General features: G+C 63.8%; 54 protein-coding genes and 1 pseudogene (2 of these 55 running past the window's edge). 34 read left to right on the top strand and 21 right to left on the bottom strand.

The window, feature by feature from the left end; genetic code table 11:
- Together FZI91_RS05430 and FZI91_RS05425 are read left to right on the top strand one after the other, a co-directional pair.
- Nucleotides 1–3,783, top strand: partial view of a non-ribosomal peptide synthetase gene (locus tag FZI91_RS05430; RefSeq protein WP_155937615.1) — the 3' portion only. Its footprint begins 3,987 nt before the window's first position; 3,783 of the gene's 7,770 nt are visible here — the last part of the coding sequence; the start codon falls outside the window, past its left edge; the stop codon is at nt 3,781–3,783.
- A 166-nt stretch (nt 3,784–3,949) separates the two neighbouring features.
- The gene (locus tag FZI91_RS05425) at nt 3,950–4,753 is read left to right on the top strand and encodes a GAP family protein (RefSeq protein ID WP_155937614.1); all 804 of its coding nucleotides are present in this window, start codon (nt 3,950–3,952) and stop codon (nt 4,751–4,753) included.
- A gap of 117 nt (nt 4,754–4,870) precedes the next feature.
- Here the strand turns inward: FZI91_RS05425 and FZI91_RS24175 are convergent, their stop codons facing one another.
- Complete coding sequence (locus tag FZI91_RS24175) at nt 4,871–5,758, bottom strand: CPBP family intramembrane glutamic endopeptidase (RefSeq protein ID WP_155937613.1); 888 nt, start codon at nt 5,756–5,758, stop codon at nt 4,871–4,873.
- 57 nt (nt 5,759–5,815) lie between these two features.
- Between FZI91_RS24175 and FZI91_RS05415 the strand changes: the two genes are divergently transcribed.
- The 4 genes from FZI91_RS05415 (at nt 5,816) to FZI91_RS05400 (ending at nt 10,124) form a co-directional block, all read left to right on the top strand.
- Entirely contained in the window at nt 5,816–6,610 is a 795-nt protein-coding gene (locus FZI91_RS05415) for an acyl-[acyl-carrier-protein] thioesterase (protein ID WP_155937881.1), read from the top strand.
- Between the two features lie 271 nt (nt 6,611–6,881).
- Nucleotides 6,882–8,174: an isocitrate lyase gene (gene aceA / locus FZI91_RS05410; RefSeq protein WP_155937612.1), complete on the top strand. Its 1,293-nt coding sequence runs from the start codon at nt 6,882–6,884 to the stop codon at nt 8,172–8,174.
- Between the two features lie 183 nt (nt 8,175–8,357).
- Nucleotides 8,358–9,227: a 3-hydroxybutyryl-CoA dehydrogenase gene (locus FZI91_RS05405; RefSeq protein WP_155937611.1), complete on the top strand. Its 870-nt coding sequence runs from the start codon at nt 8,358–8,360 to the stop codon at nt 9,225–9,227.
- A 102-nt stretch (nt 9,228–9,329) separates the two neighbouring features.
- Complete coding sequence (locus FZI91_RS05400) at nt 9,330–10,124, top strand: alpha/beta fold hydrolase (RefSeq protein WP_155937610.1); 795 nt, start codon at nt 9,330–9,332, stop codon at nt 10,122–10,124.
- On the opposite strand, the gene FZI91_RS05395 is transcribed toward FZI91_RS05400, so the two are convergent.
- From FZI91_RS05395 to FZI91_RS05375, 5 genes are all read right to left on the bottom strand, one after another.
- Nucleotides 10,114–10,815, bottom strand: coding sequence for a helix-turn-helix domain-containing protein (locus FZI91_RS05395; protein ID WP_155937609.1), 702 nt, complete (start codon nt 10,813–10,815; stop codon nt 10,114–10,116). The genes FZI91_RS05400 and FZI91_RS05395 overlap by 11 nt on opposite strands.
- Before the next feature lie 127 nt (nt 10,816–10,942).
- Nucleotides 10,943–12,913, bottom strand: a complete 1,971-nt coding sequence (locus tag FZI91_RS05390; RefSeq protein WP_239001978.1) for a 5-oxoprolinase/urea amidolyase family protein — start codon at nt 12,911–12,913, stop codon at nt 10,943–10,945.
- A 125-nt stretch (nt 12,914–13,038) separates the two neighbouring features.
- Complete coding sequence (locus FZI91_RS05385) at nt 13,039–13,647, bottom strand: urea amidolyase associated protein UAAP2 (RefSeq protein WP_309224222.1); 609 nt, start codon at nt 13,645–13,647, stop codon at nt 13,039–13,041.
- Entirely contained in the window at nt 13,644–14,477 is an 834-nt protein-coding gene (locus FZI91_RS05380) for an urea amidolyase associated protein UAAP1 (protein ID WP_155937606.1), read from the bottom strand. Before FZI91_RS05380 ends, FZI91_RS05385 begins: the two co-directional genes overlap by 4 nt.
- Nucleotides 14,477–16,054 carry an amino acid permease gene (locus FZI91_RS05375; RefSeq protein WP_155937605.1) on the bottom strand — a complete coding sequence of 526 codons (1,578 nt, stop codon included), beginning with the start codon at nt 16,052–16,054 and terminating at the stop codon, nt 14,477–14,479. The genes FZI91_RS05380 and FZI91_RS05375 overlap by 1 nt, the downstream gene beginning before the upstream one ends.
- Before the next feature lie 272 nt (nt 16,055–16,326).
- Here FZI91_RS05375 and FZI91_RS05370 point away from each other — a divergent pair, with 272 nt between their 5' ends.
- Nucleotides 16,327–16,986 carry a TetR/AcrR family transcriptional regulator gene (locus FZI91_RS05370; protein WP_155937604.1) on the top strand — a complete coding sequence of 220 codons (660 nt, stop codon included), beginning with the start codon at nt 16,327–16,329 and terminating at the stop codon, nt 16,984–16,986.
- A gap of 72 nt (nt 16,987–17,058) precedes the next feature.
- On the top strand, nt 17,059–17,928 hold the full coding sequence (locus tag FZI91_RS05365; RefSeq protein WP_155937603.1) for a cyclopropane mycolic acid synthase family methyltransferase: 870 nt from the start codon (nt 17,059–17,061) through the stop codon (nt 17,926–17,928).
- 27 nt (nt 17,929–17,955) lie between these two features.
- Here the strand turns inward: FZI91_RS05365 and FZI91_RS05360 are convergent, their stop codons facing one another.
- Nucleotides 17,956–18,795: a polyphosphate kinase 2 family protein gene (locus FZI91_RS05360; RefSeq protein ID WP_155937602.1), complete on the bottom strand. Its 840-nt coding sequence runs from the start codon at nt 18,793–18,795 to the stop codon at nt 17,956–17,958.
- Nucleotides 18,796–18,866: 71 nt separating this feature from the next.
- Nucleotides 18,867–19,571: a TetR/AcrR family transcriptional regulator gene (locus FZI91_RS05355; RefSeq protein ID WP_166548229.1), complete on the bottom strand. Its 705-nt coding sequence runs from the start codon at nt 19,569–19,571 to the stop codon at nt 18,867–18,869.
- A gap of 67 nt (nt 19,572–19,638) precedes the next feature.
- Here FZI91_RS05355 and FZI91_RS05350 point away from each other — a divergent pair, with 67 nt between their 5' ends.
- The 6 genes from FZI91_RS05350 to FZI91_RS05325 all read left to right on the top strand — a co-directional run bounded on the left by FZI91_RS05350 (nt 19,639) and on the right by FZI91_RS05325 (nt 23,805).
- On the top strand, nt 19,639–20,982 hold the full coding sequence (locus tag FZI91_RS05350) for a DUF445 domain-containing protein (RefSeq protein ID WP_155937601.1): 1,344 nt from the start codon (nt 19,639–19,641) through the stop codon (nt 20,980–20,982).
- 100 nt (nt 20,983–21,082) lie between these two features.
- Entirely contained in the window at nt 21,083–21,499 is a 417-nt protein-coding gene (locus FZI91_RS05345) for a helix-turn-helix domain-containing protein (protein WP_155937600.1), read from the top strand.
- A gap of 31 nt (nt 21,500–21,530) precedes the next feature.
- Nucleotides 21,531–22,181 carry a heparin-binding hemagglutinin gene (locus FZI91_RS05340; protein ID WP_155937599.1) on the top strand — a complete coding sequence of 217 codons (651 nt, stop codon included), beginning with the start codon at nt 21,531–21,533 and terminating at the stop codon, nt 22,179–22,181.
- A 47-nt stretch (nt 22,182–22,228) separates the two neighbouring features.
- Complete coding sequence (locus FZI91_RS05335) at nt 22,229–22,507, top strand: DUF2516 family protein (RefSeq protein ID WP_162525499.1); 279 nt, start codon at nt 22,229–22,231, stop codon at nt 22,505–22,507.
- A 46-nt stretch (nt 22,508–22,553) separates the two neighbouring features.
- Complete coding sequence (locus tag FZI91_RS05330) at nt 22,554–22,931, top strand: DUF2599 domain-containing protein (RefSeq protein ID WP_309224045.1); 378 nt, start codon at nt 22,554–22,556, stop codon at nt 22,929–22,931.
- Nucleotides 22,932–23,340: 409 nt separating this feature from the next.
- On the top strand, nt 23,341–23,805 hold the full coding sequence (locus tag FZI91_RS05325; protein ID WP_162525498.1) for a transglycosylase family protein: 465 nt from the start codon (nt 23,341–23,343) through the stop codon (nt 23,803–23,805).
- Here FZI91_RS05325 and FZI91_RS05320 read toward each other — a convergent pair.
- Nucleotides 23,802–24,626 carry an isocitrate lyase/phosphoenolpyruvate mutase family protein gene (locus FZI91_RS05320; protein ID WP_155937597.1) on the bottom strand — a complete coding sequence of 275 codons (825 nt, stop codon included), beginning with the start codon at nt 24,624–24,626 and terminating at the stop codon, nt 23,802–23,804. The genes FZI91_RS05325 and FZI91_RS05320 overlap by 4 nt on opposite strands.
- Before the next feature lie 18 nt (nt 24,627–24,644).
- On the opposite strand from FZI91_RS05320, the gene deoC reads away from it, so the two are divergent.
- On the top strand, nt 24,645–25,349 hold the full coding sequence (gene deoC / locus FZI91_RS05315) for a deoxyribose-phosphate aldolase (protein WP_155937596.1): 705 nt from the start codon (nt 24,645–24,647) through the stop codon (nt 25,347–25,349).
- On the opposite strand, the gene FZI91_RS05310 is transcribed toward deoC, so the two are convergent.
- The 3 genes from FZI91_RS05310 to FZI91_RS05300 are packed head-to-tail and all read right to left on the bottom strand — an operon-like array spanning nt 25,346 to nt 27,896.
- Nucleotides 25,346–26,299 (bottom strand): DUF2993 domain-containing protein, encoded by a 954-nt coding sequence (locus FZI91_RS05310; RefSeq protein WP_162525497.1) that lies wholly within the window; start codon nt 26,297–26,299, stop codon nt 25,346–25,348. The genes deoC and FZI91_RS05310 overlap by 4 nt on opposite strands.
- A 15-nt stretch (nt 26,300–26,314) precedes the next feature.
- Complete coding sequence (locus tag FZI91_RS05305; protein WP_155937595.1) at nt 26,315–27,103, bottom strand: carbon-nitrogen hydrolase family protein; 789 nt, start codon at nt 27,101–27,103, stop codon at nt 26,315–26,317.
- 10 nt (nt 27,104–27,113) lie between these two features.
- Nucleotides 27,114–27,896: a class I SAM-dependent methyltransferase gene (locus FZI91_RS05300; RefSeq protein ID WP_162525496.1), complete on the bottom strand. Its 783-nt coding sequence runs from the start codon at nt 27,894–27,896 to the stop codon at nt 27,114–27,116.
- Nucleotides 27,897–28,024: 128 nt separating this feature from the next.
- Between FZI91_RS05300 and FZI91_RS05295 the strand changes: the two genes are divergently transcribed.
- Genes FZI91_RS05295 through FZI91_RS05285 form a run of 3 tightly spaced genes read left to right on the top strand, consistent with a single transcriptional unit; the run spans nt 28,025 to nt 31,417 of the window.
- Nucleotides 28,025–28,483 carry a lipoprotein LpqH gene (locus FZI91_RS05295; protein ID WP_162525501.1) on the top strand — a complete coding sequence of 153 codons (459 nt, stop codon included), beginning with the start codon at nt 28,025–28,027 and terminating at the stop codon, nt 28,481–28,483.
- Nucleotides 28,484–28,541: 58 nt separating this feature from the next.
- Nucleotides 28,542–30,227, top strand: coding sequence for a hypothetical protein (locus tag FZI91_RS05290; protein ID WP_162526670.1), 1,686 nt, complete (start codon nt 28,542–28,544; stop codon nt 30,225–30,227).
- A complete protein-coding gene (locus FZI91_RS05285) occupies nt 30,218–31,417 on the top strand; it encodes a CHAT domain-containing protein (RefSeq protein ID WP_155937594.1) in 1,200 nt (399 codons plus the stop codon). Before FZI91_RS05290 ends, FZI91_RS05285 begins: the two co-directional genes overlap by 10 nt.
- A 1-nt stretch (nt 31,418) precedes the next feature.
- On the opposite strand, the gene FZI91_RS05280 is transcribed toward FZI91_RS05285, so the two are convergent.
- Nucleotides 31,419–31,856: a hypothetical protein gene (locus tag FZI91_RS05280; RefSeq protein WP_162526672.1), complete on the bottom strand. Its 438-nt coding sequence runs from the start codon at nt 31,854–31,856 to the stop codon at nt 31,419–31,421.
- Between the two features lie 67 nt (nt 31,857–31,923).
- Here FZI91_RS05280 and FZI91_RS05275 point away from each other — a divergent pair, with 67 nt between their 5' ends.
- Entirely contained in the window at nt 31,924–33,249 is a 1,326-nt protein-coding gene (locus FZI91_RS05275) for a hypothetical protein (protein WP_162526673.1), read from the top strand.
- The gene (locus FZI91_RS05270) at nt 33,246–34,325 is read left to right on the top strand and encodes a hypothetical protein (protein WP_155937592.1); all 1,080 of its coding nucleotides are present in this window, start codon (nt 33,246–33,248) and stop codon (nt 34,323–34,325) included. The genes FZI91_RS05275 and FZI91_RS05270 overlap by 4 nt, the downstream gene beginning before the upstream one ends.
- Here the strand turns inward: FZI91_RS05270 and FZI91_RS05265 are convergent.
- Complete coding sequence (locus tag FZI91_RS05265; protein WP_155937591.1) at nt 34,322–34,837, bottom strand: DUF2505 domain-containing protein; 516 nt, start codon at nt 34,835–34,837, stop codon at nt 34,322–34,324. The two genes, FZI91_RS05270 and FZI91_RS05265, sit on opposite strands and share 4 nt — an antisense overlap.
- A gap of 10 nt (nt 34,838–34,847) precedes the next feature.
- A complete protein-coding gene (locus FZI91_RS05260) occupies nt 34,848–35,351 on the bottom strand; it encodes a DUF2505 domain-containing protein (RefSeq protein ID WP_155937590.1) in 504 nt (167 codons plus the stop codon).
- Between the two features lie 26 nt (nt 35,352–35,377).
- Here FZI91_RS05260 and FZI91_RS05255 point away from each other — a divergent pair, with 26 nt between their 5' ends.
- Nucleotides 35,378–36,469, top strand: a complete 1,092-nt coding sequence (locus FZI91_RS05255) for a UDP-N-acetylmuramate dehydrogenase (protein ID WP_162526674.1) — start codon at nt 35,378–35,380, stop codon at nt 36,467–36,469.
- Here FZI91_RS05255 and FZI91_RS05250 read toward each other — a convergent pair.
- A pseudogene (locus tag FZI91_RS05250) lies at nt 36,377–37,664 on the bottom strand (MFS transporter); the annotation flags it as partial. The gene FZI91_RS05255 and the pseudogene FZI91_RS05250 sit on opposite strands and share 93 nt — an antisense overlap.
- An 86-nt stretch (nt 37,665–37,750) precedes the next feature.
- Between FZI91_RS05250 and FZI91_RS05245 the strand changes: the two are divergent.
- Nucleotides 37,751–38,188 (top strand): helix-turn-helix domain-containing protein, encoded by a 438-nt coding sequence (locus tag FZI91_RS05245; RefSeq protein ID WP_155937588.1) that lies wholly within the window; start codon nt 37,751–37,753, stop codon nt 38,186–38,188.
- Here the strand turns inward: FZI91_RS05245 and FZI91_RS05240 are convergent.
- Nucleotides 38,185–39,426 (bottom strand): serine hydrolase domain-containing protein, encoded by a 1,242-nt coding sequence (locus FZI91_RS05240; RefSeq protein WP_155937587.1) that lies wholly within the window; start codon nt 39,424–39,426, stop codon nt 38,185–38,187. The genes FZI91_RS05245 and FZI91_RS05240 overlap by 4 nt on opposite strands.
- A gap of 56 nt (nt 39,427–39,482) precedes the next feature.
- Here FZI91_RS05240 and FZI91_RS05235 point away from each other — a divergent pair, with 56 nt between their 5' ends.
- Together FZI91_RS05235 and FZI91_RS05230 are read left to right on the top strand one after the other, a co-directional pair.
- The gene (locus tag FZI91_RS05235; RefSeq protein ID WP_155937586.1) at nt 39,483–39,926 is read left to right on the top strand and encodes a hypothetical protein; all 444 of its coding nucleotides are present in this window, start codon (nt 39,483–39,485) and stop codon (nt 39,924–39,926) included.
- Between the two features lie 101 nt (nt 39,927–40,027).
- The gene (locus tag FZI91_RS05230) at nt 40,028–41,392 is read left to right on the top strand and encodes an Ig-like domain-containing protein (protein WP_162526676.1); all 1,365 of its coding nucleotides are present in this window, start codon (nt 40,028–40,030) and stop codon (nt 41,390–41,392) included.
- A gap of 22 nt (nt 41,393–41,414) precedes the next feature.
- On the opposite strand, the gene FZI91_RS05225 is transcribed toward FZI91_RS05230, so the two are convergent.
- The gene (locus FZI91_RS05225) at nt 41,415–42,164 is read right to left on the bottom strand and encodes an SDR family NAD(P)-dependent oxidoreductase (protein WP_155937585.1); all 750 of its coding nucleotides are present in this window, start codon (nt 42,162–42,164) and stop codon (nt 41,415–41,417) included.
- A 303-nt stretch (nt 42,165–42,467) separates the two neighbouring features.
- Here FZI91_RS05225 and FZI91_RS05220 point away from each other — a divergent pair, with 303 nt between their 5' ends.
- Entirely contained in the window at nt 42,468–43,706 is a 1,239-nt protein-coding gene (locus tag FZI91_RS05220; RefSeq protein WP_155937584.1) for an ROK family transcriptional regulator, read from the top strand.
- Nucleotides 43,707–43,829: 123 nt separating this feature from the next.
- Nucleotides 43,830–44,546, top strand: coding sequence for a TetR/AcrR family transcriptional regulator (locus FZI91_RS05215; RefSeq protein ID WP_162526677.1), 717 nt, complete (start codon nt 43,830–43,832; stop codon nt 44,544–44,546).
- Nucleotides 44,547–44,633: 87 nt separating this feature from the next.
- On the opposite strand, the gene FZI91_RS05210 is transcribed toward FZI91_RS05215, so the two are convergent.
- Together FZI91_RS05210 and FZI91_RS05205 are read right to left on the bottom strand one after the other, a co-directional pair.
- Complete coding sequence (locus FZI91_RS05210) at nt 44,634–46,106, bottom strand: cytochrome P450 (RefSeq protein WP_155937582.1); 1,473 nt, start codon at nt 46,104–46,106, stop codon at nt 44,634–44,636.
- 38 nt (nt 46,107–46,144) lie between these two features.
- Nucleotides 46,145–46,888 (bottom strand): nuclear transport factor 2 family protein, encoded by a 744-nt coding sequence (locus tag FZI91_RS05205; RefSeq protein WP_155937581.1) that lies wholly within the window; start codon nt 46,886–46,888, stop codon nt 46,145–46,147.
- Nucleotides 46,889–47,075: 187 nt separating this feature from the next.
- On the opposite strand from FZI91_RS05205, the gene FZI91_RS05200 reads away from it, so the two are divergent.
- From FZI91_RS05200 to FZI91_RS05190, 3 genes are read left to right on the top strand one after another with little or no spacing between them, the layout of a single operon-like run.
- Nucleotides 47,076–47,474, top strand: a complete 399-nt coding sequence (locus tag FZI91_RS05200; RefSeq protein ID WP_155937580.1) for an SCP2 sterol-binding domain-containing protein — start codon at nt 47,076–47,078, stop codon at nt 47,472–47,474.
- Nucleotides 47,474–48,982, top strand: coding sequence for an aldehyde dehydrogenase (locus FZI91_RS05195; protein WP_155937579.1), 1,509 nt, complete (start codon nt 47,474–47,476; stop codon nt 48,980–48,982). Before FZI91_RS05200 ends, FZI91_RS05195 begins: the two co-directional genes overlap by 1 nt.
- On the top strand, nt 48,975–50,519 hold the full coding sequence (locus FZI91_RS05190) for a long-chain-fatty-acid--CoA ligase (protein WP_155937578.1): 1,545 nt from the start codon (nt 48,975–48,977) through the stop codon (nt 50,517–50,519). Before FZI91_RS05195 ends, FZI91_RS05190 begins: the two co-directional genes overlap by 8 nt.
- A 36-nt stretch (nt 50,520–50,555) precedes the next feature.
- On the opposite strand, the gene FZI91_RS05185 is transcribed toward FZI91_RS05190, so the two are convergent.
- A complete protein-coding gene (locus FZI91_RS05185) occupies nt 50,556–50,792 on the bottom strand; it encodes a ferredoxin (RefSeq protein WP_162526678.1) in 237 nt (78 codons plus the stop codon).
- Between the two features lie 101 nt (nt 50,793–50,893).
- Between FZI91_RS05185 and FZI91_RS05180 the strand changes: the two genes are divergently transcribed.
- The 5 genes in view from FZI91_RS05180 to FZI91_RS05160 are tightly spaced (each overlapping or abutting the next) and all read left to right on the top strand, a layout consistent with a single transcriptional unit that may run on beyond the window.
- Entirely contained in the window at nt 50,894–52,417 is a 1,524-nt protein-coding gene (locus FZI91_RS05180; protein WP_155937576.1) for an MlaD family protein, read from the top strand.
- Nucleotides 52,414–53,475, top strand: coding sequence for an MlaD family protein (locus FZI91_RS05175; protein ID WP_155937575.1), 1,062 nt, complete (start codon nt 52,414–52,416; stop codon nt 53,473–53,475). Before FZI91_RS05180 ends, FZI91_RS05175 begins: the two co-directional genes overlap by 4 nt.
- On the top strand, nt 53,468–54,529 hold the full coding sequence (locus FZI91_RS05170) for an MlaD family protein (protein ID WP_375234396.1): 1,062 nt from the start codon (nt 53,468–53,470) through the stop codon (nt 54,527–54,529). The genes FZI91_RS05175 and FZI91_RS05170 overlap by 8 nt, the downstream gene beginning before the upstream one ends.
- Nucleotides 54,526–55,641 carry an MCE family protein gene (locus FZI91_RS05165; protein WP_155937574.1) on the top strand — a complete coding sequence of 372 codons (1,116 nt, stop codon included), beginning with the start codon at nt 54,526–54,528 and terminating at the stop codon, nt 55,639–55,641. The genes FZI91_RS05170 and FZI91_RS05165 overlap by 4 nt, the downstream gene beginning before the upstream one ends.
- On the top strand, nt 55,638–56,247 hold the 5' portion of the coding sequence (locus FZI91_RS05160) for an MlaD family protein (protein ID WP_155937573.1). It continues 611 nt past the right edge of the window; 610 of the gene's 1,221 nt are visible here — the first part of the coding sequence; its start codon is at nt 55,638–55,640; the stop codon falls past the right edge of the window. The genes FZI91_RS05165 and FZI91_RS05160 overlap by 4 nt, the downstream gene beginning before the upstream one ends.

Here is a 56,247-nt window from a genome sequence, read left to right as displayed (position 1 = left end):
GTGTCTGCCGAAATCACGCAGGCCCTCGGGGATCTTGCGCGATCGCAGCACACCACCATCAGCACGGTATTGCAGGCCGCCTGGGCGCAGCTGCTCATGGTGATGACCGGTCAGGACGACATCGCCTTCGGCACAGCGGTTTCGGGCCGTCCGGCGGATTTGGCCGGAGCCGACTCGATCGTGGGTCTGCTGATCAACACCGTGCCGGTACGGGCGCGTGCCACCGCGACCACCACGGTCGCGGACCTGCTGGGGCAGCTGCAAAGCACCCACAACGACACCATCGAACACGAGCACCTGGCGCTCAACGACATCCACCACATCGCAGGTCACGAGCAACTGTTTGACACGCTCTTCCTGTACGAGAGCTATCCGATCGACACCAGCGCGTTCATGGGCGTGCAGGAGTTGGCCGTCACCGAGTTCGTGACCCGCGAATACAACCACTACCCGCTGTCTGTGATGGCACTGCCGGGGCATGAGCTGGGTATTCGTATCGAATACGACGCCGACAAGTTCGAGGTGGCCGGCATCGAGACACTGTTCGAGCGCTTCGAACGGGTGCTGGTCTCCATGACGGGCGATGCCACCCGGCGTCTGTCGGCGATCGATGTGCTGCAGGCCGGCGAGCACGCTCAGCTCAACGACTGGGGCAACCAAACGGTCTTGGCACGCGGGTCGGAGCCGGTGTTGTCTATTCCGGAGGTGTTCGCCCAGCAGGTCAATCGGGCACCGGAAGCGGTTGCGCTGACATTCGACGGTCGTTCGACGTCCTATGGCGAGCTCGATGAGGCCGCCAACCGGCTGGCCAACTTGCTGGCTATTTATGGGGCCGGTCCGGGTGAGTCGGTGGCCCTGCTGATGCCACGCTCAGATGACGCCATCGTGGCGATTCTGGCCGTGCTGAAGACCGGTGCGTCATATCTTCCGATCGATCCCTCGGTGCCGGACACCCGCTTGGAGTTCATGCTGTCCGACGCGGTGCCCATAGCCGCCGTCACCACCGCCGAGCTGCGTAGCCGGTTCGAGGGATCGGGTGTGTCGGTCGTCCAGTTCGACGATGCCGATGACGACCCGACCGGCGCCATCTATGGCCACACGCCGTTGTTGACGCCAGCCGCCGACGACATTGCGTACACGATCTACACCTCGGGAACCACCGGTGTCCCCAAGGGCGTGGCCATCGCGCACGGAAACGTGACCCAGGCGCTCAAGTTCCCGCTGACCCACATGCCCACGGGCCCGGGTGAGGTGTGGACGCAGGCAGGGTCCCTGGTCTTCGACATCACCGTGTGGGAGATCTTCGGCGCACTGTTGCACGGTGGGCGACTTCTGATCGTGCCTGATTCCGTCGTCCGATCGCCCGACGACTTCCGCGATCTGCTCATCCGTGAACGGGTCACTGTTTTGTTCCAAACTCCTTCGGCGGTCGGGGTTTTGTCGCCCGAGGGACTGGACGGCATGACGTTGATCGTCGCCGGCGAGGCTTGCCCCACCGACGTGGTGGATAAGTGGGCGCCCGGGCGCGTGATGATCAACGGCTACGGCCCGACCGAGACGACGATCTACGCCACGTTCGGCGAGTTGAACGCCGGATCGGGTGTGGTGCCGATCGGTGTTCCCGTACCCGATGCGGCCTTGTTCGTATTGGATAGGTGGATGCGGCCGGTACCTCCAGGCGTCGTCGGCGAGCTCTATGTCGCCGGACTCGGGGTTGGCCTCGGCTATGTGCGTCGCACGGCCCTGACCGCGTCACGGTTCGTGGCGTGCCCGTTCGGAGAGCCCGGGGCCCGCATGTACCGCACCGGGGATTTGGTGCGGTGGGGTGGCTCAGGTTCCGCGGCGGGTCAGCTTGAGTACCTGGGCCGCGCCGACGAGCAGGTCAAGATTCGTGGGTTCCGTATCGAGCTCGGTGAGATTCAGGCGGCGCTGGCGGATGTGGACGGTGTGGAGCAGGCGGTCGTGATCGCTCGCGAGGACCGTCCCGGCGACAAACGTCTGGTCGGATATTTCGTGGGAACCGGTGACCCGGCAGACCTGCGAGGCGCATTGGCCAAGCGACTACCGCCATACATGGTGCCCGCCGCGGTGATGCCGCTGGAGGCGTTGCCACTGACCGTCAACGGCAAGCTCGACAAGCGCGCACTGCCTGCACCCGTGTACGACGACGCCGCGCGCTACCGTGCCCCGGCCACCCCGACCGAGGAGATCCTCGCGGGTATCTACGCCCAGGTGCTGGGCGTAGATCGCGTGGGCACCGACGACTCCTTCTTTGAGTTGGGCGGGGATTCGATCTCCGCGATGCGCGTGGTTGCCGCGATCAACACCGCCTTCGATGCCGAACTGGCGGTGCGAACCTTGTTCGAGGCGTCATCGGTGCGAAGCGTGAGTATGCACTTGCAAGACGCGGCCGGTGCCGGCAGCAAGGGGCCGAGCTATGCATCTGTGCATGGCCCCGGCGCCACCGAGGTGCGGGCCAGCGACCTCACTCTGGACAAGTTCATCGACGAGGCAACACTGCAAAGCGCCCCGACGTTGCCGCGTGTCGACACCAGTCCGCGGACCGTGCTGCTGACCGGGGCGACCGGCTTCCTGGGCCGCTACCTGGTGCTGCAATGGCTCAAGGAATTAGAGCAGGTTGACGGCACGCTGATCTGCCTGGTGCGCGCAAAGTCCGACGACGACGCCCGACGCCGCCTCGACAGCACCTTTGACAGCGGAGACGCCGAGCTCATCCGGGAGTACGAAGCGCTCGCCGCAGATCGTCTGCGCGTGATCGCCGGTGACAAGGCGGAACCCGGACTGGGTCTGGATGAGGACACCTGGCAGCAGCTGGCCGACACCGTCGACCTAATCGTCGATTCCGCGGCCTTGGTCAACAGCGTGCTGCCCTACAGCGAGCTGTTCGGACCCAATGTGGTCGGTACGGCCGAGCTGATTCGGTTCGCGTTGACTACGAAGCTCAAGCCGTACACGTTCGTCTCGACGGCCGACGTCGGCCGCGAGATCGAGAAGTCAACCTTCCTTGAGGACGCCGACATTCGGGTCATCAGCGCTACTCGGCCTTCCGACGGGAGCTATGCCAACGGCTATGGCAACAGCAAGTGGGCGGGCGAGGTGCTGCTGCGCGAGGCTCACGAGCAGGTCGGGTTGCCGGTCACGGTGTTTCGTTCGGGCATGATCATGGTCGGCACCAGTTACGCGGGCCAGGTAAATGCGTCCGATACGGTCGCCCGGATGGTGCTGAGCATCGTCGCCACCGGCGTGGCCCCCCAATCCGTCTACCGGCTCGCCGATGACGGCAATCGTCAGCGTGCGCACTTCGACGGGCTGCCAGTGGAATTCGTCGCGGAGGCAATCACCACGCTGGGAGGACAGGCGGCCTCTGCCGGGTCCTCGCCGGGATTCGAGACCTTCCACGTGATGAATCCGCATGACGACGGCATCGGAATCGACGAGTATGTCGACTGGTTGATCGAGGCCGGACACCCGATCGAGCGCGTCAGTGATTTCAGCGAATGGGTGACGCGGTTCGAAGACGGATTGCATGCGCTGCCCGATCATCAGCGCCAGGGGTCCGTGTTGCAGATGTTGAAGATCCTGCAGGATCACGGTTGGGACGGGAAGCCGCCGGATCCTTCGCGGGGGTCCATGGCGCCGGCGGACCGGTTCCAGGAGGCGGTGCGACAGGCGAAAATTGGTTCCGGTCACGACATCCCGCAAGTCTCGGCGCCGATCATCGCGAAGTATGCGACCGACTTGCAATTGCATGGATTGCTTTAGCATGCGAGAAATGGTTGGGGCTGCAACGCGCGTTATTGCATGATGGCTAAGTCGGTTGGACTGCCTTCTGTCGAAATGGTTGGGTATCTTTTTAATGCGCCCAGCATAATTCGGCGATGTCCGGCTCGTCCTGTCGTTCGAGAGCAAACAGAGTAGGGTTACCGATATGTGGCGCGAACTATTGGGGTTGGCATTTCTGATGTCACTCAATCCGGTGCTGCTTGGCCTGATTTTGGTGGTGATATCCCGGCCTCGGCCGGTGCAAAACCTGCTGGCCTTCTGGGTTGGTGCCCTGATTGTGAATGTGCCGTCGTTCCTGGTTGCGCTTTTCGCATTGCATCTCGTACCGAGTTTCGCGTCCTTTGCAAAGAATCTGGCGACCGCAGATCCGGGCTCTGGCATCAAGCCACTCCAACTTGTCACGGGCGTGCTCGCGCTGGTGGTCGCCGTTCTGCTTGCGGTGCGGCTTCGTGTGCGCCGGCGTGAGAGTCAGCCGGTGGCGGCCGGCGAGAGCGGGGATTCGTCGGTCTTAGTGATGGACCCGGAGACGCCGACAGTCGAATCTCGATCGGTAGGCCGTGTTCGGAGTGCGATCGCAGGTGCCATATCGAGGGTTCGGCGTCTTCTCCATCTGGGGAAGGGTGCCTGGGAAAACGGGGCACTGTGGGTCGCACTGGTGCTCGGCATCGGCTACATGCCGCCGCCTCCGCTGGTTCTACTGGTCGACACCATCATCGTGGGGTCGGGAACTGCGGTCGGCACGCAAGTTCTCGCTGCCGTCGTGTTCGTCTTCGCGATGCTCGCCGTTTTCGAGATCGCGCTCATCAGCTACGTGATTGCCCCGGCGAGAACCCAGGCGGTACTAGAGCCGGTCCACAATTGGGCACTCGCGCACCGCAGCCTGGTTCTGCTGGTCCTCTTTGCGGTGGTCGGAGTTTGGCAGGTGCTCACCGGAGTGGGCCTGGTCTGATCGTCCTGCCCTAACTTCCTCGGAACGGCTTTCGGTAGTGGGTGGGACTCATCCCGAACCCGCGCCGGACTGTGCGTGATCGCGGCGGTGATGTGCCTGTTGGTGCGTGATCGGCCGTCAGGTGACCAGTAGATCGAGGTAGATCAGGTTGATGGCGACGTGAATGGCTATCGGAGCCCAGATGTTTCGGTATCGGCTCCATAGATACCCCTGCATGACGCCGAAGGTCCCCTGGACCGCGATGATCGTCGCGAGGTCCACGGCCAGCGTGCTCACGTGTACGTGCGAGGCGATATGCATGGCGGCGAAGAGGATCGACGATGTTGCGATCGCGGGCCATCGGCCGACCACGGACTCCAACCGCGTCTGCAGAAAGCCGCGGTAGAACACCTCCTCGAGCACGCCCGCCGTCAACAGGGTGATCACCGATGCCACGGCCATAGTGACCGGATCGGGCAGGCTCGCCGGTGCGATGGCCGGCGGAGCCAGCGGGCCGAGCCGGGCCAGCAGGAACCATGCGACGACCGGAACGATCGGCGCGAGCGCACGGGTGCGGTCCAGCCGAGTGATCCATCGCGCCTTCGAACCATCCCCGCGAAACGCGCGGAACGCGAGCAGCGGAATCACCAGGAATATCAGGACTTTGAGCGGGCTGTAGATGACGTCGCGCGTCATCCCGGCCGCGGTTGCGGCGACGACAAGGGCGGGAAAGGCGATGGCGGCACCGACCAGCACCCAGACCTCGCGGGTGATGCGCTGCCGGTCGATGTCGGCGAGTGGATCGAGGGTGGCAAGGCGCGGAGGTACCAGACGCGTGAGGAGCAGCACGATCAGCGCAGAGGTCAGCGGCATCCACAGCGGATAGGGCTCGGCGGACTCATCGGACGAAAACCGGACGGAATGCTGGCCGGTGATCATGAGACCGCCGATGGCGACGGCGAATATCAGGGCACCGGAGGCGAGTAGACCTCGGCTGAGTTGTCTGCGTGCTGGGGTGGTCGCCACAGGCCCAGCTTAGGAACCTGTTTCGAAAGATGGGTGTGTGATGATCGGGGCGTGAGCATGGAAGTCAGCACCGGCCTCGACAAGGACATGATGCCCGTTCCCCACGCGCATCCCCAGGTTTACGAGGGGCGGTGGCCCGTCCGGATAGCCGACGTCGACGCCGGTGGGCGGCTGCGCCTCGACGGCGCGGCCCGGCATATCCAGGACATCGGACAGGATCACCTTCGTGGGGTGGAGGCCGAGGAGACGCACCCACATTGGGTCGTCCGCCGCACCATGATCGACGTGATCAAGCCCATCGAGTTCCGGGAAGCGCTGTGGCTGCGCCGTTGGTGTTCGGCCACATCCAATCGGTGGTGCCAGATGCGGGTGCGGCTTGACGGTCGCGACGGGGGACTGGTGGAGTCCGAGGCATTCTGGATTCACGTCAGTCGCGAAACCCAGGGTCCCGCCCGTATCGAAGACGACTTCCTGGCCACCGTCGCCTCCACCACGGATGTGGACCGGTTGCGGTGGAAGCCGTACAACAAGCCCGGTAGCCGCGAGACCGCGACCGATATCCGGGACTTCCCGGTGCGTTTCACCGATATGGACCTGTTCGACCACATGAACAACTCCGTGTACTGGAGCATCGTGGAGGACCACCTCTCGCGGCATCCTGAGCTGCTGTCCGCCCCGTACCGCGTGAGCATTGAGCATGACTCCGCGGTAGCGCTTGGGGACAAGCTCGAGATCATCACCAACGTCTACGAGGACGGAACCGCCTTCGGTGTCCAAGGTCGCGCTGTTACAACGCTCACATATGTCGTTGGCGATGAGGTGAAGGCCCTCGCCTCGATCTTCGCTCGATAACTAGACACGGCGTCGATCGTTTAACAGTACGAGCGTTCTGAACAGGGGATTGTTGGTTACCGGCCGGTAGCAACAGTACGGGCGTACGATTAGCCGCTTCGCAAAGTTTGCAAAAGCCCGTTAATACCTAGCGAAAATTGGCATTGGGAACGGGTGGACCTGCGCATATGGTCTGTGACATCGTCGTAACAGTCAACACAGTGAACGTGCCTGAGCGTTAACAATCTGCTTATGGCAGCCAAACGTCAGGGCAAGTAACAGAGGAGCACCAATGTCGAATGTCGGCAAGCCGCGCACAGCGGCCGAAATCCAGCAGGACTGGGACACAAACCCCCGCTGGAAGGGCATCACCCGCGACTACACCGCCGCTCAGGTCGAGGAGCTGCAGGGTTCGGTCGTTGAAGAGAACACCCTCGCGCGTCGTGGCGCCGAAATTCTGTGGGACGGCGTCACCAAGGGCGACGGCTCCTACATCAACGCGCTGGGCGCACTGACCGGCAACATGGCCGTGCAGCAGGTCCGTGCCGGCCTCAAGGCCATCTACCTGTCCGGCTGGCAGGTCGCCGGCGATGCCAACCTTTCGGGCCACACCTACCCGGACCAGAGCCTGTACCCGGCCAACTCGGTGCCGGCCGTCGTGCGCCGCATCAACAACGCCCTGCTGCGCGCCGACGAGATCGCCAAGGTTGAGGGTGACACCAGCGTCGACAACTGGCTCGTGCCGATCGTCGCCGACGGCGAGGCCGGCTTCGGTGGCGCCCTGAACGTCTACGAGCTGCAGAAGGCGATGATCGCCGCGGGTGCCGCCGGTACCCACTGGGAGGATCAGCTGGCCTCGGAGAAGAAGTGCGGCCACCTCGGTGGCAAGGTGCTGATCCCCACCCAGCAGCACATCCGCACGCTGACCTCGGCTCGCCTGGCCGCGGACGTCTCGGGCACCCCGACCGTCGTCATCGCCCGTACCGATGCCGAGGCCGCCACCCTCATCACCTCCGATGTGGACGAGCGCGACCAGCCTTTCGTCACCGGTGAGCGCACCGCCGAGGGCTTCTACAACGTGCAGAAGGGCATCGAGCCCTGTATCGCGCGTGCCAAGGCCTACGCCCCGTACGCCGACCTCATCTGGATGGAGACCGGTGTGCCGGACCTCGCGGTCGCCCGTAAGTTCGCGGAGGCCGTCAAGTCCGAGTTCCCGGACCAGCTGCTGTCCTACAACTGCAGCCCGTCCTTCAACTGGAAGCAGGCCCTGGACGACTCCACCATCGCCAAGTTCCAGAAGGAGCTGGGGGCCATGGGCTTCACGTTCCAGTTCATCACGCTGGCCGGCTTCCACGCCCTGAACTACTCGATGTTCGATCTGGCCTACGGGTACGCCCGCGAGGGTATGACCGCTTACGTCGACCTGCAGGAGCGCGAGTTCGCGGCCGAGGCCCGTGGCTACACCGCCACCAAGCACCAGCGTGAGGTTGGCGCCGGGTACTTCGACCGGATCGCCACCACCGTGGACCCGAACACCTCGACCGCGGCTCTGAAGGGCTCGACCGAAGAGGGCCAGTTCCACTAGGTCGCCTCGTCTAGCCGGGCTTTGCGCCCACGTCAAGACTCTCGGTGTGACCCACTGAGTTGACAGCACAGGCCCCGCCCACGTATCCCGTTGGGCGGGGCCTGTGTGCTGGATGGATGAGCCGCTTGCGCGAAGTCCAGCAGGCAATAGTCAAAACTAACAACGATGTTCAGGAGTTCAAGAATGAGTGACGGAATCTCGCGGGTAGGCGTCATCGGTGCCGGACAGATGGGCGCGGGTATCGCCGAGGTATCGGCACGTGCCGGTGTGGACGTGCTGGTGTTTGAGACCACCTCGGAGCTAGCACAGGCTGGCGAAGGCAGGGTCCGTAAGTCGCTGGACCGCGGCGTTTCCGCCGGGAAGATCACCGAGCGTGAGCGCGATGCCGCCGTCGCCAACCTCAAGTTCACCACCGACCTGGCGGACTTCGCTGACCGCCAGCTCGTCATCGAGGCCGTCATCGAAGATGAGGCGATCAAGGCCTCCATTTTCGCCAAGCTGGACGCGGTGATCACCGATCCCGATGCGGTGCTCGCGTCCAATACTTCCAGCATCCCGATCATGAAAATCGCTGCGGCAACCAAGAATCCGGGCCGGGTGCTGGGTCTTCACTTCTTCAACCCGGTGCCGGTGCTGCCCCTCGTGGAGCTGATCTCGACGCTGGTGACCACGCCCGAGGCCGCCGCGCGTACCGAGGCCTTCGCCAGTGAGGTGCTGGGCAAGCAGGTGGTGCGCGCCGCCGACCGCTCCGGCTTCGTGGTCAACTTCCTGCTGGTCCCGTACCTGTTGGCGGCCATCCGGATGGCCGAATCCGGTTTCGCCACAGTCGAAGACATCGACAAGGCCGTAGTCGCCGGACTGTCACACCCGATGGGCCCGCTGCGGCTGTCCGACCTCGTTGGCCTGGACACGCTCAAGCTCATCGCCGACTCGATGTACGACGAGTACAAGGAGCCGCTGTACGCGGCCCCACCGCTGCTGCTGCGCATGGTCGAGGCGGGACGTCTCGGCAAGAAGAGCGGCGTCGGCTTCTACGAATACAAGGCCAAGTAGCTTCTCGCGCCGACAGTAACGCCACGCAGGGGATCGGGTCGAAATCTCTGCGTGGCGTTACTGTTGGCGCTTCTTGTCGCGCGGGTGGGCTACCGTCGGCGCATGCCTTCGGCCTCGGTGAACGGTCAGTCCCTCCACTACATCGACACCGGCGGTAGCGGACCCCCGATCCTGCTCTCACACCCGATGTTTCTGGACGCCGTGCACATGGCCCCGTTGGCAGAGGCTCTCGTGGGGGAGGGCTACCGCGTGGTGACCTTCGACCAGCGGTGCCACGGCAAGACGAGGTTCGACGGGCAGTCGTTCGCGCTCGTCGAATGCGCCAAGGATGCTTTGGGTTTGGCGTCCGCGCTGGGTATTTCGCGGGCGATCTTCGCCGGTGAGCTGCTCAGCGCCGCCATCGCATTGCATGCGGCCGTGCTGGAACCGGACCGGGTCGCGGGCCTGCTCCTCATCGGACCCACCGCGTATGCCACCGACCCCGGTGAGATCGCGTCACTCAACGTCGGGCTAGCGCAATGGAAGGAATTCGGGCCCCAGGCCTCCGAATTCGCGCGCATTGCACAGGCCGCGACGGGATCGTCGCAGGACTTCGACGATTTGATGGACCGATGGCGCGCCGCCGATTGGCAGCAGGCACAGGTGATGGCGGATGCATGGTTGGACAGGCCGAGTATTACGGAGAACCTGGGGCGGCTGACCTGCCCGGCGGTGGTGATCCATGGCAGCAGCGAGTTCTATGTTCCACTGGCACATGGACGGCATGTCTACGAAAACCTGGGTGGGCCAAAAAGTTTCGGCATAGTCGAGCATCAGTTCCAGGCGTTGAGCATCGTGCAGGATCCCACCACACTGGACCTGGTGCGGGAACTCATGCGGGATCGGTTTAGCGGATAGTGCCCAGCAGCATGATGCCCGATGACAACCCGGCTCGCCAGATGCGCATGTCGATGTTCAGCACGGCGGAATTGTCGATATCGCACACCGTCCATTGACGCGCCGACGGGTCCGCGGGGATCACGTTGTTCTCCCACTGTTGAACAAAAGTGCCGATCTTCAAAAGCTTTTCGATTGTCTCGGTGAGATCCGGATCCGCGGGGGTCATCGCCATGTTCAGGCGAAGCCAAGCGATGAGCCAGTCCGAGGATGACTGCCAGTCCAGAATGATCTCGGGGGTACGCCGCCCGATGTAGTGCCAGTAGAGGAAGTTCGGTGAAATCCACAGCCCCTTAAAGAGTCTCAAGAACTCCGAATTGGCATTGATCACCGTCCATGCGGGTGTCAGAAAGGCTGCGGGGTTCGGGTTCAGTGACTCGAGGTAGTCGGAGATATCGGTGGGAGGGGCGCTCATGATGGTTACCGGCGGCGGTTTGTGCACGAGGAGATGCAGATATCCGCTTTCCCACTGTGACAGTTGAAGTGCCTCCGCGAGTGATTTCAGGCCTCTGGCGCTCGGCGCCACGCCCGACTCGACGCCCTGTATCCACCTCAGGCTGAATTCCGTGGCCTGCGCGAGGCCGAGTTGCGTCATCCCGTGGCGCTCGCGCGCGGACTTCACAAAGGAGCCAAAATCATTACCCAAAGTCATTACCCTCGGTTGCGCAAAAAGACTGCGCGTCCCAGTGTATTGACCATGGTCACGGAGGATGGTTAATTCGGACAGCAAAGTGGAACGCCCCGGGATTCGCTTGCGAGGGGTTCGGGGCGTCTACTTGCTACACCCGGGAAAATTCTCCCGCGGTACTCCAGGCTTCGCGTTCCGCTGCGTATGCCGTGCGTTGGTGATCGCGGAAAGCGCCGATTGACGTCGCGTTTTGGGCAAGGAATGTCGAGTACTCCGCCATGGAGAACTCACCCTCGGTGATCTTGATTCCACCGTCACCGCGTCCAGTGGCCAATTCGTCGCGAAGCTCCAGCAGTTCCTCGGCGCTCACCGGATACCAGCTGATCTGGTCAAAGAACCGCAAGAGCCAGGGTGTTCCCGGCTCGAACGCGCCGGCGCTTGCCGGATGCCGATGGTTCCAGACCTGCACGGTGCGCCCCACCAACTGATATCCACCGGGCCCCTCCATGCCGTAGATGCACAGATAGGCCCCGCCGATACCGACGGCGTTCTCCGGCGTCCAGGTGCGCGCCGGGTTGTATTTGGTGGTGACGAGCCGATGCCGCGGATCGACCGGAGTGGCGACCGGTGCGCCCAGGTAGACATCGCCCAGCCCGAGCACCAGGTACGAGGCGTCGTACACGGTGTCGAAGACGTTGTCCACCGTGTCCAAACCATTGATACGCCTGATGAATTCGATGTTCCACGGCATCCAAGGCGCATCCGCACGCACGCCCAGGCGGTAGCGTTCCATCGCCTCGCGGGCCGAGGGGTCGTCCCAGGAGAGCGGCATCGCCACCCGACGGCTGGGTACCACAAGCTCATCGAGGGAGGGCAGATGCTCGTCGATATCGTCCAGCAATCCCAGCACCTTGCCCATCGGCAGTCGGTCGGGGTCGAAATGCACTTGCAGCGACCGAATGCCCGGTGTCAGATCGACGATCCCTTTGGTGTGGGTGTCCTCTAGACGTTGGTGCAACGCATGCACACGTGCGCGCAAGGCCAAATCCAGTGTGATATCGCCGTATTCGACCAGTATGTTGTCATCGCCGCTGCGGCGGTAAGTCATAGCGGGGGCGTCCTCGCGGGCCGGGCGATAAGCGAGCACACCATCATCGCTGTCACCGCGGGTGGAGAACACCGACGGCCAATGGCCTCGCCTGTCAATGCCGATGGAACGCAGCGATGCGCTGCGCGCGGCCTCGATCCGGATGAATCGCAGAGTGTCGCCCGCGCGCAGCTGGCCTAGCTTCCAGCGGTCGGCCGAAACCACCGTGACCGGACAGACGAATCCGCCCAGGCTGGGGCCGTCGGGCCCCAACAGAATCGGCGTATCACCGGTGAAATCCAATGTGCCAATTGAATACGCGTTGTCGTGGATGTTGGACGGGTGCAGTCCGGCTTCGCCGCCGTCTGTGCGCGCCCAATGGGGTTTGGGGCCGATGAGGCGCACCCCGGTGCGATCTGAGTTGAAGTGGACCTCGTAGTCGGTGGACAGCAGCTCGTCGATGTCGGCGCGGGTAAAGAAATCGGGTGCGCCGTGTGGACCCTCGGTGACTGCGAGCTCCCAGTGATGGCCGATCGCTGGCTGCGCCGTCCCGGGAATGCACTGCGGTTCGGTGACTTCGTCGCCGCTGGGGTCGCCGAGACTGAGAACGTCCTCGGCGGCCAATGCGCGCCCGGCCGGCCCCCCGAATCCGCCGAGGGTGAAGGTGGATGCGCTACCGAGGAATTCGGGAACCGAGATGCCGCCGGCGATCAGCACGTAGATCCGCATTCCGGTATCGGCAGCGGCGCCCACCGCAAGGGTGCCGTCGGCGGGCACGGTGACGGCACGCCACTGCGGCACTGGACGGCCGTTGACGGTGACCAGCGCCGGTGCGCCGGTGACGCAAACGAGGGTGTCCGCTGTGAAATGCAGCGTGGGGCCGGCGAGCGTGGCTTCCAGGCCGGGGGCGCCTTCCGGATTCCCGACGGCGCGATTCCCCAGCCGGAACGACAGGTCGTCCATAGGCCCCGACGGGGGGACACCCACCTGCCAGTACCCGGTACGGCCGGGCCAGTCCTGCACGGTGGTCAGCATGCCGGGGGTCATGACTGTGATTGATGAGCCGCTTGCGCGAAGAGAATCCGGTACTGATGAGCCGCTTGCGCGAAGAGAATCCGGTACTGATGAGCCGCTTGCGCGAAGAGGATCGGACGTGGTGCTCATGCGGTTTCAACCACCATGCGCACCGGGGTGGGATCGAAGCCGTTGCACGGGTTGTTGATCTGCGGGCAGTTCGAGACCAGCACCAAGGTGTCGACCTCCGCGCGGAGCTTGATCTTCTTGCCGGGGGCCGAGAGGCCGTCGACGATGCCGAGGGTGCCGTCCTCGTCCACGGGGACATTCATATAGAAGTTGATGTTGGACACCAGGTCTCGCTTGCCCAGGCCCCACTTGGCGCCTTCGAGCAGAAAGTTCTCCACACACGCGTGCTGGTGCTTGGTGTGATGTCCGTAGCGCAGGGTGTTGGACTCCTGCGAGCAGGCCCCGCCGATGGTGTCATGGCTACCCACCTCATCCTCGACGATGGTCATCAGCGGCTGTCCGTCCTCGGCCCGTAGCACGCTTCCGTTGCGCAGGAACAGGTTTCCCTGTGCCGCGATGGTTGCTTGTGCCGAGTAGCGCACCGCGGTGTCTGCCGCCGAGTACAACAGGGTGTCCACGGCCTGATTGCCCTTCAGATCGATGATCGTCAGGACGTCTCCCGCGCTGACGACGGTGCTCCAGGGGGCACGGGCGGGGACCACCTCGTCGAGGACAGTGGCGCTCACAGTGAGTCTCCGTTCTGTGCCGCGGCCCAGGCATCTTCGGTATTGAGCACGGCGCGTTGGTATTCCGGATCGGTGTTGGGTAGATCGACGAGTTCGTCCAGTGCGGGCCAGGCCATTACTTGGGCAGGTCCGGTGTCGAAGGTGTCCGACGGATCGAGGGGGTGTGCGGTATTCACGAGTAGCACGATCACCGGCAGGTGGATCAGCAGATCCACGGCGGCGCCCGGGCCGGCGGTGCCGCTGCTGCGTAGCGTGCCGTCTGGGTCGGCTGTCACTCCGTGGAAGAACGACACCGATGGGCCGATATCGCGCGGAGTCAGACCGTGCTTGGCGCCCGCCAGCGTGAATAGTTCACGTCCTGCCGGGCTCGCCGAATAGAGATCGCCTGCACCGTATTTGGCGGCATTCGCGGTGAGCGTGGTACTCCCGCAGAAGGTGTCGTGATGTTCGGAGCTGTCGGCGACGATGGTCGCCAATACTCGACCCTGATCCGAAAGTAGCGGATGTCCGGCACGCAGGTAGGCCTGCCACGGAACCTTGACGGTGTCGGCGACGTTGAGCCGCTCCCATGGTGCGTCGGCGCGCAGAAGCACCAGGCTCACGCAGGCAGAGCCGATGACGTCGGTGAGCCGCAGCCGGGTGCCCCGACCGAGCACCTTGGCGGCGTACCTGCCGCCGGGGATAGTTTCGGCCCAGGTGAGCGTCAGCGGGTCGATGTTGTCCGGTGTCCAGGGCCAGTTCGAGGCGGGAAGTACCGGCATCGCATCGGTGATCTGGCCGGCCTGCGCGCGGGCGTGGTCACGTGCTCCCTTGGTGGTAGCGGTGGTCATTACGAGGACTCCTCTTGTGTTGCATCTTGTGTCGCGCGCCATGGGTAGGCCCGGGGATAAGCAAGGACCCCGGCGATCAGCACCGCGGCGATACAGATCGGGGCTACCCACACCAGATACGGATGTGCGCCGGTCGGGTCGAACACCGCTGCGCGCGGCCAGGACAGATTGAGCACCATGAACACGCCGTAGCCGACGGCGAGGAGGTTGACGGGGAGTCCGAACCATCCGAGCGAGAAGAGCTTCCGCCCGTCGGCATCGGTCTGTCCCTTGTTCCCGTCCCACTTGCTTCCGCCGATCCCCAAGCGACGCAACAACAATGGTGTAGTGACCATTAGGTAGGCGAGGTAGATCAGGGCGATGCAGACGCTGCACAGGCTGGTGAACAGCGCGGCATTGCCGAAGTTCACCACCAGGATCAGCACACAGCAGAACCCGACGACGACGGCCGGCGCGATCGGTGTTCCGGTGCGGGGGTTCACGTGCGAGAGCAGTGTGGAGAACGGCAGCTTGCCGTCGCGGGCCATCGAGAACATGAGACGGGAGGCCGCGGTTTGGATGGCGAGCGTGCAGACGAACACCGCGATCGCTACGTCGACCAGCAGCAGAGTGCCAAACGGTGAGGCCAGCTTGCTGTCCAGCACATAGGGCAGACCGCCGGTGGCGAGCTGACCGTCGGTGAGGCTAGGCGCGGCCATCAGCGCGCCGAGGATCATCAGTGCACCGCCGATGGCCGACACCACGATCGCGGACAGGATGGTGCGCGGGGCGACTCGGCGGGGGTTGCGGGTCTCCTCGGCCAGCTCGCTGGCCGATCCAAACCCCACGAGTACGTAGGCGGCCATCAGTCCGGCCGCCAGGAACGCCCACGGGTAGCCGCTGCCGGCTGATCCGGTGTGTAGCACCACGCTGGGGCCGCGTTCGGCGCTGGCGAACAGCATCCCGACCACGGCGATCACGCCGACGATCTCGCAGGTGACGCCGATCGAGTTGATCCGGGACATCCAGTTGACGCCGACAGCGTTGATGGCCGTGGTCGCGACGAGCAACAGCGACCCCAACAGCACGGCGTTGGAGGCGCCACTGACGCTGGTCAGCGAGGAATCGGTGCCGATGAGCTGGAACCCGCTCCAGATTGTCGGCAGCACCACCTGCAGAGCGATGGCCGCTGCGGATGCGGTGACGATCTGGGCGATGATCATGAACCATCCGGCGAACCAGCCCACCACGGCACCGCCGAGGCGGCGAGCCCATTGATAGATGGCGCCGGAAATGGGATAGCGCGCGGCGAGCTCGGCGAAGTTCAGCGCGACCATGTACTGCCCCGCGAAGACAATCGGCCAGGTCCAGAAGAACGCCGGCCCGCCGAAGCTGAACCCGAATGCGAACAGCTGGAAGATCGTCGTCAGGATCGAGACGAACGAGAAACCTGCCGCGAAGGATGCGAATTTGCCAAGGCTTCGATGTAGCTGAGGCTTGTAGCCGAACGCGGCAAGGTCGTCGGAATCGGAACGTGCGATGTTCACCGCCGACCCGGCTGCGGATTCGGCGCCCAGGGTCTGTTGGGTGGCGTTCATAGGCACTCCCAGGTCGGTCCTCGGGCAACGTGTTCCGCACCCTGTGTGGTCGTCAAAACCCACGTCTATGTGGGAAGAAATATCTGTCATGCGATAGGTAAGTAAGTCTGACGGGCGGCCGGTACGCGCGGGTGACAGTGCCGTTTCAGAACAGGGACGCGGTGTAACGTTGTTGTTGCGCAGATGTCGCGGCGATGACGAAACGCTCACCTGGCGTGGCAATGGGGACGTTGCCGAGGCCATGTATATAGAGGTATAGATAGGGTCGGCAGATGTCAGGGCGACCGCGGCGCAGCAGTCCGATTCGCGAGGGGAACACCACTCGCGACGAGATCCTCGATGCCTCGGCCGAGTTGTTCACCACCGTCGGGTTCGCGGCAACAACAACTCGGCGGATCGCCGAGTCGGTGGGCGTGCAACAGGCCTCGCTGTACTACCACTTCAAGACCAAGGACGACATCCTTGATGCGCTGCTCGCGATGACGATCGACCAGCCGCTGCACTACGGGGCGCTGATCGCCGACCGCCCGGAATCGCCGATCGTGCGCCTGTATGCGCTGTCGCTTGCCGATGCCGCCCAGCTGCTGGCCAGTCGATGGAACTTGGGGGCTCTCTACCTATTGCCGGATCTGCGGGCCGATCGATTCGCGGCGTTTCGGCGCAAACGAGATCAGCTGCGCGCCCACTATCAGGGCCTGGCGACCGCCGCCTGCCCCGCAGACATGGTCCGCGACGGGGTGGAGCGTCTACCTTTCCGGCTCGTCGAGTCGGTGATCATGCTCCGTGCCGACGGGGATTCGATCGCTCCGGAGGCGTTGGCCGATGCGACCTTGCGCGTACTAGGGGTCACCGAGGATGCTGAGAAGATCGAAGTCGCTGCCAGGGCGTTGTTAGTGCAGCTGGGCTGGCCGGTGGCCATTCCTAAGAGGTAGGCACAGTGTGCCGTGCTAGGGTGCCGTCCAGATAAGATTGCCAAGGTTGATGGGAATTAGGTGCTCCAGTAGATGTCCGATCTTAAGCCGTACTACGAGGAATCTCAGTCCATCTACGACATTTCGGACGAATTCTACGGACTTTTCCTTGATGAAGAAACGATGGGTTACACGTGCGCGTATTTCGAGCGCGACGACCTGACCCTCGCTGAGGCTCAGACCGCTAAGTTCGACTTGGCGCTAGGCAAGCTCAACCTGGAGCCCGGCATGACCTTGCTGGATATCGGCTGTGGTTGGGGCGCCTGCCTGGACCGTGCCATGCGGAAGTTCGACGTCAACGTCGTCGGCATCACACTCAGCAAGAATCAAAGCGAATTCAGTCGCAAGCGTCTTGCGAAGGTCGCCGAGGAAACCGGCCGTACCGCTGAAATTCGGATGCAGGGTTGGGAAGAATTCAACGACAAAGTCGACAGAATTGTCACGATCGGTGCATTCGAAGCATTCAAGCAGGAACGCTATCCGATATTTTTTGAACGTGCCTATGACATTCTTCCGAATGACGGCAGAATGCTTCTGCATACAATTCTTGCTCATACCCAGCAGTTCTTCCGTGAAAATGGAATTCCGCTGACTATTAGCGATTTGAAGTTCATGCAGTTCATCAGTAAGGAGATCTTCCCCGGCGGTCAGTTGCCAGCGGTGGAAGATATCGAGAAACTCGCCGGTGGATCAGGGTTCACGCTGGAGCGCACGCATTTGCTGCAGCCGCACTACGCGAAGACCTTGGACATCTGGGCCGCGAATCTTGAACAGAACCGCGAGACGGCGATCGAGATTCAGTCGCAAGAGGTGTACGACCGGTTCATGAGGTACCTGACCGGGTGTGCAGACTTCTTCCGCCGCGGTATCACCAACGTGGGCCAGTTCACACTGGTCAAATAGAGCGATACTTAACAGCTAAACGCCGTCTCACGCTTGCGCGAGGCGGCGTTTCTGTTCCTCGATATCGAAATCCGCGGGCGGCCACTGCAGGTTCAGTCTGTCCAGCGTTTCGTCAAGCAATGCGGTGACTGCGAGTCTGCTGAACCACTTGCGGTCGCAGGGAATGATGTGCCATGGCGCGTAGTCGGTGCTCGTCTTCTCCAGCGCCGCCTGATAGGCATCCTGATATGCGGGCCAGAACGCGCGCTCGTCGATATCGTTCGGGTTGAACTTCCAGTACTTGTCGGGCCGGTCCAGCCGTTCGGCGAGGCGCTCCTTTTGCTCGGCGAGCGATACCACCAGGGCGACCTTGAGGATGGTTGTTCCGCCGGCGGTCAGCTCCTTCTCAAAGGCATTGATCTCGTCATAGCGGGCGCTCCAGACCTCTGGCGGCACCAGGTTGTGGACGCGCACCACCAGCACATCCTCGTAGTGGGAACGGTCGAAGACGCCGAGCTGTCCACCCGATGGGAGAGCGTTGCGAATACGCCACAGGTAGTGGTGCTTGCGCTCCTCCTCGGTGGGAACGCCGAAGCTCGCATGCTCGATTCCCTGTGGATCAACTTGTCCCACAACATGTTTGACGATCCCACCCTTGCCTGAGGTATCCATCCCTTGCAGTACTAACAGCACGGAGCGGTGATCTCCGCTGCGTCCGTTGGCGTAGAGCATCTCCTGTAGCAGCCCGAGGCGCTCGGACAACTCGGCCTGCAGGGCTTCGCCGTCCTCACGCGATCCGTCGAAGCCGGGGGTGGAACGAGAATCGACATCGGCGAATGTCATGCCGGGTCGGAAGCGCAGGGCGGACGTGTCGATCCTGAGGGTCATGCCGTGTGACCCTAGCGGTCCCTTCGCCGAGCGTGAGCGCTGCTGTTCACACTCGGCGAAAAGGGATCGGGCTAGCGGGTGGGTGGCGGGGGCGGGACGGGTGACGGGTGCGGCATCGCGACGAACTTCTCCCGCGATCCGCCGACGCCCACGATGCCCAGCACCGCGTTCCAGGAAATCATCGTCAGGTAGTCGATGAGTTCATCGGATGTCATCCGCGGATGCGACATCCAGGAGTGGGTGGCCAGCTGGACGCCGCCGACGATCATGTAGGCCCACGGCTCCACACCGCGGGTATCCATCGAGGCTTCGGACATCTGGCGCCGCAGCGATAGGGCAAGCATGCGGGCGATGATGCGTTCGGAATCGGCGATGGCCTTGCTGCGGCTGGTGGAGCTGTTCGCCATGACGAACGGGTATATCTCGGGCTCGGCGGCCACCGTCTCGACATAGACCTTGATTGCCGTGCGGGTCAGGTCGTAACCATCGAGGCGGGCCGAAAGCGCCATCGCCATCTTGGGGATGAGTGTGGTCTGCGCGAACCGCGTCATGACGGCGGTGGTCAGATCGTTCTTGTCGACGAAGTACCGGTAGAGCACGGTCTTAGACACGCCGATATCGGAGGCGATTTCATCCATACTGATGTCGCGCCCTCGATGCCTGATGGCATCGAGCGTGCCGTCCACGAGTTCGGTGCGTCGTTCTACCTTGTGCTTATGCCAGCGGCGCTTGCGACCATCAGTCTTGATAGCCGCAGGCTGCGTTTTACTTGCCACGGTTATCGCCACATTCCCATAGTTATCTGTAACCGATACTACGTGACGGACCCTTGGGAGGTGCGCAATGCGCTCCATGCCGGATGATGGTGTCGTGGCAGGGAAGCATAGCGATCAGCCGCGCGCGCGGACTGCGTCCGGCAGCGTGTTCGCGATGGCCAATTCGGCCGTCGACGAGGAGCGTCGGAAGCAACTTCGACGAATGAAAGCCGTGGCCACGGGGTTCCTGATTGGGGCCACCGTGTTGTTCTTGGCATGCCGTTGGTGGCAGTCGGTGGGTGCGCCGGGCTGGGTGGGTTATGTCGGAGCGGCCGCCGAGGCAGGTATGGTCGGCGCGCTTGCCGACTGGTTTGCTGTTACCGCGTTGTTCAAGCATCCGCTTGGGCTAAAGATCCCGCATACAGCCATCATCAAGCGCAAGAAAGATCAGCTGGGTGAAGGACTGGGGAACTTCGTCCGGGAGAACTTCATGTCCCCGGCCGTCATCACCACGAAGGTGCATGACGCGCAGATCGCGGGCCGGCTGGGCAAGTGGCTGAGTGACCGCTCGCATGCTGAGCGGGTCGCCGCCGAGGCGTCCACGGTGCTTCGGGTCGGTGCGCAGATGCTGCGCGACGAGGATGTACAACAGACCATCGACAGCGTGATCGTGCGCAGGATCGCCGAGCCCAAGTGGGGTCCGCCGGTGGGCCGGGTGCTCTCGACGGTCCTCAAGGAGGACCGGCATGCCCCGGTGATCCAGCTGCTCTGCGACCGAGCCTTCGAATGGGCATTGGGTGCCAGCGACACCATCGATCGCGTGGTGCTACGCGATTCGCCCACCTGGACACCCAAGTTCGTCGACCATTTCGTGGGCGACCGCATCTACCGCGAGTTAGTGGACTTCACCGACAAGGTGCGTCGCAATCCCGATCATGATCTGCGGCAATCCGTGAACAGGCTGTTGTTTGAGTTCGCCGACGACCTTCAACACGACGAGCTGACGATCGCCAAGGCGGAGTCGGTCAAGGCTCGGTTGATGGCGCGCGAGGAAGTGCAGAACGCGGCGGCCACCGCGTGGTCGGCGGCCAAGAAGATGATCACCGAATCCGTGGATGATCCGTCGAGCGAGCTGCGTACGCGAATCGCCGACACCGTGGTGCGGATCGGCGAGACGCTGCGCGATGACCCCGCCGTGCGCGACAAGGTGGACGGCTGGGTGGAGCGTGCGGCCCGGCATCTGGTGGACCAGTACGGGGCCGAGATCACGGCGGTGATCACCGAGACCATCGAGCGCTGGGACGCTGAGGAAGCTAGTCGTCGGATCGAGCTGCATGTGGGACGTGACCTGCAGTTTATCCGTATCAACGGCACAGTGGTGGGCTCGTTGGCGGGTTTGGTGATCTACACCGTGGCGCAGCTGCTCTTCTGAATGGGGCGCTGACCGCGGTATTCCCAAGCTGACGTGACTTGGCCCACATTGCTAACAGAAGTGCTTGCAATAGCTAGCACTGCAGCTTACGGTGATTCTCATGCCGCAGGAAACAGACCTCGCCTCAGCTGTGAGCAACGCCGCCTCCGATATCGGTGGCTTCATCCGAGCCCAGCGTGAGGCCGCACAGGTCTCCGTACGCCAGCTGGCCGAGAAGGCCGGCGTAAGCAATCCGTACCTCAGCCAGATCGAACGCGGACTGCGCCGTCCGTCGGCGGAGGTTCTCAATCAAATCGCAAAGGCGCTAAGGGTTTCGGCGGAGGTGTTGTACGTGCGTGCAGGCATTTTGGATCGCAGTGATGCTAGCCCGGTACGGGACGCCGTCATCGCCGATACCTTCATCACCGAGCGGCAGAAACAGGTGTTGCTCGACGTGTACGGCTCCTTCGTCCAGCAAAACGCCGAAGCCAACGCGGACGCAGAGCAGTCCGCCCCCGAATCTCCTGGCGACAACTGAATAACTTTCCCATCCCCGAAAGGAATCTCGCATGACCAAGAAGAACCCCTCGCTCGAGGACCTCAAGACCCCGTTCTACGTCGCCGTCGGCGCGGGTGACCTGGCGCTGGCCGCGGTCGCCGATGTCGTCGTGAAGCTGCGTGACCGCGCCGAGGAAGCCGCCTCCGAGGCCGGTGCCCGCGTGGACGAGACCCGTGACCGGCTGCGCGAGCTGTCGGCCGAGCTGCCCACCGATGTCAACGAGCTGCGTGACCGGTTCACCCCGGAAGAGCTGCGCAAGGTGGCCGAGGCTTACCTGCAGGTGGCGACCGACATCTACAACAACCTGGCCGAGCGCGGCGAAGAGGCCATCGTGCGTCTGCGCAGCACCCCCGGCATCGAGGAGAACGTGACTCGCGCTGAGGGTCTGGTCGGCAACTACGCCGAGCTGACCGAGCAGGCGCTGGGCACCGTGGCCAGCCAGACCCGTGCCGTCGGCGAGCGCGCCGCCAAGCTGGTCGGCCTCGAGCTGCCGGGCAAGGCTCCGGCCAAGAAGGCTGCTCCCGCCAAGAAGGCTCCGGCCAAGAAGGCTGCTCCCGCCAAGAAGGCCGCCCCGGCCAAGGCTGCTGTCAAGAAGGCTGCCCCGGCCGCCAAGAAGGCTCCGGCCAAGAAGGCCGCGACCCGCACGGTCACCCAGAAGTAGGCAGTTCCAGCACTACGGCCACCCGGTCAGCCACGTAGGCTGACCGGGTGGCCTTTTCTTATTCCGTCTTCTCGCTGATCTCGCTCGTCGCCCTGATTGCGGTCATCGTGGCCCTGGTCCACGCCGCGCTCCAGCCGGCCGATGCGTTCGTGGCCGCCGAGAAGCAGACCAAGACCACCTGGATCGTCGTCCTGGGCGGTGCGATACTGCTCTGCCTGATTCCGGGTTTGGGACTGCTGAGTGCGGGTCTCGCGGCGGTGGCGGCCGGCGTGTATTTCGTCGATGTTCGTCCGCGAGTGCTTGAGGTCCAGGGCAAGTCACGGTGATGAGCCGCTTGCGCGAAGAACATTGACGCTAGTGCGCGGGCTCAGGGTGGCGGCCTCGGTGGTGGCGCTGCTGACCTTCTGTGCCGTGCCGGCCGCCGCGCAGCCCGGTGACACCGATCAGCCTGTCCTGATCGCCGAAACACATTGGGATTCAACAACTAGCGGTCGGACGCTGCGCGTCTATCCGACCCCGCTGGGGCGTACCTATGAGGCGCCCGACGGTGCCGATATCGCCTGGGCCGAGGTCGTCGAGCTTGCCCCCGATGCGCAGTCGCCGGGTATGCGGATGCAGTTTGACTGTCATTGGTATGGGCGAGCCTTCATCCCGGACAAGCCGAGCTGGAATCTGGAACCGTGGCGGCCCCCAGTTGATATGGGGCTCATGGCGGTGTCGCACTGCAATCCCGGTGGGCCCGAGGTCTAGGCGCCGCAGGGCGTGGACGCTCCTCGCATACCGAGCTGCGATTAACGCGCGAAGCTTCGGCGCCACACCGACGTTCGGCATGCATGGAGCGCTAAGCCCGGTGGCCGTCTGGCGCCGCTTCGAGACGACGGGCAAATTGCGCTGTGACGTCCGTCAATTGCGCGCGGGAATTACAAATATGTAATTCTGCCGAGACCAGCGGTTTATCTCGGTGTTATTGGCGGAGGTAAGAAATCACTAAAGCCCCAGGCGGCCCTCTGGCAACTTTTCTTACCATTCTCCGCTTGCGTAACGCACACCTCGTGAGTAACGATTACAACAGTGATCACAATCTGATCACGACCGGCGTGGCAGGTGGTGCATTGCGCAGCACGTGACCTCGTCGGCGGCAGAGGATCGGGGTGCTGACATGAAGGTCGTCATGGACAGGGCGCGCTGGGTACGTGACAGACGTGCGGTGTGCCTGATTGTCAACGTGCTGTTCGTGATGTCACTGTCGATGACGGCGAGCGTTGCATCGGCCGATTCCGTGAATTGGGATGCAATCGCCGAATGCGAATCCGGCGGAAACTGGAACGCAAACACCGGAAATGGTTTCTACGGCGGCCTGCAATTCAAGCCGTCGACTTGGGCATCCCACGGTGGTGTCGGAAATCCGGCCGAAGCCTCACGCGAACAACAAATTGCCGTCGCCGAGAATGTTCTGCAGTCGCAGGGCATCCAGGCCTGGCCCGAATGCGGCGGTGGCGGCTCAGGCCCGATGACGGGCGGGCGCTCCGGATGCCAGTTCGTCCCCGGCGGCAGCATCCTCGGAATCCTCAACTTCAGGCAGATGTGCAGCGGAATCGCGGGCCTGATCCCCCCTACGGGCTAGCCGAGCGGGAAGAGTGCATTCGCATCGCCGTACGGAATCGCCTGATTCGCGAATCCAAAGGTGCCCTGGTGTGCAATTTCTCGCGCGCCGTTGACGAATGCCCCAAGCGCCGCGCGTGCCATCGCAGATCCGAGACTGATCCGGCGCACACCCCACTGCGCGATCTCTGCGACCGAGTGATTCAGCACGAATCCCGCGGCCAACAGATTCACCGGGCGATCGACCGCCGCGCAGACGGCGCGGACGGCGTCGGCATCGGGCAGGCCCGGCGCGTACACCACGTCGGCGCCCGCCTCGGCGTACGCGGTCAGCCGGGCGATGGTGTCCGCCAGGTCCGGTCGGCCGTAGAGGAAGTTCTCGGCGCGGGCCGTCAGCGTGAACGGGAAAGGCAGATCGCGTGCCGTGTGTACCGCGGCGGTAATGCGGTCCACCGCCTCAGCTAGCGGGAAGATGGGTGCCTCGGGACGCCCGGTGGCGTCTTCGATCGACCCGCCGACCAGTCCCGAAGCGGCCGCCTCGCGGATGGTCATGGCGATGTCGCCGATGGCGGGGCCGCCGTTCTCCAGGTCGGCCGACACCGGTAGGTGGGTGGCCGCCGCGATCTGGGCGGCGTTGGCCACTGTCTCGTGCGGACTCACCAAATTGGCGCCATCGCGCCGGCCCAACGCAAAGGCCAGACCGGCGCTGGTGGTGGCCAATGCGGAGAAACCGAACCCCGTCAGGATGCGGGCGGTTCCGGCGTCCCATGGGTTGGGGACCACGAACGTCCCGGATTGATGAAGAGCCGCGAACGCCACCGCGCGCTCATGCTGGGAGGTCATGTATGCGACGCTAGCCCTATGACGGAGCCCATGACGGAATCGGCAGGCACACCGGCGGTTTGGCCCACGCGTGGGGAAGTGGCCGCGCTCGTCGACCACACCCTGCTCAAGCCCGAAGCGACCCCGGCGGATGTGCGCGCCCTGATCGCGGAGGCTGCCGATCTCGGAGTGCTCGCGGTGTGTGTATCGCCCTCGATGCTCCCGGTGGACGCCACGGGGCTGGTCGTCGCGGCGGTGGTGGGATTCCCGTCGGGAAAGCATCTTTCGTCCATCAAGGCACACGAGGCGGCGCTGGCGGTGGCTGCGGGGGCGTCCGAGATCGACATGGTCATCGACGTGGGTGCCGCGGTCGCCGGTGATTTCACGGCGGTGCAGGCCGATATTGAGTCGGTCCGGCGTGCGGTGCCGTCGGCGACCCTCAAGGTCATCATCGAGTCGGCGGCGCTGTTCGAGCATTCCGGTGCCGATGCCATCCGTGCGGCATGTCGCGCCAGCGAGGCCGCCGGGGCCGATTTTGTGAAGACCTCCACGGGATTTCACCCGTGTGGGGGAGCGACGACGGAGGCAGTGCGGATCATGGCCGAGACCGTGGGAGATCGCCTGCAGGTCAAGGCGAGCGGCGGAATTCGGACCGCGCAGGACGCCGCCGCCATGCTTGACGCCGGCGCGACCCGCCTCGGCCTATCGGGCAGCCGGGCGGTGCTCGACGGCTTCCGGCACTAGTACGACAGGTTCTGCAGGCAGGGCTCGGTCGACGGCTTCATCGGCTGATCGGTGCTCGACAGCTTCACCGAGATGCCGTCGTTGGTCACCTTCACCTCTTGGGCCTTGAGGCCCATGGGGTACTCGCCGACGAGCCCCTTGGAGAAGGTGTCGAGAGCCGGCTGCACGATCTCGCGGGGCAGCCCGATGAACGCGCTCACATTCTCTGACTGCAGGGTCACCATGCCATTTTCGATGACGGGTTTGGTGGTGATGCTTGCCAACCCGCCCAAGGCCTTCAACGTGACCTCACCCGTTGATTCGCTGGTGGTGACGTTGTCGACCATCGAGCCCAGCGATCCGGGGACGAGCGCCCGGGCACTCTCGGTGATGCCGGTGGTCGGCCAGGTCACCTCGACGTCGAGGCGCCCGATGGTGCCCATTGAGTCGGCGGTCTTCTTCAGGGAGACGTCGCTCACCGTGATGGCCACCGTCATCTTCTTGGCCTGCGCGATCTGATTGCCCGCGGTCTTGATCGTGAGCTTGTCGACGTGATCGCCCAAGTACTGGAGCACCAGCGGCATGGGACCGAAGGACGCGGTGGCGCCGTCCTGGATCAGGCACGAGGTGGCGGCATTCACCTCGCTGCTGGTCCGCTTGCGTGCGTACAGCTCGATGCCCAAGACCGCTGCCAGGAATACCGCGACCACGATGACGGCGATGAGTACCAGCGACTTGTAGTCGCGGCCCTTCTGCGGTCCGGCGGGCTGGGCTGGCACGCCCGACGACGATGATGGTGGCTCGACCGGAGGCGGGGTCGTGGGTGTTGTGACGGGGTTCTGCTGCGTCGGTGCCTGCGCAGCCGGCTCATATGCCTGCGACGGATCCTGCGGGGCCGGCTGTGGCCACGGCGAAGGCTCGGGAGGTGTCGATCCGGGCGGGCCGAGCGGCGGCTGAGGCGGTGTCGTCACCCGCGCGATTGTGCCCTATTCGGCTGAGGACGCGTTAAGTACCGGCAAGATTTTGCGGGTCTCGGCGACCGCGTCCAGGTGTAGATCCGCCACGATCAGCTCTGGGTCTGGTCCCGCCTGGGCAATGAGCTCGCCGGTCGGTGAGACCAGCAGGCTGCCGCCGATCCCCGTCGGCGCCCTACTGGCCGGGGTTTCCAGGGCGGGCAGGGCCTGACCGGCGGCGGCGATGAAGCTCGTTGAGTCGGCTGCCCGCGCCCGTGCGAGCAGTGTCCACTGGTCCCACTTGCCGGTGCCCGCGCCCCATGAGGCGCTTACCGTGATCACCTGCGCCCCGCTGCGCGCCAGATCCGCGTACAGGCCGGGGAAGCGGATGTCGTAGCACGTGGTGAGCCCGACGGCGACGCCGTCGACGGTGATGAGCACCTGCTCGGTCCCGGGTGCGACGGTGGCCGATTCCTGGAAGCCGAACGCGTCGTAGAGGTTGATCTTGTTGTAGTGGGAGTCCACGCCCGGGCCGGTGGCCAGCAGCGTGTTGTACACCCGTCCGTCGGCGGCCGGGGTGAACATCCCGGCGACGACGGTGATGGCGGCTTCCTGTGCGGTCTTGCGGACCCCGTCGGCCCACGGGCCGTCCAGTGGTTCGGCGACGGGGCCCAGCGGTACGCCGAACCTGCACATGGTGGCTTCCGGAAAGACGACCAGCGTGGCGCCCTGCGCGGCGGCATCGCGCACCGTGGCCTCGACTGTCGCCAGGTTCTCGGCGGGATCGGCGGTGCTGCTGATCTGTGCCAACACTATCCGCATGCACCCAAGCCTAGGCCAGCGGAGCCACCGCTGACCATGGAGTTGTCAAGATGCAGTCACGAACCTGCCGTCGCTGCTGTTCGACGGGAAAGCCGTTGTCACGCAGTGATTTCAACATCATGCGCCAGCGCACCCTGGGGCCGAATACGCCGTGCGGTGCCGCTGCCGCCCAGCATCTGTCGGCTCCGGCGAGTAGATCGTGGATCGGTTGGCCCGGAACATTGTGGTGGATAAGGGCTTTCGGTAACCTCTCGGCCAGATCTGACGGCGTGGCGATATCAAATGGATCGCACGCCAAGGTGAGTGTGCGGGGTCCGGAGGCGTCCAGCAGCAGCCACGCGCACCGCCGTCCCAACTCGTCGCAGGTGCCGTCCATGAGGAGTCCGCCGGGTGCCAGTCGGGCCGTCATGGCCGCCCAAGCGTCCGCCACGTCTGACTCCGGATACTGGCGCAACACATTGAAGGCGCGCACCAGAACCGGTGTGAGACCCGCCAACTCGAACCCGCCGAGGCCGAACTGGACGCCATCGCGAGCCGGAACCACGCGCTGTGGGTCGATCTCCAATCCCACTACCCGGATGTCGGGCCGCACGGTCCGCAGTCGCGAGGCCAGCTCCAGGGTGGTGGTGGGCATGGCGCCGTAGCCCAGGTCCACCACCAGGGGATCGGCGGCGTCCAGGAGCGCCGCACGTGCCTCGTCGCGATGCACCAACCAGCGGTCACTGCGGCGCAGGCGGTTTATCCCGGTGGTGCCGCGGGTGATGGTCCCATGAGGTCGGGGTGCGGGTGCCACATCTCCATGGTGCCTGGACGGCCACTGCCTGCGGTAATCGGGACTTCTTGGGATCGGTAGTGGATCGGTCCCACTTCACTTGAGCCATGACGGAGCCATCCGGGCGACGGACAACGAAGGGACGAATGATGAACCGAGTGATCGTGGGCGCCATGGGACTTCTCGCCGCCGGTGCGGTGGCGGTCGGCTGCTCGACCGACAAGCCGAGCGCCTCGCAGGTGAGCTCTGGCAGCAATGCCGAGGTCAAGGTGGATGGCAAGGATCTGGCCGGCCTGGACCTGAAGTCGGTGACCTGCGTCAAGCAGGGCGGCAAGATCAACGTGGCCAGCGCCGGTATCAACGGCCAGCAGGGCCTAGGTGTCGTAATGACCGACGCGACGCCGCCCAAGGTGGAGTCGCTGGGCCTGGTGTACGACGGCGCCGCTCTGGCGGTCAGCAGCGGCATGGGGGCCAGCGTCGGCTCGGCCGATGTCAAGGTTGATGGGAAGACGTACACCATCAGCGGTGAGGCCGCCGGAGCCGATGTCAAGAATCCGATGGCCGGGATGATCACCAAGTCGTTCACCATCAAGGTGAGCTGCGGCTGACACAACCAATAGCGGCGGGCGCGCACACTGCGCGCCCGCCGCTTCTTAGTATGCGGAGGTGACGATCATCGGCGACCTGGAGCGCGCCCGTCACTTGGTCTTGGCCGCCAGGGAAGAGGCCGCCAAGGAAATCCTGCTGTCGCTGCTGACACAGGCCCAGGAGGCGGACCGCGACGATCTCGCGTGCGAGGTGTTGGCTCAGCTTGCCGAGGTTTACCTCGTGCGTACCGCATACGACGGTGTGGTGGAAGGCATCCGGCGCGTCCGGGACTGCGTGGGCATCTACACCGAGATCCGATCGGGTAGGCGACCCGACCTTGCCTCGCAGGTCACCATGTCCGATGGCGAGATCGACCACCTGATCTGCCGATACACCCGTCGCGCGGAGTTCCTGGCTGCTGGATTGGCCGCGGCCAACGGTGATCACGACGGCGCCGCCGTGCATCTGCGGGCTTTGATCGAAACCGCGAGTGACTTTGAGGATTTGGCCGCCGAGCACCGCGGCCTCGTCTGCCACGCTCGGATTCTGATGGCCAGGGGTCTGTGCGATGACGACATGTTCGCGGACTCGGTTCCGCTGTGGGCCGAGATCCTCGACCTGCTTGAGGAGTATGCGCGGGAGGGGAGTTCCGAGTCCGATCACCTGTTTGTCAACGGTGCACTCTCCTATGGGCGATTCTGTGTCGAGACCGGCCGGCTGGAGGAAGCCGAACCATGGCTGCGGCGGGCCGAAGCGCGAGCCGGGGCGCGAGACTGGCAGTTGGCTGGTGCCCGTGCGCAGTTGGAACGTGCCGCGGCCCGGTGGGCCGACGGCGATATCGCCGAAACTCAGAGGCTGGTCCACCAGGCATACCCGGCGATCGCCGAACATATCCGGGCGCATGACGTGTCCCGCAGCTGGCTCTACTTCGGCTTGATCCGGCTCCGGATGGGTGCGCTCGACGAGGCGGACGAATGTTGGGGACATGCGGAGCGGCATTGGCGTGAGATCGAGAAGCCACTACATATTCATCGAATCCTGTTACAACGCAGCTGGATTGCCCTTATTCGGGGTGACTTCGCCGCCGCGACCGAGAAGGTGGCGCAGGCCCGGGAACTGCTGGACTCCTATCCGCGGCACAGTTGGCTGCAGTACGCCCGCCTGGACGATCAGCTGGGCAATATCTGGCGAGCCGATGCGCTGGCCGAGCTGGGGTTCGATGCCGAGACCGGGACGGTGGACTACACCGAGGACAGTCCCGGGTACCGGAGTGCCATGTCCAAGCTTGAACGGGCTGTCGAGCTCAAGGTGCCCGCGGCATTGGCCGTTGATGCGGTGCGTTATGCGATTGCCGACGCCGGCGCGAGGATGCGCTGGGCCAGGTGCGTATCGGCGCCACTGCTGGCCGGTGCCTTCGCGGTGGCGCGCGAAAGCGAGGATACGGCGCTGGTCAGCGAGCTTGTCGAATACCACAGCGCGCGAGGCGCTTTCACTGCCGATCCGGCCTATCAGGAGAACGCTCCGTTGGTGGGCGCGTGGGCGGCAACCGCTACCGCGGCCGTTCCCGTTGAGGGCGAACTGGCGCTCGTCGCCGCCGCGCCACCGGTGCAGGCGGATGGCGGGCTCACCCGACTCGGGCCACTGCCGCCCCTGCGGATGGACCCGACCGGCGATCCGATCATGAGCCGCTACCGGGAGCTGGCTCGCCAACGGTACGGCCGCGAGGTCACCGCCGTCGACGAGGAGTGGTCGACATGGCCGTGACGCCCACTCTGGTCTTGCGATTCGCCGATGTCGGCATCGCCACCTATGCGAGCCTGCGGGTGGTGGGGGAGCCGATGCGCACGGTCACCTGGGTGCTTGAACAGGATCCTCTGGAAAAGGCTTGCAATGCACTACATTCCGCGCTACCGGACCTGAACGGATTCGAGGCGCCGATCGACGCCATCGAACGGGCCTTGACCACAGGGGCCTTCGCAAGCCCCGAAGCCGAACTCGGGCTGGCGCGCTTGCTCGGAACCGAGCTCATGGCTGCCGACGGTTGGACACTGATAGTCGAATGTATGTCGTCGCCGCGGGCGGCCCTGTTCGTTACCCCGAGTCCGCGACTGGCTCGGGTCCCGTGGGGGCAGCTGGCTATGCCGGGGCAGGACGGCGTTCGGCTGATGGAACTGGTCGATGTCCTGATGGCGGTGCCGCCGAACATCGTTAATGCGCCGCGGCGGCCTGCGCGGTGGGCCGATCGTCAGCACGGTCCGGCGGTGCTGCTACTGGACCCGCGGATTCCCGGACAGCGGCCGGATTCGGCGTTGGGGTCGGTGCTGGGCCGTCCTGCGTCAGATGCCCTGCTGACCCGTCATTTCGGCGAACTGATGGAGCAGCATCGGGTGCTGCCCGCGGTCGGCGTGCCGGTCGAGCTGTTCCGCCGCACCGATACCGACCGCCGCTGGCTGGCCGGGGCGTGTGCGCAGGACCCGGCCCGGCTGCTCTACGTGGGGCACGCAAGCGCCGCGGAGGGCGCCGTCGGCCATGCCGAGCGAGCCGCCCTGCACCTGGCCGAGGATCATCCGCTAACGGCAGCGGACATGATGGCGACCCGTCTTCCGAGTCCGCCGCGGGTCGCGTTGTTGGCCTGCTCCTCGGGCGGGGACTACCGCTTCGACGAAGCCACCGGGCTGGCTGCGGCAATGATCCTGGGCGGAGCCGAGCTGATAACCGCCACCCTGTGGTCTCTGCCGACGACCGAGGCTTACCGGCAATTTGCTTCTTATGCAAGCGATCCCATGTCCGAGACAATCATGGCGGTCGATCTTGCGCACCGCGACGAGGATGCCGGCCGCGCGGTGAACCGCTGGCAACGGGCCCAGCTGCGGCGCTGGCGTGACGGCGACCGGTCGGCCAGCCCGTTGCATTGGGCGGCGCTGGTCAGCTTCGCTGTCGACGGGGCCCGCTGAATCAGCTGGTGCGCACGCGCACCGCGATGATGCTGTCGTCACCGGGACGGTAGTAGGCGTCGATCACGCTGCCCGGAGCTATCTTTGGTAGCGCGGACGCGGGTATGACCGCGGTTTCGCGGGCGGGGAACTGGCCGCCACCCGGCCTGCGCACCATGAGGTCCAGCTGGATCTCATGGCCGGATCCGGTGGGGCTCAACCCGGTGATCACGCCGCTGGAGCGGGTACCCGCACCGATTACCGCGTGATGAGCCCCGGTCAAGAGCCGCTTGCGGATCAGGAGATTGTCGAATTCGGTCACGAGTTCCGCGATGGTCACGAGACGCTCGTCGGCCTCGTCATCGGGGTGAACCGGTGCGTGCCGGTGACCCGGCCATAGGGCGGGATGTCCGCCAAAGACCCTGGCAAGGGTGGGAAACAGTCCGATGGTCATGTTCACAGCGTCGACCCGGCCAGACGCTACCGAACCCAACTTTTGACGGCGCGTCGACGATTACCCTGGTGAGGTGAGCACCGGGTCCGCAACATCCCAGGCCGCCGCTGCGGTGGGATCGGTGGTGCCCCGGCGCGCGGTGATCGATAGGGCGTGGCGCGCAATAGGCCCCGGGGTCGAGGTGCTCAGTGCCGAGGACGGCGGACCGTTGCGCAGGACCGTGAAGCGGATCCTCGACCCGCTGGTGTTGCGGTTACGTAGCAATGCCGCCTTCTCGGCACCGGTACTGGCCCCCGGGGTGGCCGCTGACGTACACGAGGCGATTGTTGGAAACGGCCCGCAGCTACGGGCCGCGGCAGATTGGTTCGTAGTGCTGAAGGCCGAGCGCCGTAGGCAGCGGATCACCTCAGGGAACGCTCAGGAGTTGTATTTCCCGGTGTGTTTCGAACTGGCGGTCACTAAAGGTGTTCCCCAGGTTGAGGATCAGCCTGCCGTTGCGGTGCTGCTGCGCGATTTGCACCGCGACCGCGACCGCACTGCGATTGAGGTACTCAACCATCATGTCGAGGATGCCGCCGTGCTGGCCAAACTCGCCCGACAGCGCGACCGAAGTTGGCGCGATGTGCGACCGGCCGATACTATAACGGGCCCCTTCTTCACCGGTCTGACAACGGTTCTCGGTGCCGCGCACAGCCATAGTGAACAGGCCGCGCGCCAACGGGTGTGGTCGGTGCTGGTCGCCGATGCGACTCCATACAACCTCGGCGCTAAGGTGCGGTCAGCGGCCGACCTGCCGTGGTCCATTGTCGGCATCGGGATGAGTTCCGTTGAGCCGCAAAAGCCTCCGGCCATTGACGGTGACACCGACGGCGAGCGTCCACTCGATCGCAGCGTGGTCGACCGGGTGCGGGCGACGCTGCGCCGGGCGCTGGACCGCGACGAGCTGCCCGACGTTCCGATGTTGTGCGCCGAGGAAGTCGATCGGGCTTGTGCCCCATGGGGTCTGATGAGCGAGGACAAGCAGGCCGCGCTGCTCGCCGGGGTCGAGGTGGCGACAGACCTGAATCCCCTGGGGGGCTCGGTGACACCTCGATATGAGCTGTCGGCCCGCGTTCAGGCCCGCCTGGCCAAGGAGGCGTACGTGTTGCATGCCCGGCGTTATCTCACCGCCGGTGTGGCGGTTGATCCTCGCCAACAACGGGTTGTCGACGAGCTGGGTACGTTCGCGCGGCCCTACCTGAGTCGGCTGTGGGCCAGATTGCACGGTCGAGACGTCTGGCAGGAATCGTGCACGGACGTCGACGAGCTGCGTTCTCTGCTGGAAGGGGTGGCACGCTCGGTGAGCCTGGACCACCGCCAACAGATCAAGGCCATGCTGGAATTGCAGGTCGCGCGATGATGCTGATCAACGAATCAGGTTTGTGGGCAACGGGTCCTGTACCGGCCCCGGTCACGGCGGTGGCCGTTCTCGAGATCAGCGGTGCAGTGTTGTCCTGGCCCATCGACGATCCGTCGCATCCACCGGTGCTGGTGTTCACCGATGTGGCGCGGGCCGATTGGATGTGGCGCGTGCTGGGTGAGGCCGGACATGTCACCGTTGTCGAGGCGTTGCGCGATGCCGATCCGGCAGCTGTGATCGAGCTGCCGTCGGTGTCGGTGCTGCCCGGGTCGACGGATTCCTTGCGGCGGTTGGCGTTGGGCCATTGGCTGCGGCGGTGGTGGCCCGCCAGCAGCCGCGACGGCATCACCGCGCTGGACCGGTCGGTGCTCGACGCCGAGCTCGCGGTGCTGACCGCGGCGGCCGAGGACTACTTCACCGACGACACCCTGGACGCCGATGTGGCCGGGCTGCTGGCACTCCACGGCGCGGCACTGGGTGCTCATCGTGACCAGCGAGTGGAGGCGCTCGGGGCACGATGCCACGACCTGGCCGACGAGTATGGGCTCCGGTGGGATGCGCCGGGCGTCGTAGCCGCGCGGCGCGAGGATTACGCGCTGGTCGCCGGTGCCGGCGACGAGCCACCGTCGCCGGGCACAATCGCCGCGGGTGCGGTGACCATCGCCTGGTCGGACGTGCCGCCGGGGATCTTCGATGCTGCCGAAGACAATCTCGACTGGGTAATCGTGGCCGAGGATGCGGCGGTCGCTGTCCGGGTGCGGGCGGCGGTATCCGGTCCGGATTCGGCCGCGGGTATCCCGGTCGCGTTGCGCTGCAGTATGTTTCGTGGATTTGGCGTGTTGGATTCCGATGGTGCTGCAGTGCTGCCAGTGTTCGACGTCGACGGTCGGCCCGCCGCGGAGGAGCAGGCCTGGAATACCGACTGGTCGGCGACGCGGGTCAGCGTGGGTGCCGGGGGAGCGGCCGAGTCGAGCGAATTGCGCGATCGGGTCCGGACATTCGCACGCGCCCGGCTGACCGCACCTGCTGCCGACGCGTTCCTCGCGGAGCTGCTGGCCGCCGAATCGGACTACTAGTGGTGCTTGGAGATCCAGTCGGCGATAAAACCTTCCTCCACCCGGTACAGGTCGTTGACGTGGTACAGGATCAGGTCTTCGAGCTTGCCGCCGATGAACGGGATATACACCTTGCACGTGCTGGACAGTCGCAGCTGTGACCCCTGATCGGTATCGGACAGCTTGCACACTCCGGTGAAGGACCCCGGTCCGGCGGGCACCGACGCGCCGTAGCTACCCATCACGGCGCCTTTGGCCTGATCGAAGGGGTCGAAATGCTGCACCCGGGTGATAACCATGTCGGTGAGCATCACCTTTTGCGCGATCGGTGGCAGGTAGATGCGCGGCAGGTTCTGCTTCACCACCACGTCGATACCGCGCTCGCTGACGGTGAAGGTATGAATCTCCGAGACCGGGGTGATCCATCCGTACGCCGACATCAGGGTTTCCCAATAATCCCGGCTCGAGAAGTCTTGGTAGACCTTCTCGGCCGGAGCACTGAAGTTCACCGTGAAGATCGAGCGCCTGGACATCTGATCCAGGTTAGCCGTGGCTGGCGATCCACCCCGAGGTAAAACGCTGTTCGGCCGACAACAGGTCCATGAGTTTCCCGCCGACGAAGCCCTCGATCTTGCCACCGACCAGCGGGATCTTGACCTCGACGCTGATCTTCAGGTCCAGCCGCGATCCCTTATCGGTGGTATGTAGCCGGGACGTGCCGGACAGGGCGACGGGCGCGCCCGCGATCGAGCCCATCACGGTGCCGTCGGAGGCGCCCCCGGCGATCGGGCTCCATTTCTCGGTGCGAACAATCTGCAGGTCACCCCGGTGAAACTGCGACACGATGCCGGGCAGCCGGTCGCTGCGCAGCACCTGTGTGGTGACGATCTCGATGGCGCCGCCCTCGGATGTCAAGGAATCCAATGTCGCGGTGTCCGCACCCGAATCGGCCAGTCGTTTGTTCCAGTAGGCCTCGTCGGCGAAGGCCGCGTGGACTCGCTCGGCGGCGACGGAGTACTCCACTGACAGGTCAAATGAGCGGGCCATGGGTGGCAAGGCTACCGTTACGGCCCGTGGGCTTGCCTGGAACAACGCGCGCGGAGATCGAGGACCTCGGTGCCGTTGTGACCGACGATGCTCCGCTTGCCGCGTTGACGACGTTGCGGCTGGGGCCGGTGGCGTCGACGCTCATTCGCTGCGACAGCAGTGCTCAAGTGGTGGGCGCATTGGCGGCGCTCGACGGACATTCCACGCTGCTGCTCGCCGGTGGCTCGAATGTAGTGCTGGCCGACGATCTTCCGGACCTCGCGGTGGTGCACATTGCCTCCGCCGGTGTCACGGTGGACGGGCCGATTCTGCGCGCGGACGCGGGGGCCAATTGGGATGAGGTGGTGGCGCTCTCGATGCGGGCGGGTCTCGGTGGACTGGAATGCCTCTCGGGAATCCCCGGGACCGCCGGCGCCACGCCCGTGCAGAACGTGGGCGCCTACGGCGTCGAGGTCGCCTCGCTGCTGCGACGCGTCCGCGTGCTGGACCGGGCGACCGGGGTGGTGCGCTGGTATGAGCCCGGGGAGTTGGGATTCGGCTATCGCACAAGCCTTTTCAAGGGCGCCGATGCGCGCGTGGTGTTGGAGGTCGAGTTCGGCTTGACCGCCGACGGGCTCAGCTCGCCGATCCGCTACCCGGAGTTGGCCAAGGAGCTTGGGGTGACGCAAGGGGACCGTACCGACGCGCTGGCGGTCCGTGAGGCGGTGCTTGTTCTACGGCGGCGCAAGGGCATGGTGCTCGACGCATCCGACCACGACACCTGGAGCGTTGGCTCATTCTTCACCAATCCCGTTATTGCCCAGAGAGATCTGGATGGCGTCCGGGCGCGTGTGCATGGTCGATTGGGGCCTGATGTCGCGGTGCCGCAGTATCCGGCCCAGGACGGGGTGAAGCTCTCAGCGGGCTGGCTGGTAGAACGGGCAGGGTTCGTCAAGGGTTACCCGGGGGAACGGTCGGCGGTGCGGGTATCGACGAAACACGCACTGGCGCTGACGCATCGCGGGGGCGGAAGCACCGGCGAATTGCTCAGACTCGCTCGGACCGTGCGCGACGGGGTGCTGGACGCCTTCGGGGTTCGGTTGGTCCCTGAGCCGGTATTGGTGGGCTGCTCGCTGTAATTGCTGATGAGGCGCGTCGCCGGGGTGCGCCCGCCATACCCGAGCGGGTGCTGTTTCCGATCCAATAGCCCAGTGCGCCAAGGCTGATGGTGGCTCCGAGCAGGCACACTGCGGTCCATCCGTGGGCCGAGTACACCCATGTCGATGCGATGGCGCCGGTGGCGCTCCCGATGGAATAGAACGTCATGTACGCGGCCGTCAGACGCCCATGGAGTTCGGTGTCCAGGCGGTAAATCAGGCTTTGGTTCGCCACATGCACCGACTGCAGGCCGAAGTCAATGATCACGACCGCGACGGCCAGCCCGAGCAGGGACCAGGGCAGGGTGGCCGCGAATGCCCAGGCGGCCAGCATCAACGTCAGGCCGATGCCGGTCACCCGGCGAGCATGACCCCTGTCGCACCACGACCCGGCTTTGAACGCGCCCAGCGCGCCCGCGGCTCCGGCCAGGCCGAACAATCCGACTTCGGTGTGCGACAGACGATATGGAGCTGACGTCAGAGGTAGCACCATGGGCGTCAGCAGTACGGTGATGGCGGCGAAGATGAGCATCGCGATGATGGCCCGGGAACGCAGCACTGGCTCATCACGCAGGAGTCGTAGCGTCGAGACGAGCAGCCGGCGGTAGGGCAGCGTGTTGTGGGCAGGACCGGATTTCGGCAGGGCGCGTGCCAGTAGCGCGGCCATGAAGACCGTGGCAACGGCGGCCACCACATATACCGATCGCCACCCGAGTAGGTCGGTGAGTGCGCCGGATACCGTGCGTGCCAACAGGATTCCGCTGATGATTCCGCCGGTCACGATGCCGACGGCCCATCCCTGCCGCTGCGGCGCGGCATGCGCGGCGGTGTAGGTGACCATCACCTGGGTCACCACTGCGAGTGCGCCCACCATCGTGATGCTCAGCAGGAACGTCCACGCGTTCGGCGATATCGCCGTGGCAATCAACGATGCCCCCAACAGCAGCGTCTGTCCGATGATGAGCCGGCGCTGGTCCATAACGTCGCCGAGGGGCACGATGAGCAGCAATCCGCCGGCGTATCCGACTTGGGTGACGGTGAGCACGACGCCGACTTGTGCCGTGGGCAAGGCGAATTGATCGCCGATGGTGTCGAGGAGTGGTTGAGAAAAGTAGATGGTCGCTACCGCGAGCCCGCTGGCAATCGAGAACAAGACGATGACGGGTCTGGTCAGCACGCGAGCTCCTGAGTAGCATTGGTTTCACTTCGCAACCATTCGAGGATGCCACGAATGGTTTCATAATGCAACCGAAGGGGTTGACGATGGTAGGTCGCGCCGGTCACGCGGAATCGAGTTGCACGTTGGCCAGGCCGCTCGGTGAGGTCGGGGACGGCTGGTCACTGCTGATCGTTCGTGACGCGTTCGACGGACTCCGCAGGTTCGGGGAGTTTCAGAAGAGTCTCGGGCTCGCGAAGAACATCTTGGCGTCCCGCCTGGGGACGTTGGTGGACAACGACATCCTGGAGATGGTCCCCGCCGGAGCCCGCCACGAATACCAGCTGACGGATAAGGGGCGAGGCTTGTTCCCGGTCCTCGTTGCGCTGCGGCAGTGGAGCGACGAATTCTGTTTCGCCCCAGGGGAGCCGCGCGCCACTCTCGTCGATCGCGAGGCATCTCGTCCGCTGCGACGGTTCGAATTACGTGCGGCCGACGGGCGGCAGCTGACCCCGGCGGAGACGACCGTTATCGACGGTGGCTAGTCCTGTGCAAGCCAGAATCCGCCGCAGTCCCGGTACCCCAGGCTGCGATAGGCGGCGTTGATCAAAGACTGCGCTCGGGAGTCGACGACGATGGCGGTGCCCTGTTTGGTCATGGTGTAGCCGAAGGACATTCGTGCACCCGGGTCCGCGAAACCTGCCGATCCACCCATGCCGCAATGCCCAAATGCGCCCGGCGCCAGAATGAGGCTGCTGCCCGCGCCCAATGCGCGGTTGTCGATGCCGGTGTGAAATCCCAGCGTCCAGCGCGTGGGGACACCGATGGTTGCGTCGATCGCAGAGGCCGAAGTCACCTGCGCCATCTGCACAATCTGCGCCCTGTCGAGGAGGCGTACCCCGTCGACGCTGCCGTCGAGCGCCAAGGGGCGGTACATGGTGGCTAGCCCGAGACCGTTGGAGAGGCCGTTGACCGCGGGGATTTCGGCGGCATGAAACTCGCGGGTATTGATCTGGCGCTCCGCGGTGGCTGTCGGGAGCAGGAAGCCACCGGAGTTGAGCACGATCATTCCGGGGATCGACGTCGGATCGGTGAGGGCCGTGCGGAAGAAGGCGGGGAGCTGCTCCAGATCGGCCGGGATGTCGGCGGCGATGGACTGCGCGACGCGATGCTCCTCGTCCTCGGGTAGGCCGATCCAGACGTCGGCGCCGAGCGGCTCCGCGACGGTCTCGCGGAAGTACTGACCCAGGGTCTGCCCGGTAATCCGGCGGACCACCTCCCCGACGAGATGCCCGATGGTCAGTGCGTGATAGCCCGAACGGGTGCCCGGTTCCCACAGTGGTTCCTGCGCCGCGAGCAGGCCGACGATCAGGTCCCAGTCGGCGTACCCCTTGTCGGGCAGCGTTTCTCGTATCGCGGCCAGGCCCGCTTGATGGTTGAGCAGCATGCGCACGGGGATATCCGCCTTGCCGTTCTGGGCGAATTCCGGCCAATAGGTTGCCACCGGGGCATCGAAGTCCAGCTGGCCTCGGTCGGCGAGGACGTGGGCCGACAGCGCCGTGGCGCCCTTGGTGCAGGAGTAGACCGGCACGATGGTGGCCGCGGACCAGGGGGTGCCGGCCTCGTCGGCGGATCCACCCCACAGCTCGACGACGACCTCACCGTCCACCATCACGCAGACCGCGGCGCCCAATTCGCCGCGCTCGACGAAATTTCGTTCGAACTCCTCGCGCACCTGGCCGAACCGTGCATCACAGGAGCCCGAGATGAGATTCGCCGCCATGGAATGACCGTACGGTCGACTACCGTTCACGTGTCGCGAAAACGTAAGGAGCGCGCATGCGGATCGGATTCCTGGCACTACTGGTGTGGGTGGGCATGCTCGCCGCGCCGCTCGCCGTGGCAGATCCGGGCGCGACGTCAGTGGATCCGGCATCGTCGGAGGGAATCGCCGTCCTGGCACCCGCGATCGCGGATGTGACGGTGCAGCTGGGGAAGCCTGCTCGTTTGGATGTGCGCAGCCTCAAGGCCGCCGAAGGCTGGGCATTTGTCTGGTCGGCGATGCAGGAGCCCGATGGCAGCCCAATTGACTACACCGGGACTCCCTTTGCCGGAGCCGCGGCCAATGGCGGTATGTCAAAGAAATACGTAGCCCTGATGCACCAGGACGGCCAGGGCTGGGTCCTCGTCGACAAGCGAGTTGGCCCGAGTGACATCGCGTGGGCGGGGTGGGGCGAGCAGTACGGAGCGCCCTCCGCGATCTTCGAGATCCCCGTCTACTAGATCTCACATTCGGGCAAAACAGCACGTCCCCGCGGGATCAGTCGAGTGATCTTGGTTGGCCCGGGCGAACCTGTCCGGCGCGGGCCGTATCGTAGGTTGTCGTGGAGTCCCTCAGGCCAGATCTCGGCGATGCGCTGACGCGGCGACGCGCGCTCACGATTCTGGGCCTGACGGTGCCTGCCGTTGCTGCGGCCTGCTCGACGGTCGGCTCGAATCAGCCGGCGGAGCCCCCTGCGCCAGGGCCCAGCCTCACCTTCACGCCCGACGACAAGGCCAAGGACGTCAACCCAACCGCGCCGGTCGGCGTAACCGTCTCGAACGGTTGGTTCCAGGACGTGAATCTGGTGAACGCCGACGGCAAGGTTGTCGCCGGGACACTCAGCCGTGATCAGACGAGGTTCCGCACCGCCGAGCCCCTCGGGTTCGATGTGAAGTACACCTGGAAGGGCTCGGTCGTTGGCCTGGACGGTAAGGCCGTCGCGGTTACTGGCTCATTCACCACCTTGGTGCCGACGGCGAAGGTCAATGGGCAGTTCCAGCTCGCCGACGGACAGACGGTGGGTATTGCGGCCCCGGTGATCCTTCAGTTCGACGCTCATATTGCCGATAAGGCCTCGGTGGAGAAGAAGTTGAGCATCACCTGCGATCCGCCCACCGAAGGTGGCTGGGCCTGGCTGCCCGACGAGGCCCAGGGTTCGCGGGTGCATTGGCGTTCGCGCGAGTACTTCAAGGCCGGCACCAAGGTTGATGTTAAGGCCAATCTATACGGAATTCCGTTCGGGGACAAAGCATTCGGTAATGAAGACATGTCTCTGCAGTTCCAGGTGGGGCGCCGCCAGGTTGTGTACGCCGATGCTCCGAGTCACCGTATTCGGGTAACCACCGACGAGGGCACCATCCTGGACCTGCCCTGCAGCTACGGCGAGGGTGACCTGCCGCGCAACGTCACTCGCAGCGGCATTCACGTGGTGACCGAGAAGTACGAGGACTTTTGGATGTCCAACCCCGCGGCCGGCTACTCTAATGTGCACGAGCGCTTTGCGGTGCGAATTTCCAACAATGGCGAATTCATCCATGCCAACCCGAATACCGTTGGGCAGCAGGGCAGTACCAACGTCACTAACGGATGCGTCAACCTATCGCTCGGTGATGCCGAGTCCTACTTCCGTACCGCGATGTACGGCGATCCCGTCGAGGTGACCGGCACCTCGATTGAGCTCTCCTACGCCGACGGCGATCTGTGGGACTGGGTGGTGGACTGGCCGACTTGGCAGTCGATGTCGGCGCTTCCGCCGAACCCGCAGGAACGCACCAGTACGTCGACGCCGACGACCTCGTCCATTCCGACCACGGTCCCGTTGACTCCGTCGGGTGCGCCGACGCTCTCGGGGACACCGACATCCGCCCCGTTGACTCCGTCGGGCGCTCCTTCGCTTTCGGGTACGCCGACGACCACGCGTCGATAGGCCCAGCCCCGGGCTCGACCTTTTACCCGCGCGTCGCCCGGCGGGTGGACGACGCCTGATCCCGCGGCTTGACGACGATCTGATCCAGATTGACGTGCGGGGGCCGCGATGCCACGAACGCGATGATCTCGGCGATGTCCTCGGCGATCAGCGGCGTAATGCCCTGGTACACGGCATCGGCGCGATCTTGGTCGCCGTCGAATCGCACGACCGAGAATTCCGTTTCCACCGCACCCGGCGCGACCTCGGTGAGCCGCACCGGCTTTCCGAGAAGCTCACCGCGCAGGGTGCGGTGCAGCGCGGCCTGCGCGTGCTTGGCCGACGTGTATCCGCTTCCGCCGTCGTAGACGTCGAGCGCGGCGATGGAGGTGACGGTGACGATGAGTCCGTCGCCGGAGGCAATCAGTTTGGGCAGCAGGGCTCGGGTGACCTGCAGGGTGCCCACCACGTTGGTCTCCCACATCCAGCGCCAATGCTCCAGGTCGGCCTCTAGTACCGACTCCAGCCCCCATGCGCCGCCCGCGTTGTTGACCAGCACATCCACGTTGTCCAGGCTCTGCGCAAGGGCCGCAACCGAATCGGCGTCGGTGACATCGAGCACAACCGCGGTGCCCCCGATTTCCTTGGCCAGGGCGTTGACGCGGTCCTCCCGCCTTGCCGCGACTATGACGTGAAACCCAAGGGCGGCAAGTGATTTAGCGGTAGCTTCGCCGATTCCGGAGCTGGCGCCGGTAACGACCGCGACCCGGCCGTCGAACGTGGGATTGGTCATGGACGCCACTGTAGTCAGGTACCGGTGCTGGGCTGCCACTAGGAAATTGACTCGTGGGGATGCTAAATTGCGCCTGTGTCCATCAAGCGTGCCGCCGACCCCCAGGTCACTTTCGTGATCGCGGGTATTGGTTCCCGGCTGCCGCTGGCTCGTGAACTGTGTTGTCGCTGCGTCTGTCGCTGCGCCTAATTTCTGCACGTCTTTTCTGACGTCTCGGGCGTGGTATCGCCCCAGTTCACAATGCCAATAGCCCTATCCAGCCCTACAATTATTTGGGCTGACCTCCGCAAAAGGACGCATCTCATGACTTCTCCGGCTCGCCGCCCGCTTTCCCGCCACCAGATCCACCCGCCCGCCCTGTACATCGGCGATAGCGCCGCATCCTCGGTATTCCGCGCCGCCCGTGTGCGTGGACCCGTGGCCCGTGACGCAATTGCCCAGGTCACAGGCCTTTCCATCGCCACCGTCAACCGCCAGGTGACGGCCCTGCTGGACGCCGGGCTGCTACGGGAACGTGCCGACCTCGCGGTGTCCGGTGCCATCGGTCGCCCCCGGGTGCCGGTCGAGCTCAACCATGAGCCCTTCTTGACCCTGGGCATTCACATCGGTGCCCGCGCCACCAGCATCGTGGCGACCGACCTGTTCGGACGCACCCTCGACGTGGTGGAAACCCCCACGCCAAACGGCCCGCAGGGCGCCGCGCTGGCGTCGCTTGCGGGAAGCGCGCAGCGGTACCTGGCGCGTTGGCACCGGCGGCGCCCATTATGGATCGGGGTGGCCACCGGTGGTGTGGTTGACGGGCCGGCCGGAACGGTGGATCACCCTAGGCTGGGGTGGACCGAGGCCCCCGTGGGCCGGGTCTTCGCCGATGCATTGGGATTGCCGGTATCGGTGGCCTCGCACGTGGACGCCATGGCCGGAGCCGAACTGCTCTTGGGTCTAAGGCGTTTCGCGGCCCGCTCGTTGACCAGTCTGTACGTGTACTCGCGCGAGACGGTCGGTTTCGCGCTGGCCATCGACGGGCGGGTACACAGCCCGTCGAGCGGCCCGGGAACCATTGCGGCATTGCCTGTCGATTCCGAATTGCTGGGTGGCAGCGGTAAATTGGAGACCACGGTCAGCGACGAGGCGGTACTGGCCGCCGCGCGCAAGCTGCGGATCGTGCCCGCCGGCGATGGTGTCACGGTAAGTGCGGTGTACAAGGCTGCGCGGTCCGGCAATGAGTCTGCGCGCCAACTGCTTTCCGAACGCGGCCGGGTGCTGGGCGAGTCCGTGGCGCTATTGCGCGACATCCTCAACCCCGACGAGGTGATTGTCGGAGGCCAGGCCTTCACCGAGTATCCCGAGGTGATGAACGATGTCGAGACGGCATTCTTGGATCGCTCTACGTTGTCCAAGAGGGATATTCGGGTGACGGCCTTCGGTAACCGGGTGCAGGAAGCCGGAGCCGGCGTGGTCTCCCTGGGCGGGTTGTTCGCCGACCCGTTGGGCGCGATGCGGCGGGCGTCGGCCCGTCGGGGAGAGGTTTCTGCGCTGGCCTAAGGGCCGGTGGCGGCCCGGCGTGGTATTCGACGGCATCGGGAATGCCCGCTGTGCGATGCGAGGGATTCGGCGCGCTACACCTAGTGGATCACTTGTAGTGATCTAGCGCCTATGCTGTGGCGTATGAGTAGTGGCCGGGTTCGGGGAACTCAGGCGCCGGCCTCGTCTTCTGCCGGCGACGACGGCACCGTCGTCGCCGGCTCCCCCTCGCAGAGCCGAATAGCAGTCCTCGTGCACCTGATTTCGGGGCTCGACACGCTGGAGCGCCCGCCTGAATCCTTAGATCCCTTGATCGATGCGACTGAGCGGGTGGTCAGTCGATACGGCATTCTGCGTACGTCGATGTCTGACCTCGCGCGCGAGATGAACGTTGCCCGAAGTACGTTGTACCGCCAGGTGGACTCGGTCAATGACGCACTTGTGTTGACCGCGGCGCGGGTCGTCTACCGATTTCTGGACGACCTCATTACCGCTTTGATGACTGCGGAAGCATGGTCGGATGGCTTTGTCGACGCAGTGATCAAGACGGTTTCGCTGCAGTATGACTCTCCGATAGTGCGTCGGCTGGTTAGGGATGAGCCGGAAGTACTTGGCGAGCTCACCGCTCAGGGCGCCTGGGGCACGCTGATTCGGCGATCGGGTGAAGCGGTCATTCCTATCCTTGAAGGCGCAATGGCTGTTGGACAGATGCGGCGTCTCGACCCACGCCTGGCCGGCGAGTCTTTGGCCCGTCAAGTGGTGATGATGATGTTGTCGTCACCGGAAGGTGATCTCCGGGAAACGGCGGAGTTCATGCTGGCGCCCTACTTGCCAGAGGTGCCGGTCGCGACCACCGATTAGCGGTAATTGCGGCCGGCACTATCCCTGGTCGTCGGTGCTGGAGCTGCGAGAGACGGCTCGGTGCGGTGTTGGCTTTGGGCTGGGTGGTTATCGGCGCGTGATGGTGGCGGGCACGCCGCCCTTGATGGTCACGGACTGTGTGGCCTGATGCCGTGGGGTCCAACCCGGGCGTAGGTGAATTCGGTAGCGCTGCAGTATGAGCGCCGCGAGTAGCTGGCCGTTTTGATACGCCATGGCCATGCCTACGCATTGATGGGTACCGGTACCGAAGGGGATGAACGCGGTGTTGGGCCGGGTGGTGACTTGGTCCTTGTCGAAGTGCGTGGGGTCGAAGGTCTCTGGGTTGGTCCACCAGCGTGGATCGCGGTGCAACGCGGTCATGCAGGCCCCGACCATGGTGTTTTTGGGGATGTGGAATCCCGCAAGGTCACCGTCGACCTTGGCCATGCGCGGGTTGAACGGGTGACCCTGCAACCGCTGCGCCTCATCAAAACATTGCTTGGCCCAAGATAGCTCTGGCAAATGGTCGGCCGTGGGCGTGGCACCTCCGAGCGCGTCGACCTCGTCGTAAAGGCGTTGCTGTGCAGAAGGATTGGTGGGTAACAGTGAGAACATCCAGCTGAGCACGGCGGTGACCGTGTCATAGCCCGCGACGATGATCCCAATGGAGTCGAAAATCATGTCCTTGCGGTCGAGTGGGCTCCCATCCTTCAGCCGCGCATCGACGATGGACTGGAGCAGATCTTTGCGCGGGTTGGAGCTGGCCTTGCGTTGATCGAGAATGCCCGCGACGTTCTTGATGGTGCGGAACAACGCACCGGGGAAGTTCTGCACTCCGGGGATGGGCAGTATGTTGGGCGGGCGCCGGGTCCAGGTGGCCGATGCTGCCGACGCCAGAATCTCACGAAGATCACGGTCGTAGACGGCAAGTTCTTCGTCACTTGGCGTGATGGAGAACATGTTTCGGAGAAATGCGGGAAGTAGGATCATGCCGATTTCATGTTCCAGGTCGATTTCCTGCCCGCTGGCGGCGAACCGGTCCCAGACGTCGAGGCGGCTGGTCATCTCATCGACAAACTCGTCGGCGAGGGTTGCCAGATACCTCTTGCCGAACATGGAGGTATAGAGACCGCGCCGTTCGGTGTACTCGGCGCCTTCCAGTCCGGGTAGGCCGATACCAGTCTTGTTGCGCAGAAACTGTGGATACGTGGGCATTCCCCAGGTTCCGCTGCGATCATGAAATATCTGCTTGACCAGATCCGGATGGTTGACGATGACGAAGTCATACATGGGCACCGGAATCCGGACCACGTCGCCGAACTTCTTGGTGGCATCGTGCAGGTATGTGAAGGGGTCTCGGATCAGTTGCGGTACCACGCCGAGAAGAGGCAGCCCTCTTGGCCCGGGGATGCGTCGGTCCGGACCTCCGCGCATGGTGGCTAGCGGGAACCGTGTCAGCCGGAAGATGTCCCCACGACCGGCGGCGACAGTGGTCCGTATCGCGGGATCCGGTGTGTCGGCGTGATCGGGCCAGGGGCAAGCCGAAGCTGCGGCGGTCATGGGCGTCCTCTCCTGTGAATGTTCATACTGGTTGATACTCAAGATATTTCGTGTGACATCGGAGTTACGCGCGGTCCGCGCAGACTGGGAAAGAGTCTCTGTGCAGTTCGCATCAAGAACTGGACGGTCCGTTGTCGCGGGAATCGGATGGCGATGGGCATCAGCTGTCCGAGTACCCCGAGCAGGTCGCAATCGGTGTCGATGCGGGCGATGAGCCAGCCGCGCTGTGGGTCACGGATCAGGTTGTAGCGGTCCACGCCGACGACATCGACGGCGCGGGGAGTGAAGCGCAGTCGCCCGATCTGTCGCCACGGCACCGTGATTCGTACATTGCCATCCAGGAAGTCGAAGTACGGCAGGGCCTGGATGGTGTCGTTTGGAGGGTAGAAGACCATATCGGGGAAGGCCCTGAACACCTGGTGGTAGAAGTCGAACTCGGTTTGACCGGCGATCCAGTCGCGACCGCCGGTGCTCGGGTCGGCATAGATCATCTCGTCGGCGAAGCAGTCGCGCAGTAGCGTCACTGAGCGCTGCTCCCACGCGTGAAACCATGTGACGAGGAAATCGGTGAGTCCGTCAGCCGGGAGGCCCAGGGAAACATAAAGCTGTTCCTGTGCACGGACTTTCAGATAATAGTCGTCCATCAGTGCGATATGGGATCGATGCTCTTTCGTGTACTGGCCCAGATTTCGTGCCGGAGTCTGCGTTGCCGCAGTACTTAGGGGTACCGGGGCAATCGGCGTTGTGTCGGGACTGGACGAGGCGCTTGCGTTGGCGGTCATCGGGGGTCTCCTAGTGATCGATCGTGAGGAATCTTGCGCTACATGTTATGCATCATCTGTAGCGGCCCGCAAGCATTATCGCTACAAACAATACGCAATGTGTATTGACTGACCGTTCAATGGCGGGCATGCTTGGGCTATCCGCGCTGTCGCGGCAAGTGGATATCGCGTTTTGAGGAGTGCTGTCTTGGGCTATTTCATCGATGCCGACGAGGTCTACCGATACGTTGGTGGTGTCTTCAGGCTGGCGGATGGCTCCGCGGAGGTGGGGCAGAAGCTCCGCGCTGCGAACATGGTTTTGCGGCTCAATTACAGCAATCCGGACGCCATCATCACGATCCTGATGAAGCAGCCCGCGGTAGAGGTGATCCTAGGAGACACCGACGTGAAACCGGATGTCGCCATGTCACTTTCGTCGGATAACGCCAATCGATTCTGGCGCGGCGAGTACAACATCGCGGTGGGGCTCGCTAGGGGAGAAGTTAAGGCCAAAGGGCCGGTGACCAAGATCTTGAAGCTGATTCCCGCAACCAAACCGCTGTTTCCGATGTACAAGGATCTTGTCGCCGAGAAGGATGCGATCTGATGTCGGTACCGCACTACCCGATCTATATCGACGGTGAGTGGGTCGACACCAGCGGGCGATTTGAGATCGTGAATCCGGCGACCGAAGAGTTGGTAGCGACGGCGGCGAAGGGGTTCGTCGAGCACGCGGACCGGGCTGTCGCGGCGGCACTCGCTGCTCACCGGGACGGGGAATGGCGTAACACACGGCCCGAGCGTCGTGCTGATCTGATTTCGCGAATTGTCCAGGGCCTGAACGACGAAATGGATGAACTGGTCGATCTGCACGTTGCGGAGAATGGCGTCACCGTGCGCCAGGCCATCGCCTTCCACGTCGGCTACGCGATCTCCCACCTGCAGTACTTCGCCGATCTCGCACGCAGCTACGAGTTCGAGCGCTCCGGCCCCGTACTGAGTTACCCGACTGCCGCGGCGGGCCTGGTACGCCGAGAGCCGATAGGTGTGGTGGCAGGCATCGTGCCCTGGAACTTCCCACTGCTGCTTGCGGTATGGAAGTTAGGCCCGGCGCTGGCGGCAGGTAACTGTGTCGTTATGAAGCCCGACGAAAAGACCCCGGTCACCTTGTTGAAGCTCGCCGAGATTGCGCATCGGGTCGGGCTTCCCAGGGGGGTGCTCAATGTGATCACGGGAGTGGGCGAGGAGGTAGGGGCCCGCCTGGCTGCGCACCGCGACGTCCGCAAGATTGCCTTCACCGGCTCCACGGCGGTCGGCAAGATCGTCAGCACGCTGGCGTCCGAGAACGTCAAGCGGGTAACCCTTGAACTCGGTGGCAAGGGCCCCAACGTACTTCTGGAGGATGCCGACCTGAACCAGGCGGTGGATGCCGCACTCTTCGCCTGCTGTCTCTACCAAGGCCAAGCGTGTGAATCGGGAACGCGCCTGCTGGTACCGGAATCACTCTACGAGCATGTGCTGGATCGGCTTGCGGTACGTGCAGCAGCGATCCGAGTTGGCGACCCGGGCGACTACGACATCGACATGGGGCCCGTGATCTCCGCGGAGCAGAAACAGCACATCGAGCACTACATCGAACTCGCCCTCAAAGAGGGCGCTCGGTTGGTCTATGGTGGCAGACCCTTGCAGGGGGTCGAGTATGAGCGCGGGTTCTGGGTAGGCCCGACTGTTCTTGCAGATGTGGACAATTCGATGACGGTGGCGCAACAGGAAGTGTTCGGCCCGGTGTTGAGCGTGATCAAGTACCGGACCGTGCAGGAGGCCGTTGAGATCGCCAACGACACCGAATATGGGCTATCAGCGGGGGTGTGGACTGAGGACATCGATGCAGGTCTTGATGTCGCCAAGAGACTCGAAGCCGGCACCGTCTGGATCAACGACTGGCATATGGTGAACGTCTGCTATCCGTTCGGTGGATACAAGCAGAGTGGGATCGGCCGTGAGCTGGGTCCTCGTGCGCTGGATGAATACACAGAGGAGAAATTCATCCATATCGATCTGTCCCGAAAGATCGAGAACAAGGTGTACGACATCGTGGTACCTCGAGATGAGTGAGCTGCTAACGGATCTCGTTGCGAAGTGGGCGGTTGCCACACCGGATTCATTGGCAATCGGCTACGGGGACCAAGAGTTCACCTGGGTGCAGTGGTTCGAACGTATCCGGAGGCTTGCCGGTGCGCTGACGGGGGCGGGGATCGGCCGTGGTGACCGGGTTGCGTTTCTCGACAAGAATCACTCCGCATGTTTGGAAACGATGATTGCGGCGGCAATGCTCGGTGCCGCGACAGCAATCATCAACTGGCGCTTGGTATCTGACGAGCTTGCCTATGTTCTGGATGACTGCGGCGCCCGGGTAGCGTTCGTGGGCGCCGAATTCGTGGACGCTGTGACTACTTTGAGGTCTTCGTTGACGGGGCTGGAGCGCGTGATCGTGGTGGGCGGCGAGGTCAACCCCTACGAGTGCTTCCTTGCCGAAGGCGAGTTGGCCGATTCTGCTCCAGATGTCATCGAGCGTGACGACGCACTGATCGTCTACAGCTCCGGTACCACCGGTCGTCCCAAAGGTGTGGTGCTGAGTCAACGGGCGCTGGTGGCGCACACGGTGAATGCCGGAGCAGCATTCGGCTACGCTGACGGCGACAAGAATTTCGTGGCCATGCCCTTGTTCCATGTAGGCGGTATCTGCTTTGCGTTCTTCGGGATTCGTGCTGGTGTGCAAACGATCATCGGCCGCGATACCGAGGTGGCATTGCTCGCCGAGGCCATCTCCGACGGTGTGACGCATACGTTCCTGGTGCCTCCTGTGATCGCCAGCTTTTTGGCTGCGGGAAGAGAGGCGGTCGCAGCCATGTCGAGATTGCGTTACCTTGCGTACGGGGCTGCGCCGATGCCGCGTCCACTATTGCGGCGCGCTCTGCGGGCCTGGCCGAGCCTGAACTTTGTTCAGGTGTTCGGTCAGACCGAGCTATGCGGTGCCGTGACCACACTCGCTCCGGAAGACCACCGCGATCTGCAGCGGCAACATCTGTTGGTCTCTGTAGGCCGGCCGGTGGCCGGCTGTGAGATACGCATTGTGGACATTGAATCGGATGATGTTGCGAAGATCGGTGAGCTAGGCGAGATTTGGGTGCGGACTGATCAGCGCATGACTCGCTATCTGAACAAACTCGACGCGACCGTGGAGACGATAACCGATGACGGTTGGGTCCGGACTGGCGATATCGGCCGGGTCGACAAGGCCGGCTATGTCTATGTCGAGGATCGGCTCAAGGACCTGATCATCACAGGCGGCGAGAATGTCTACGGGCCCGAAGTCGAGCGGGTGCTCATGGGCCATCCGGCCATCGCCGATGCCGCAGTCATCGGTGTGCCCGATGACCGATGGGGCGAGTCCGTCAAGGCGATTGTGGTGACGGATCATGATGACCTGCGCGCCGAGGACGTCATTGCGTTCTGCCGCTTGCGGATTGCCGGATACAAGTGCCCGCGCACCATCGACTTTGTGGCAGCATTGCCGCGCAATGCCAGCGGCAAGATTCTCAAACGCGAACTGCGCAATCCATACTGGAAACTGCACGACCGCGCGGTCTGACGGACTTGTGTGCCCGGCGGCAGAGCGGGGACCCGACTAGCCGGCGTCGGCTTCACTGGTCGTTATCGCGCCCGACGGACAGGCAATTTCTGTCTCGCGTACCAACTCGGCGGACTCTGCGGGCACCTTGGTGACATCGTCACTGGCTGCGCCGACCAGTTCAACGACGCCCTGCTCATCGATGCCGAATACGGCCGGTGTCATCCGTGCACAGAAGCCGGACCCAAAACAGATGTCTTTGTCCACGTTGACCTGCATGGATGATTCAGTCACCATTTCTCCCATACGCTACAAAAGATGCTGTTATTGTAGCGAATGTAGCGCGAGCGGAATGCGGTATCGCACGGCGAGGATGTGGAGAGGTGTGTCGGGCAATGGCCGTGAACTCGTTCGAAACCGATGGGCGAGGCCTCTCCGATAGGCATCTGCTCTGGTGTGGTGTCGCGATGGTCGTCGTCGCGGCGATGGTCACCACTGCGCTTTTGGTCAAGTCGACGGGGCGATTGAACGGCTATGTGCGCGTTGTGGCGGAGATGAAGAACGTCGGTGACGGGCTGCCTGCTAAGTCGGACGTGAAGTATCAGGGGGTTCTCGTCGGCGCGGTCGACGAAGTCGCCCCCGCTCCCCGGGGCGGTCAAAATATCGTGCATATCAACCTATTTCCCGAACTTGCGCACACCGTCCCGCAGTCGGTGACGGCACGGGTGGTGCCGAGCAACGTGTTTGCGGTCTCGTCGGTGCAGCTGGTTGCGCACGGACGCGGCGCCGCAATCGCCTCGGGCGCCCGGATTCAGGAGGACACCGAGCTGCCGACCGTGCTTTTCCAGACGACCATCAGTAAACTTCGCGAGCTGCTGGCCGCGGTCGGCAGGGGCCGCGACGACCGTACCGTCGGCATCTTCGCCGCCGTTGGCGCGGCTACCGAGAATAAGCGGGCCACCCTGCTCAACACGGGTGGTCAGCTGTCGCGGGTCCTGAAGGATCTCAACGGGATAGTCGCCACCAGTCCTGGGCCCTCCACGTTATCGGCGCTGATCGATGCGACGAGCGGGTTGCAGTCGACGGCGCCGGAACTCGTCGATGCGCTACATCAGGCGGTGCGGCCGATGCAGACCATTGCCGAGAAGCGGGAGCAACTCCAAAGCTTGCTCTCGGCGGGGGGATCCACGTTGGGGACGGTCCGCCACGCGTTCGACAGCCATACCGATCAACTCATCAACATCACTACCAATTTGACTCCCGTCATCGGCGTACTGGCGCAGAATGCCTCTCAGTTCCTACCCATCTCGGAGCGCCTGAAAACGTTGTCCGACAATTGGTTCAGTGATGCTTGGGATGCGGATGGTCAGATGGCAAATATTAGGGCCGTCATCTCGTTCACCCCGTCCACGACATATACCCGTGCGGACTGTCCCAGGTACGGCGAACTGAAGGGGCCCAGCTGTTTCACCGCGCCAGAAATTCCGGTGCGGCCGGATCTGCCCGAAGTTCTATTGCCGCAGAACTACCGACTGCCGCCGGGTCTGGCGCCACCACCGGGCACGACTATCGGTCCGGACGGGAACTTGATGGCGGTAGGGCCACCCCTGATCAATCCGAACCCAAGCCTCGTGGACCCGAATTCTCCGCTGCCCTGGTGGACCGGTCCGGCGCCGCGGGTACCCGGGACGGCCGACCCTGGCGACGTACCGTCGAGCCCGGGGCGGACCGAAAGCGCCGTAGCGCCAGCTTCTTTTGGCGGCAACGTGGGGCCGGTGGGCAGTGCGCACGAACGTGAACAGTTAGGCGAGATTTCGGGTCGAGATGTTTCGTCAGCCGCCCAGCTATTGCTGGGGCCAGTTGCGCGGGGAATGAATGTCGTTGTCACCCAGACTGGCTCAACTGGAGGTAGTCGATGAAGTTCCGAGGCCCACTGATCGGGCTGGGCGCGTTCATGGCCGTCGCCATCGCGATGACCTGGCTTGTCTACGTGACCCTGCGGCGTGAAGTATCTGGGAGCACCACCAGCTATTCGGCGATGTTCACCGATGTGTCGGGGCTCAAGGTCGGCGACGACGTACGCGTTGCGGGCGTGCGGGTCGGCCGCGTCGACTCCGTGGAGGTTGACGCGAACGCTGAACTGGCCCAGGTCGCATTCCGGGTGCAGGACTCTCAGCCGGTGTACGGAAACACTATCGCCTCCATCACTTATCAGAACGTCGTTGGCCAGCGTTATCTTGGTCTTTCCCTGGGGAAATCCGGTGACCCGGGCCGACTTTTACCGGGTTCGACCATTCCGGTGCAGCGCACAGAGCCCTCCTTCGATATCGGCATGTTGTTGCATGGCTTCGAACCGTTGCTCAGCGTGCTAGACCCAAAACAGGTGGACAACCTGACTAAGGGCGTTATCGAGTCGCTACAGGGCGATACGGGATCGCTGGTGACGCTGGTCGATCAGACATCCACCTTGACTCAGACGCTTGCCGGCCGAGATGAGGTGCTCGGTCAGGTGATCTTCGGTTTGAACAACGCCCTCGGAAACCTTGCTGCACAAAACAAAAACCTGGGGCTGACGATCGCGAACACCCGCCAACTGGTCACTGAGCTCGATGGGCGCCGGCAGGGTCTGGTGTCCTCGGTTGGTGCGACCGCGTCGATGGTGCGGCACCTGTCGAGCGTGGCCAACAGCGTGTACCCCCAGCTTCATGAGCTCGCGACCCGGGAGCCTGGCTTCGCGCAACACATGGTGGATAACGAGCCCCAGGTGGCCTTCTTGGGTGACAACCTGCCACTGCTACTCAAGGGACTCGCCCGGGTCACTCAGGAAGGGGCGTACGGGAACATCTACGTGTGCGACGTCAACGCACTGGGCTTCCTCCCTGGCCTCAATGACGTCATGCCGATCATCGTGAATGCTGCCACCCCTGGCAACGTGGCCAAGCACACTGCGAAGTGCAGGAATGGTGACCATGAGTGAGTCGATGATATCTAATTCAACTTTGTGGCAACGTATTCGGCGTCGCCCACTCGAGTCGTACAACAAGGCGTGGCTGGGTGCGATCGCACTTGCGCTTGTCGGAGCGCTCATCGCGTGCATGCTCATCGTCAAGGTATCCGGATATGGATACACCCGCTACACCGGCCAGTTCCTCCAAGCGGCGTCGCTTAAGCCAGGCAATGTGGTGAGCCTGGCCGGGGTGCCGGTAGGAGAGGTGACCGCCACTGCGCTCGCCGGTGACCATGTGGACGTCGGGTTCCGGATTCGTGACGACATCAGACTTAGGAACGACACTAAGGCTGCCATCAAGGTCACCACAATTCTGGGGTCGCAATATCTGGAGCTACGGAACGGCGGAACGGAGAAGCTGTCCAGCAGGACAATCGATCTGGCGCACACCGAAGTCCCCTACGATCTGCAGCAGACCCTCAACGATGCGACGAACACGTTCGGTCAGGTCGATGCCGATCAGATCGCTGCGTCCGCCGTTGTGTTCGGTAAGCAACTAGAGGGTCTGCCGCCACTGGTTCCCCGGGCGATGCAGAACCTCCAAGCACTGTCGTCGATCATCGCCAAACGTCGCGACCAGCTGGGTACGTTGTTGGCAAGCACCTCGACGGTCACCGGTACTCTGCACCGCCAACAGTCCGACATCGGCGACTTAATTGCTCAGGGTGAGCGGCTGTTTGGCGAGTTCATCACCCGGCGTGCGAGCATCCACTCCATGTTGCAGTCGCTCACCCTGTTAGTGGGGGTGCTGACGAAGATTGTCGTCAAAGACCGTGCATCGGTTGATGGTCTGCTATCCAGTGTCCAGAAGTTCACCGACCTGCTGGCGAAGCATGACGACCTATTTCGAAATCTGTTGCAGGTCATGCCGGTCACCGTGCGCAATGCGGCGAACGCTGTCGGCAGTGGCAATGCCGTCGACGTGGGTCTGCCGGCAGGCTTGGCGATTGACTCCTGGATGTGCGCGATCAGTGGCCGCGCAAAGCAATACAACATGGTCGAATACTTCAAGGACTGCCAATGAATGGAATTCAGCGACGGATCTTCTGGGCCGGCAGCGCGATGGTTGCGATCGTGGCGATGGCGGTGTCCGGGTGGTGGTACACCCAGGTGCGGTCCGATTCGATTACGGTCACCGCACAGTTCCCCTCGGTGTCGGGGCTCTATCCGGACAACGATGTTTCGGTACTCGGGATGCCGGTGGGCAAGGTCACCAAGATCACCCCGCAAGGGGCATACATGGAGGTTGAGTTCACCATCAACCGGAGTGTCAAGGTCCCGGAATTGGCACGGGCCGTGTTGGTTTCGACCTCGATCCTCACCGACCGGCATATCGAGCTGACTCCCGTGTATCGCGATGGCGCCGAGATGAAGGATCGCGACGTGATCGGACTGAGCCGGACACGTGTCCCGGTCGAGTTCAGCAAGGTGCTATCGATGATTGACAGGCTGTCATCATCGTTGAAGGGTGATGGCGTCGGAGGCGGGCCACTCGCCGACATCGTTTCAAGCGGTGAGGGCGCTGTCTCGGGCAACGGGGAGACCATCAAAGGCGCATTGGACCAGTTGTCGAAGGCGTTGCGGCTCAGCGCAGACGGAGGCGTAGCCAGTCGAGATCAGCTGACTTCCGTCATCAAGAACATCAGTTCTCTTTTCGATAGGGCCGCTGCCAACGACGGAAGGATCAGAAAGTTCGGCTCGGCAGTGCATCAAATGTCACAGATCCTCGATGACGAGGCCCTAGGATCCGGAACGACCGGAAAACAACTCAATGAGATTCTGGTACAGGCAAGTTCGCTTCTGAATGCCAACCGCGACGTACTGCACGGGTCAGTGGGCAACGCCGACACGATTGTGAAGACGTTGTACGATAAGCGACGCGAACTATCCGAGACCTTCGACGTGGCGCCGCTGACCGTCGATAACTTCTACAACACCTTCGACCCGGTCAATCGCGTCATCCGCGTTCACCCATTGATCGACAAGATCATCGTGGAAGGCCAGCATGCCAAGGAGATCTGCAACCTTATGGGTTTGCGGCAGTTGGGGTGCAGTACGGGAACTCTGCAGGATTACGGGCCGGATTTCGGTTTGACCGCCGTGCTCGATGGCTTGGCCGCGATGGGGCAGAAATGACGAGGCGGACGTACGCGGCCGGGGCAATGGCGGCATGCGTGGTGTGGACAAGCGCCTGTGCAACTGATGGTTTAGCCAGCCTGCCGCTGCCGGCGCCTGGATTGGATTCGGCCGCGTACTCCATTACCGCGGTGTTCTCCAGCGCACTGAACCTGCCAGCAAGAGCGAAGGTCAAGATGGGTGGCGCCGACATCGGCGAGGTCGATTCGATGTCGACCGCCAACTACACAGCGGTGACGATCCTGAAGATCCGGTCGGATGCTGTCATCCCGAAGGGAAGCACCGCCGAGCTGCGTTCGGCGACACCGCTCGGGGACATCTTCGTCGCGATCAAGCCACCTCTGGATGCTGATGCAAGAACGCCGCTGCTACGTAACGGTGACACCATCGGTATCGAGTCGACCATGGCCGCCGCGACCATTGAAGCGGTTCTCAGCTCGGCGGCCGTCGTGGTGAACGGCGGTGCCGTCCGCAATCTGACCAACACCATCAATGGTGTGGGCAGGGCCACCGGGCCCAATGGGGAGGCGTTCGGAAACCTTGTTGCCCAATCGAACCAGTTGCTCGGGACGCTGAACAATCGATCGGATCAGCTCGATGCGGCGT

Source organism: Mycobacteroides sp. CBMA 271, assembly GCF_009729205.1.
In the GTDB taxonomy this organism is placed as follows: Bacteria; Actinomycetota; Actinomycetes; order Mycobacteriales; family Mycobacteriaceae; genus Mycobacterium.
The sequence above is the reverse complement of the archived record's forward strand: the minus strand, read 5'-3'. Positions and strand labels throughout refer to the sequence as shown.

What these genes read in the sequence shown, in the direction of transcription:
- FZI91_RS05425 (WP_155937614.1), top strand. Translation starts at nt 3,950, where the DNA reads ATGTGGCGCGAACTATTGGGGTTGGCATTTCTGATGTCACTCAATCCG.
- FZI91_RS05415 (WP_155937881.1), top strand. Translation starts at nt 5,816, where the DNA reads ATGGAAGTCAGCACCGGCCTCGACAAGGACATGATGCCCGTTCCCCAC.
- aceA (WP_155937612.1), top strand. Translation starts at nt 6,882, where the DNA reads ATGTCGAATGTCGGCAAGCCGCGCACAGCGGCCGAAATCCAGCAGGAC.
- FZI91_RS05405 (WP_155937611.1), top strand. Translation starts at nt 8,358, where the DNA reads ATGAGTGACGGAATCTCGCGGGTAGGCGTCATCGGTGCCGGACAGATG.
- FZI91_RS05400 (WP_155937610.1), top strand. Translation starts at nt 9,330, where the DNA reads ATGCCTTCGGCCTCGGTGAACGGTCAGTCCCTCCACTACATCGACACC.
- FZI91_RS05395 (WP_155937609.1), bottom strand. Translation starts at nt 10,815, where the DNA reads ATGACTTTGGGTAATGATTTTGGCTCCTTTGTGAAGTCCGCGCGCGAG.
- FZI91_RS05390 (WP_239001978.1), bottom strand. Translation starts at nt 12,913, where the DNA reads ATGCTGACCACCGTGCAGGACTGGCCCGGCCGTACCGGGTACTGGCAG.
- FZI91_RS05380 (WP_155937606.1), bottom strand. Translation starts at nt 14,477, where the DNA reads ATGACCACCGCTACCACCAAGGGAGCACGTGACCACGCCCGCGCGCAG.
- FZI91_RS05375 (WP_155937605.1), bottom strand. Translation starts at nt 16,054, where the DNA reads ATGAACGCCACCCAACAGACCCTGGGCGCCGAATCCGCAGCCGGGTCG.
- FZI91_RS05370 (WP_155937604.1), top strand. Translation starts at nt 16,327, where the DNA reads ATGTCAGGGCGACCGCGGCGCAGCAGTCCGATTCGCGAGGGGAACACC.
- FZI91_RS05365 (WP_155937603.1), top strand. Translation starts at nt 17,059, where the DNA reads ATGTCCGATCTTAAGCCGTACTACGAGGAATCTCAGTCCATCTACGAC.
- FZI91_RS05360 (WP_155937602.1), bottom strand. Translation starts at nt 18,795, where the DNA reads ATGACCCTCAGGATCGACACGTCCGCCCTGCGCTTCCGACCCGGCATG.
- FZI91_RS05350 (WP_155937601.1), top strand. Translation starts at nt 19,639, where the DNA reads ATGCGCTCCATGCCGGATGATGGTGTCGTGGCAGGGAAGCATAGCGAT.
- FZI91_RS05345 (WP_155937600.1), top strand. Translation starts at nt 21,083, where the DNA reads ATGCCGCAGGAAACAGACCTCGCCTCAGCTGTGAGCAACGCCGCCTCC.
- FZI91_RS05340 (WP_155937599.1), top strand. Translation starts at nt 21,531, where the DNA reads ATGACCAAGAAGAACCCCTCGCTCGAGGACCTCAAGACCCCGTTCTAC.
- FZI91_RS05325 (WP_162525498.1), top strand. Translation starts at nt 23,341, where the DNA reads ATGAAGGTCGTCATGGACAGGGCGCGCTGGGTACGTGACAGACGTGCG.
- FZI91_RS05320 (WP_155937597.1), bottom strand. Translation starts at nt 24,626, where the DNA reads ATGACCTCCCAGCATGAGCGCGCGGTGGCGTTCGCGGCTCTTCATCAA.
- deoC (WP_155937596.1), top strand. Translation starts at nt 24,645, where the DNA reads ATGACGGAGCCCATGACGGAATCGGCAGGCACACCGGCGGTTTGGCCC.
- FZI91_RS05305 (WP_155937595.1), bottom strand. Translation starts at nt 27,103, where the DNA reads ATGCGGATAGTGTTGGCACAGATCAGCAGCACCGCCGATCCCGCCGAG.
- FZI91_RS05295 (WP_162525501.1), top strand. Translation starts at nt 28,025, where the DNA reads ATGAACCGAGTGATCGTGGGCGCCATGGGACTTCTCGCCGCCGGTGCG.
- FZI91_RS05285 (WP_155937594.1), top strand. Translation starts at nt 30,218, where the DNA reads ATGGCCGTGACGCCCACTCTGGTCTTGCGATTCGCCGATGTCGGCATC.
- FZI91_RS05270 (WP_155937592.1), top strand. Translation starts at nt 33,246, where the DNA reads ATGATGCTGATCAACGAATCAGGTTTGTGGGCAACGGGTCCTGTACCG.
- FZI91_RS05265 (WP_155937591.1), bottom strand. Translation starts at nt 34,837, where the DNA reads ATGTCCAGGCGCTCGATCTTCACGGTGAACTTCAGTGCTCCGGCCGAG.
- FZI91_RS05260 (WP_155937590.1), bottom strand. Translation starts at nt 35,351, where the DNA reads ATGGCCCGCTCATTTGACCTGTCAGTGGAGTACTCCGTCGCCGCCGAG.
- FZI91_RS05245 (WP_155937588.1), top strand. Translation starts at nt 37,751, where the DNA reads ATGGTAGGTCGCGCCGGTCACGCGGAATCGAGTTGCACGTTGGCCAGG.
- FZI91_RS05240 (WP_155937587.1), bottom strand. Translation starts at nt 39,426, where the DNA reads ATGGCGGCGAATCTCATCTCGGGCTCCTGTGATGCACGGTTCGGCCAG.
- FZI91_RS05235 (WP_155937586.1), top strand. Translation starts at nt 39,483, where the DNA reads ATGCGGATCGGATTCCTGGCACTACTGGTGTGGGTGGGCATGCTCGCC.
- FZI91_RS05225 (WP_155937585.1), bottom strand. Translation starts at nt 42,164, where the DNA reads ATGACCAATCCCACGTTCGACGGCCGGGTCGCGGTCGTTACCGGCGCC.
- FZI91_RS05220 (WP_155937584.1), top strand. Translation starts at nt 42,468, where the DNA reads ATGACTTCTCCGGCTCGCCGCCCGCTTTCCCGCCACCAGATCCACCCG.
- FZI91_RS05215 (WP_162526677.1), top strand. Translation starts at nt 43,830, where the DNA reads ATGAGTAGTGGCCGGGTTCGGGGAACTCAGGCGCCGGCCTCGTCTTCT.
- FZI91_RS05210 (WP_155937582.1), bottom strand. Translation starts at nt 46,106, where the DNA reads ATGACCGCCGCAGCTTCGGCTTGCCCCTGGCCCGATCACGCCGACACA.
- FZI91_RS05205 (WP_155937581.1), bottom strand. Translation starts at nt 46,888, where the DNA reads ATGACCGCCAACGCAAGCGCCTCGTCCAGTCCCGACACAACGCCGATT.
- FZI91_RS05195 (WP_155937579.1), top strand. Translation starts at nt 47,474, where the DNA reads ATGTCGGTACCGCACTACCCGATCTATATCGACGGTGAGTGGGTCGAC.
- FZI91_RS05190 (WP_155937578.1), top strand. Translation starts at nt 48,975, where the DNA reads ATGAGTGAGCTGCTAACGGATCTCGTTGCGAAGTGGGCGGTTGCCACA.
- FZI91_RS05180 (WP_155937576.1), top strand. Translation starts at nt 50,894, where the DNA reads ATGGCCGTGAACTCGTTCGAAACCGATGGGCGAGGCCTCTCCGATAGG.
- FZI91_RS05175 (WP_155937575.1), top strand. Translation starts at nt 52,414, where the DNA reads ATGAAGTTCCGAGGCCCACTGATCGGGCTGGGCGCGTTCATGGCCGTC.
- FZI91_RS05170 (WP_375234396.1), top strand. Translation starts at nt 53,468, where the DNA reads ATGAGTGAGTCGATGATATCTAATTCAACTTTGTGGCAACGTATTCGG.
- FZI91_RS05165 (WP_155937574.1), top strand. Translation starts at nt 54,526, where the DNA reads ATGAATGGAATTCAGCGACGGATCTTCTGGGCCGGCAGCGCGATGGTT.